Here is a 50230-nt window from a genome sequence, read left to right as displayed (position 1 = left end):
AGGTCGTGCGCGTGCTCGCGGCGAATGGTCGCCAGCTCGCGCAGCAGCCCCACGCGGCGGGCGATGTCGGGCTCCGCATTGGCCTCCAGCTGGTACAGCGGGATGGCGGCCTTGAGGTTGCCAGCCTCGCGGTAGATCTCGCGTGCCGCGTAGATGGCGGACACGCGCGTCGGGTCCAGCTCGAACGCGTGCCGGTAGCTGGCCACACCCTTGTCCGTGCGCTGGAAATGCTCGATCCACACGCCGGCCACCTTCTCGTGCAGCTCGGCGATCACGCGCGGTTCGCCCTCGAGACGGGTGAGCGCCTTGATACGCCGCTCGTACAGGTCGATCAATCGGCGCGCCTCGCCTGTGTGCTGGAAGATCTTCTCCAGGCGCGCGGTGGCGTCTACGTGGGTCGGCTGCCTCTCGAGCGCGCGCTCGTAGACGGAGACCGCGCGCGGGATGTCGTTGACGTACCGCGCGATCAGGTCTGCGGCTTGCACGAACGCCGTGGCCGCCGAGCCATGATCCTGCGTGCGACCGGCCCAGCCCACCAATAGGTTGGCCAGCGAAGCGTGGTCGCCGATACGGTGATAGTGCGCGCGGAGATCGGCGAACGCCGCAGGGTCGTCGGGGTTGGCCCGCAGTCGGGCGATGAGCTCCTCAGCGCTTCCGGTCATGGAGGCGCGACGGTATCACGACGGCACCCCGGGATGGCCAGCATTGTCCGACATCAGTGTAGCTTTCCCTTCACTTCTCGTCGGTAGCGCCGCCTCCCCCGCGAGGTCATAACCGGGGGCATGCAGCCACAGGTCGATCCCGTCGCTTGGTTTCGCCAACTGTACGCCGACGCGCGTCAGCACGAGGTGTTCGATGCAGATCGGGCCGCGCTGGCGACGGCCGACGCTGCGGGCGTGCCCTCTGTGCGCTTCGTGCTCGTGCGCGGGGCGGACGAAGCGGGGTTCACGTTCTACACGCACCGGGATAGCCGCAAGGGGCGTGAGCTCGCCCGTGGTGTGGCGGCCTTGGCCTACCACTGGGCCTCGACGGGCGTGCAGGTGCGCGTCGAGGGGCCGGTCAGCGAGGCCCCCGACGACGTGAGCGACGCGTACTTCGCCGGCCGTCCGCGGGGTAGCCAGCTGGGCGCGTGGAGCTCACCGCAGAGCCAGCCAATCGACAGCCGCGACGCGCTGGACGCGCTGGTCCGCGAGACCACGGAGCGCTTCGATGGGCAGGCCGTGCCGCGCCCACCACGCTGGGGGGGCTACCGCTTGGTCCCCACCACCATCGAGCTCTGGTTCAACGACCCCGACCGCCTTCACGACCGCTTCGAGTACACGCGCCTGGACGCGAGCGCGCCTTGGCGGATGCGCCGCCTCGCCCCCTGACTCGCCGGGAACAGCGCGGTGACGCGCCCGCGCGGCGAGCCGGTGGCTCAGCTCGAGACGTACTTGTCGACGCTCAGCGCCCAGCGGATCTCGTCGATGATGTCCGACAGCTCCGAGGCGTCTTTCTCGTACGTGACCTCGTGCCACACGTCGAGCACGCGCGAGGCGTCGACTGGGTCCAACACCTTGATGGTCTTGGCGTCGGCTTCCGCATACCCCCGCTCCCCCGCGCTCTGGCCGACCATGCTGCGCACGCGGTCGAAGAGCTGCTCTGCCACCTCGTTCGGGAAGTCCGAGCGCTGGGTGCGCGCCGTGAACGACACGCGCGCGCTGTCCTCGAGGCGCAGGCGCACCCCAGAGTCCATGATGTGGAAGCGGACGCGCTCGGCGATGTGGATTTCGCGGTCGTCCGTGCGATAGACCTCGACACCGGCTTGGTGGAGGGCGGACTGTAGGCTGCTGAGATCGGCGGGGCGGGACACGCTTTCCTCTCGGATGCCCGGAACGCAGGGCAACTCGGCCACAGGATAGCCCCTCGGTGCCAAAACCTGCAACGCCGAAGCGTCCGCAGCCCCACGCGCGCGTTGGGAAGCCGCCGCGCGCACTCTCAAGCCGGACCCTCCTGAGGGGTCTATCCGCACACGATTGGGGGCGCCGAGCCACGGGGTCGGCTTGCAGGCCGGCGGGGATGACCCCCAAATGCTGGGGATGCATACCGTACTCTACGTGGGGGCCCCGCTCGACGAGGGCGGCGCGCGTGAGCTGCTGATGATGCGCGAGGGCGCCCGCCGCGCGGGCGACGGGTCCTTCGTGTACCAACTCCCCGGGCGCACGCTGCGCCTCTTCGCGGTGAGCGACCCCGGGGTGGCGATGCGCGTCCTGGCCGAGCGCTCGGTGGACGCGCTGGTGATCGACACGCGGGTGGAGTCGCTCACGGGGGCGCCCGACAGCGCCACCCAAGACGGCCCCTTTGCGCTCACCCGCGCGGGGCAGCTCTTGTCGCGGCTCTTTCCCGACGACGAGCTGCACGCGGCCGTCCAACGTGACCGGGTCATCGGCATCGTCGGCCGTGGTGGCGCGGACGCCGCCTTCCGCTTCGGCACCTATCGAGTGCGCTCCGTGCTGGACCAGCCGGCCCTCGACACCCTCGAGGAGCAGATCGCCCAGCAGACCGAGAGGCTGCGGTCCGGGAAGGTGGCCATCTGTCTGGCTGGCGGCGGGGTCGAGGGGCTCTTCTACGAGATCGGCGTGCTGCGCGCGCTGGAGTCGTTCCTCGTGGACCGCGCCATCGTGGATTTCGACTTGTTCTGCGGGATCAGCGCGGGCGCGTTGATCGGCTGCATGCTCGCGAACGGGGTGGGCCCCGACGAGATTGGGCGTGGTCTTGCGGGAGGACGGGCGCGCGTGGACCCGATCCGCCGCGCCGAGATCTTCGACCCCAACCTGAAGGAACTGGGCCCGCGGGTGGCGCAGGCTGCGTCCGAGCTGCTGCGTGGTGGCGAGGGGCCGCGGGGCGCGCTGTCGTCGGTGTTCCGCGCCGTGCCAGGCGGCATCTTCGCGGGGGACAAGCTACGCGACTACCTGGAGCGCCACCTGACGCGTCCGGGCATGCGCAACCACTTCGACGACCTGCGCCGGCCTCTGTTCGTAGGTGCCACGGACCAAGACACGTCGCAGGCGGTGGTCTTCGGCGAGGACGGATTCCGTCACGTGCCGGTGCACAAGGCCGTGCGTGCGTCGGCGGCGTTGGTACCGTTCTACGCCCCCGAGCAGATCGACGGGCGCTACTACATCGACGGCGCGTTCACGCGCACCACCAACATGCGCGTGGCCGTGCGGCAGGGGGCCACCATGGTCATCCTGGTGGACCCGCTGGTCCCCGTGTTCTCGGACACGGCGGGGCACGTCCACTCGCGCGGAGGGGTGTACTCCACCATGCAGGGGCTCAAAGCGCTCATCAACGGGCGCTTCGACAAGGCCGTGCGCGCCATCCGCGAGATGCACCCCGAGGTGAGCTTCTACCTGTTCCGCCCGTATGGTGACGAGATGCGCATCCTGGGCGGCTCACCCATGAAGTACTTCTATAGGCGCGAGGTGGAGGACGTGGCCTACCGCAACACGGTGGACAAGATTCGCGCTTCTTACGACGAGCTGCAGCGAGACTTCGCGCGGCACGGCATCGCCTTCCGCGACCCCGAGGAGGCCCGGGCCCCGCGCGCCCTCGGCGCTGCGGGCGTTTCCCGCGCCCAGCTGGGCATCGGCCTCTGACCCCCCCCGCCCCGAGCCCGTCGGTGTCGTGAGCGCCGCAGCCGCGCGAGGACGGAGAGTGACTCGTCCGTCCTCGTGATCGTCCTCGTGTTCGTCCTCGTGGTCGTGCGCGTGCGCGTGCGCGTGCTCGTGAGGGTGCTCGTGGTCGTCCTCGTCCTCGTCACGAACGCGATCAGGATCACCACCGCGCGCGCCGACGACCCGACGTCGCCGCGCTCAGCCACCGGGGACCACAGCGGATCACCACCGCGCGCGCGAACGACCCCCCAACGGGCGAAACCCGGGGGCAGCCCCCTCTACCGCGTTCCTTCGCTCGCTCCGCCGGCGGCCTGAGGCAGCCGGGTGAGCATCGCCTCGAGCGTCGCGCGGGGCTGGATACCCGCTTCCGCCGCGCGCGGGACACCGTCCGCGTCCAACAGCACGAAGGTGGGCACACCCAGCTGTCCCAGCACGCTCGTGCCTTCGCTGATGGCGTTGTCGGGATCGAAGGTGGTCTCGAAGGCCGGTGACAGGGCGTGCACCCACGCGTCGAGCAGCACGCGTGCGTCCGGCTGGATGGCGACGGCGATGACGCGCACTTCGGGGTGTGCCCGCGTGAACGCGTCGAGGGGCGTGAGGTTGGCCTGGCTGGCGACGTCGAAGGTCGCGAAGAAGTAGAGCAGGATGGGGCGGCCACGCATGTCCCCGAGGAACAGCAGCTCGCCCGTGGGGGTGGCGAGAGTGAGCTCCACCGCGCCTTCCACCGGGGGGCGGTCCGGGCTCGGCTCCGGCTCGGTGGCGTGCGTTTCCTCGCCGTGCTCCCCGACTGGCTGTGGCGGGCGAGGGTGCCGAGGCGGCGGGCTCTGCGCGCAGCCGGACCCGAGCGCAGCAGCCACGAAGAGCGCAGCCAGCGCGCGCCTCACTTGGTGGACTGCCCCGTGAAGTGGTCGTCCTTGTCCGCGAAGAGCACGTTGAACGTGGTCAGGCTGCCGTAGCAGGCCGTCACGTACTGCTGCAGCTGGACCTTCTCGTCGTCGGCCAGGTTGTCCGAGTTGTTGATCTTCTGCTCCAGCACGCGGAGCTTCTCGCGCACCAGGACGATCTTCTTGAAGAACACGTCCATGGGGACGCTCTTGCTCTGCACGCCTTCGCGGCCCGGCTTGAGCTCCACCTCGCCGCCGCGCCAGCGGTCGCCCAGCGACACGTCGCGCACGCCCAGCTCCTCCAGCAGCACCTCGCGCAGCACCTGTTTGAATTCGGCTTGGTCCATGTCGATTCCTATCTCCCTAGGGATGCTGGGGCGCTGCTCGGGTTCGTAGTCCTGTGGGCCGCTGCTGCGCGGTCCTCGGCGCGTAGGCTCGCCGGCCACCTTCTTGCGCGCCAGCGAGCCCGCGAACGACTGCCCGAGCGGCTTGTGCCGGGCGCACGTGCGATCGTCGTACAGGGGCGAAGGCCAGCACCCCAGGCGGCAGTCACCACTCGCCTTGCCCGCATCGTCCCGCCGCAGCGGCACGAAAAAGCCGCAGGTCCCACAGCGTCCGGTCAGGTCGCGTTCGCTCATCGAATGCGAGCCTAGCAGCGAGCGCGCGCGGAGGCATTGGCGAATGCAGCGCTACGTCGCACGTCGCGCCCGGCGCCGCGCGAGCCACCGACGCACCACGCCGAAGGCCACCGCCAGCAGCAGCAGGGCGGGGCCCAGGCGCCACCACAGGAGCGCGCTCGTGATCCAGAAGCGCCACGGCGGAACGCCCCCGACGACGCCGCGAGGGGTCCCATCGGCGCACACGAACGGCTCACCTCGACGCACGGCGCAGGCCTCGAGCGTGGTTCCGTCGGGGCGCTGCGCGGTGAGCGTGAGGGTGCCGTCCGCCACGTCCACACACACGAAGTGATGCTCGGGCGCGTAGGCCAGCTGCCCGTCCCGCCGGTGGTTCAGCGCGTACAGCGGCGAGCCCCCGCCACCGCTCACCACGTAGTGCAGCCCGCTCACGGTGCCCCGCTCGTACGTGTGGTCGTGACCCCCGAAGACCATGTCGGCGTGCTCGCGCACGCTCTGCTCGAGCGCGTCACGCAGCGGCTGGTGGTCTTCGTGCAGCGAGCTGCTGAACATCGGGTGGTGCGCCAGCACCAGGATGAAGTCCTCGGCGTGCGCGGCGCGCAGCGTCCGCAGCTGCTCGCGCGCCCACTCGAGCTGCGCGGCGTCCTCGGGCCAGTCGGTGTTGGTGTCCAGCACCACCAGGTGCAGCGGCCCGAAGCGCCGCGTGTAGTAGGCCGTGCTGCCCATCGCGCGTCCCAGGAAGCGCGTGTAGTGCGGGCGCCCCGTGCCGTCGGGGATGAGCTCGTGATTGCCGAGCACGGGGACCAGGCCCACCTCCTGCGCGAGAGGCCCGATGCTCGCGAACGGCGCCACCCACTCGCCCAGCTCGCCACCACGGGCGGCGAAGTCACCGAGGTGCACCACCGCCTCCATGGGCGCGGCCTGGTGTGCCCGCCGCAGCCCCGCGATCACCCGCTGGTGCTCTTCCTCGCCGGAGCGGCTGTCCCCATAGAGGCAGAGCCGCGCGTCGTCACGCTCGTGGTCGCGCGGGGTGCGGAAGTGGCCGTTGCGCGTGGGCCCCTCGGCCAGGCGCACCTGGTAGGTGTACGACGCGTCCGGCTGCAGGCCGCGCAGTCGCACCATGTGATGCTTGGTGGTGGGGGAGGGCAGCGTGCGCGCCCCTTCGGGTCCCGTGAGGGTCACTTCGGCGGCGCTCGCGCGACGCAGCTCGAACAGCAGCGTGAGCTCGGTCGGCTGCGGATCCATCAGGTAGGGCGGTGTCTGAAAGGTCGGGTCCTGCGTCTGTGCGCGCGCGTGCGTTTCGCGGGCCATCAGGGCGGCCATCAGCAGCGCGCCGAGCGTGAAACTCACGCCGCGCTTTCCATGGGTTCGGAGCAGGGGGCAGGCCATCGTCGTCGAGCCTGCTATAACGTGCGCGTTCGAGGCTGTCTCCCATGGAAGAAAAGAAGTTGAACCAACCCATTCGCGTCGCGGTCATCGGTGGATCTGGCTACACGGGCGCCGAGCTCATGCGCCTGCTGCTCGGTCACCCTCGCGTTCAGGTCACGTTGGTCACGGGGCAGAGCAAGGCCGGCCAGCCCGTGGCCAGCGTGCTCCCCAGCCTGGCAGGCGTGTACCCCGGCGACATCGAGGCGTTCGACGCGGACGACACCGCCCGCCGCGCGGACGTGGCCTTCTGCGCGCTCCCTCACGGCGCCAGCGCGGGCATCGTGTCCGAGCTGCGCGACCGCGGGCTGGTGGTGCTGGATCTGTCGGCGGACTTCCGCCTCAGCGACCCCGCCGTCTACAAGGAGTGGTACGGCGAGCACCTGGCGCCAGCGCGCTTCGGCACGGCGGCCTATGGCTTGGTGGAGCTGCACCGAGAGAGTCTGCGCACCGCGGACCTCATCGCCGTGCCCGGGTGTTATCCGACCGCCGCGAACTTGGCGCTCGCGCCGCTGCTGAAGGCGGGGCTGGTGGAGCCGCAGGGCATCATCGTGGACGCCAAGAGCGGAGTCTCGGGCGCGGGTCGCTCGCCGCTTCCGAACACGCACCTGCCCGAGGCGGCCGAGGGCTTCCGCGCGTACAAGGCCGCGGCGCACCGGCACACGTCGGAGATGGAGCAAGAGCTCAGCAAGGTGGCCGGCGCGCCCCTGCGCGTCACCTTCGTGCCGCACCTCGTGCCCATGACCCGCGGCATCCTCGCCACGTGCTACGCGCTCACCAAGGGCGACGTCACGGCGCAGGCCTGCACGGATGCGGCGCGCGCCCTGTTCGAGGGCAGCCCCAGCGTCGTCGTGCGCGACGCGGGCACGCACCCGGACACGCTGTGGGTGCGGGGCAGCAACCGCGCGCACGTGGGCTACGTCGTGGACAAGCGCGTTGGGCGCGTCGTCGCCATGTGCGCCATCGACAACCTGGTGAAGGGCGCCTCGGGGCAGGCCGTGCAGGCGTTCAACGTGCGCTTCGGCTTCGACGAGGGTGAGGGTCTGCGCGCCCCCGCGATGTGGCCTTGAGCGACCCGGACGGCGAAGGGGCAACGGGTCGCACGCTCGAGGGCGACCCGGCCACGCGCGGGGCGCCAGTGGGCCCGGCCGCGGTGCCCGTGCGCGACAGCTACCGCGTGCTGCATTTCAGCGACGTGCACCTCGAGCAGGGCTTCGTGGGCGTGCGGCGCCGCGACTTCATGAACAAGCGCGGCATCGGGTACCTGAACCTGGCGCTGCATCGCCGGGCGCGCTTCGCCGAGGCGGCGCGCAAGGTCAGCGCGCTGCCCGAGCTCATCAAGCGCGAGAGCGTGCACATCGGGCTCTGCACGGGCGACTACACGGCGCTCGGCACGTGGCCCGAGCTGCGCTTCGCGCGGCAGATGATGGAGCTCGTCGCGGGCGCCACGGAGGACTTCGTCACCGTCCCCGGCAACCACGACGTGTACGTGCCCGACACCATCGCGGACGGGCGCTTCGAGGCGGTGTTCGGCGCGCTGATGCCCAACGACCTGCCCGAGCTGGCGAGCGACGACGGCTGGCCCAAGGTGCGCCTCTATGGCGAGCACCTGGCCATCGTCACGTTCAACAGCGCTCGCCCCAACCCGAGCGTGCGCTTCTCGAGCGGCCGCGTGCCCGACGGGCAGCTGGACGCGCTGAGCCGAGCCTTCACCCACTCGCGGCTCGCGGGGCGCTTTCTGCTGCTGGGCACCCACTACGCGCCACGCCTCGCCGATGGGCGGCCCGACACGGTGCGCCACGGGCTCATCAACGCCAACGACCTGCTGGAGCGGTGCAAGGTCATCACGCGCGGGGCGCTGTGCCACGGGCACGTCCACTACCTGTACCACGTGCGTGAGCCCGGGGTGCGGATGGACCTGTGCAGCGCGGGCAGCGCCACCTACCGCGGGCGCGAGGGCGTGTGGGTCTACGACATCGGGCGCGACGAGGCCTTCGCGACGCCGGGGGCGTGGACGGGGGAGCGCTACGAGCTGGACCCGAGTCGGCGGGTGCGGCTGAACGCGACCTGAGGGCCACGGACGCGAGGCGCTGAACCCCGGGCACCGAACGGGGACCGTAGCCCTCACCGCGCGCCAGCCAATGGGCCCCACGACCCCAGGCAGCCAGCTTCAGAAATGACTGTGACGAAAAGTATGTGCATGTAGGACAAGGTGGTACGGTGTCCAGGTACGCCAGCCCCGAGGTGCCTCATGCTGCAGACCGTCGAAGTCCTCCCGCCCCGCTCCGAAGTCCGTCGCCAGGTCGATATCGAGTGCCAGCTCGTGTCGGATTTCTGGGACGTGCCCATCGAGCACCATGTGCTGGACCTGAGCGCGCACGGGATGTGGCTGTCGTGCGACTACCCGCTGCACGTGGGCGAGGAGGTGGTGGTCGAGCTGACGCCGCCCGCGCGTGACCCGTCCGCCCGTGAGCCGCTGTTCCTCTTTGGCCGCGTGTGCCGTGTGCAGATGCAGCGGCGCAAGCACGAGGATCACAAGGCGGGCATGGCCATCCAGTTCTTCCACGACAGCGAGTTGACGGCCGACCGCCTGGCGGCCGCGCTGGTGGGCATCCCGCCCAAGCTCGGTGCGCCGCGCGCCGCCGCCCGTGAGTGCGTCTGGGTCGAAGAGCTGAATTGACTCACGGGCGCCGTCGGCCGACGCTGCGCGGGTGACGAACGGCAACCCCGAGCTGCGCGACGAGGTCGACCTGTGTCTGCCCGATGGGCGCCTGAACCCTGCTGCGCGCGGGCACTCGCGCCGGCAGCTGCACCGCGCCAACCTGCGCGGCTTCGGGCGCACCAAGCGCTGGGAGTACTGGGGCATCATCACGCCCACGCACGTCATCGGGCTCACCCTGGCGGACCTTGACGTGCTCAGCCTGCAGGAAGTCTTCTTGCTCGACCGGGCGACTGGGCGCGAGCGCTCCATCCCGTTCGCGGCGCCCATGGGGCTGGGCGTGCGCTTGCCCGACGGGCTGCCGCCGTTCGAGGCCACGGGGCGGGGGCCGTACAGCTCGTTCCGTTTCACCGGCGAGCACGCACGCCCTGGCCGTCCGGCGGGGACGCGCTTGCACGTGCGGGTGCCACGTGTGTCGTTGAACGCGTTCGTGGAGTCCGCCGGCGACGCGCTGGGCGTGGTGGTGCCCTTCGGCGAGGGCCTGTTCCAGTACACGCTCAAGGCGCCCGCGTGCCCCGTATCGGGCGTGATCTGGGTGGACGGGGTGTCGTACGCGATCCCGGCGGGGGAGTCGTGGGCCGTGCTGGACCGCGGGCGCGGGCGCTGGCCGCACGCCATCGTGTGGAACTGGGCCGTCGGCAGCGGCGTGGTGGAGGGCAGGCGCACTGGGCTACAGCTGGGTGCCAAGTGGACGGCGGGCACGGGCGCCACGGAGAACGCGCTGTTCGTGGACGGCGTCATGCATTACCTGCCCGACGAGGTGGACTTCACCTACGACACCACGCACTGGGACCGGCCGTGGCGCGCGCAGGGCGAGCGCCTGGACGTGACGCTCACGCCCTTCCACGTGCGGCACGCGGGCGTGGACCTGGGCCCGCTCGGGTCGGACGTGCACCAGGCCTTCGGGCACTGGCGCGGCTGGGTCAGCGACACGCTCGGCGTGCGGCACTCGGTGGACGGGCTGGTGGGCTGGGCCGAGCAGGCGGACAACCGCTGGTAGCGCGGGGTGCGTGTGCACGCGGTAGGCTCAGGGTCGATGACTGCTCCGAGCACTCCGGTCGCCCCCGCGCGGGACCCTCTCCACCCGCGCCCCGACGTGCACGACTTCGATGCGTGCCTTTCGCGCTCCGCCGCGAACGTGGCGGCGGCCAAGGCGCACGCGCTGCCGCTGTTCGCGGAAGGCGACGTGCACGGGACGGCGGTGTTGGCGGCTGCGGACGCCGCCGAGAGCGCGCGCGGGGACCACGAGCACCTGGCCGCCGTTCACGCTGCGCTGGACCGCGCGATGGCTGCGTTGGCCGAGGCACGGGCCGCGGTGGACCAAGCGGCGGTCCGTCGGCGCCTGCGGGCGGGCTTCGGCGACGTGGCTGCGCTCTCCGCCGAGGCGCTACGGGCCGCGCTGGAGGACGCGCAGCTGCCGAGCCTGGTGCTGCACGTGGACCGCACCGCGCAGGTGCACGTGGGGGAGGGCGGCGAGGGCACACGCTGCTGGACCGTCACACGGGACATGAGCGCCGACACGCTGGCCGCGGCCGTGCGCGAGATGAAGGAGCACCTGCCGGACTTCCTGCGCGACGTGTGAGGCCGGTGCGCAGTGTTGCCCGCCTCAGGCGTGGTCGTTGCGTGTGCTCGAGTCGCGCAGGTCGAGCGACAGCAGCACGGAGCGGTAGTTGACCTTCGGCCGCATGTCCATGTGTTCCACGAACACGTACCCGCGGCGCGTGTAGAGCGCGATCAGCGCCGTAGCCTGTTCCGACGTGTCGCAGGCGAGGTGCGCGGCGCCCTGAGCCCGGGCACGGTCCTCGACGAGGTTGAGCATGCGCGCCCCCAAGCCCGTGCCCTGCAGTCGAGGGTGCACACACAGCTGACCGAACTTGGCGACGTCGGGCTGCGCGTACCAGCCCCCTCCGTGACCCGTGCCGGGGGCGTAGAGCGTCACGGTGGCCACGTACGCGCCGTCCTGCACGGCCACCCAGGTCTCTCCGCGCGCCCAGCGGTGGCGCGTGTCGTCCACGGTCTGTCGGCTCCCCCAGTAGTTCAAGCCCTTCGCGGCGAGCGGCGCGTAGGCCAGGTGGATGAGCTCGGTCAGCGCCGCGAAGTCGTCGTCGTCAGTGAGGCGTCGCGCGGCGCGAGGGGCCTCGAGCATGTCGGTCATGGGCGGAGTGTGCCTGCGTCCCGGGACTCGTCCAGTGGCTCCGAAATGCGGTGGATCACGCACCACGATACGCGCTTCGAGCGTGAACCTGACCCGTTGTGGCTCAGAAGGCCAGTCCGACCAGTGGGTCGTCATCGTACCGATCACGGTTCGCGCGTCGGGTGCGCCTCCTCCTCGAGGAGGGCTCTGTCGCGACCGGCTCCACGTGCTCTTCGACCCCGGCGTCATCCATCGCCTCGGAGGGGGACACGGCCAGGTCGTCTGCCTGCGTCTGTTCGTCGTCGGCATCCCCATCGGCATCCTCCACGCGGACCATGTCGTCGGGGACCGCTGTCGGTGGTTCCGGCGTCGCCGACCCGGGCGGAGAGCGCCCCTCCATGGCGGGCCCGGCCGTAGGAGTTCCGGGCTCCCCACAGGCGGCGAGGGAGACGCTCAAGACGGTGCCGGCCGCGACCACCAAGCGGCGCGTCTTGGTGCGCGCGTAGATGGGAGCGCCCCGCTCGTCCCGTCGCACGCTCGCGCACAGCCCACCCACTTTCGCGGAGAGCTTCTTCAGCTGCTTCGCCTGGCTCCACGTGAGGAGCGAGATGTCCACCAGGTGCTCGTCGCACCTTTGGCAGCGGCGCCCGCCATCCTCTTCTGCCATGTCGCTCCACGACTCGCCGTAGGGGCAGGGCGTCTGGATCGGCAGGCTCCTCTTCATGCTCTGAGCGTAGAGGTCCGAGGTACGAGATGGAAGGGGCCCACGGCCAAGACGCCCGCTGAGGCATTGGCTTCGCTGGTTTGGCGTTGCCGATGCCCCTCCGGACCGGGGCGGACACTAGAACATGGTCATGAGGAGCTCCTCCTTGAAGGCGTCCGAATCGAAGCCCCGGAGTTTCTGTAGCCACCCGGGTTGCGACGTCCACTCGTACGCGCTGTGGTCGAACACGGCAGCGTCCTCCGAACCTGGTCGACGCACGACGAACGTGCCCATCTCACCCTCTTCCACCGTCAATGCCACACCCGACCACTTGATGCTCTTCCGCTGGGACATCCGCGGAACCTCTCACGTTCTGACGCGGGCACTCAAGCCGACGTAGTCGGCGCAGTGTGGGGGCTGATGAAGCCCTTGCGTCCAGCGGGGCGGATGGAACAGCCGCCCCAAAGCGAAGCCCCCTGAATCCATCATGATTCAGGGGGCTCCAGGGGTACGGGCTTCCGGGCTCGAACCGAAGACCCTCGCCTTGTAAGGGCGATGCTCTACCAACTGAGCTAAGCCCGCGGGTCTTGAAGGCCCCTGTATGAGGCCTCGAAGGGGATTGCGCCAGGGGCTTCGCCACGTGGGCGGCCCCCGACGGCTGCTGACGTCTATTGCTGCGCGCCGGGGGGCGACACGTTGGGCACCGGGGTGCCTGGCGCTGGGGCGTCGTCGTCCGGGCCCAGCAGCTTGCCGTTGCGGTACTCGAGGGGCCGCACGCGGTTGTGCCCGAAGATGGCGTCCGGGTCGTGCAGCAGGAGCGCCTCGCGCAGCACCTCGTCCATGTGCTCCACCAGCACCACGCGCATGGCGTTGAGCACGCGGCGGGGGATCTCGCCCAGGTCCTTGCGGTTCTCGGCGGGGATCAGGATGGTGTCGATGCCGGCGCGGTGGGCCGCCAGCATCTTCTCCTTGAGCCCGCCGATGGGCATGACGCGCCCGCGCAGCGTGATCTCGCCCGTCATGGCCACGTTGCGGCGCACGGGGATCTTGAGCAGCGCGCTGGCCAGGCTGGTGGCCATCGTGATGCCCGCGCTCGGCCCGTCCTTCTGGATGAACTCCGGGAAGTGCACGTGGAAGTCGAGGTTGGTGTGGAACTCCTCGTCCAGGCCCAGCAGCTTCTGCCGCGAGCGGATGTAGCTCATGGCGGCCTGCGCGGACTCCTGCATGCCCTTCTCGAGCAGGCCGGTGATGACCAGCTTGCCCTTGCCGGGCACCACGGCCGCCTCGCACTCGAGCACGTTGCCGCCGTAGCTGCTGACCGACAGGCCGTTGGTCAGGCCGATGAGGTCCTTGTCGGAGGTCTTGTCGCCCGTGAACTTGGGCACGCCCAGGTAGCGCGGCACCTGCCGGGCCACCACGCGGTACTGCGCCTCGGTGCGGCCCTCGTGCTCGTCGGTGGCGGCTGCGCCCTGCGCGCCCTTGTCGGCGTCCGCCTCACGCGCATCGTTGTCGCTGGTCTCGGCGTCGGCCGGGGCGTGCGCAGGCTGCGGCACGGCGGCCTGCATGCCCGTCGGCGCCTCCGAGTCCACCGCGCCCTGTGCGTCGTCGGACTTGGCCGCCTCCTGCGCCTGCCGGTCCTTCAGCACCTGCCGCGCGATCTTGCGGCAGATGCTGCCCAGCTCGCGCTCCAGGTTGCGCACGCCGCTCTCACGCGTGTAGTGGTGGATGACCGTGCGGATGGCGTTCTCGGTGATCTCCACGTCCACGTCGCCCAGGCCCGCGGCCTCGAGCTGACGCGGCACCAGGTAGCGCACCGCGATGTTGAGCTTCTCGAACTCCGTGTAGCCGCTCAGCTCCAGGATCTCCATGCGGTCCCGCAGGGGCAGCGGGATGCCGCTCAGCGAGTTGGCCGTGGTGATGAACATCACGTCGCTGAGGTCGTAGTCGAGGTCCAGGAAGTGGTCGTTGAACGTGCTGTTCTGCTCGGGGTCCAACACCTCGAGCAGCGCCGAGGCCGGGTCGCCCCGGAAGTCGCTCGACATCTTGTCGATTTCATCCAGCAGGAACACGGGGTTGTTGGTGCCCACCTTGCGCAGCGACTGAATGAGCCGGCCGGGCAGGGCGCCGATGTACGTGCGCCGGTGACCGCGGATCTCCGCCTCGTCGCGCACGCCGCCCAGCGACAGGCGCGTGAACTCACGCCCCGTGGAGCGCGCGATGGAGCGCGCGAGCGAGGTCTTGCCCACGCCGGGAGGGCCCACCAGGCACAGCACGGGCCCCTTGAGCTTCTGCACCAGCGCCTGCACGGCGAGGTACTCGAGGATGCGCTCCTTGGGCTTCTGCAGGCCGTAGTGGTCCTCGTCGAGGATGCGCTCGGCGTGCGCGATGTCGTAGTTCTCCTCGGACCGCTCGAACCAGGGCAGCGCCAGGATCCAGTCGATGTAGTTGCGCACCACCGTGGCTTCGGCGCTCATCGGCTGCATCATCTTGAGCTTCTTCAGCTCCTTCTTGACGCGGGTGAGGGCTTCCTTCGTGAGCTTCTTGGTCTTCAGGCGCTCTTCAATCTCTTGAATCTCGCTCTTGAACTCGTCCTTCTCGCCGAGCTCCTTCTGAATGGCCTGCATCTGCTCGTTGAGGTAGTACTCCTTCTGGCTCTTCTCCATCTGCTTCTTGACGCGCGTCCGGATCTTCTTCTCCACCTGGAGGATCTCGATCTCCGCGTTCATCAGCTCGTAGAGGCGCTCGAGGCGCTTGAGCGGGTCGCTGGTCTCCAGCATCTCCTGGCGGTCGGCCAGCTTGATGCTCTGCAGGTGCCCGACGATGGTGTCGGCCAGCTGCGACGCGTCGTCGATGGTCTGCACGGTGACCACCGTCTCGGGCGTGATGCGCTTGTTGAGCTTGACGTAGTGCTCGAACGTGCGCTGCACGGAGCGCACGAGGGCCTCGACCGCGACCGGGTCCACGGCGGGCTCTTCGATGAGCCCCACCTCGCACAGCAGGAACTCCTCGTTGGGCACGAAGCGCTCGATGCGCGCCCGCCGCTTGCCCTCCACCAGCACCTTCACCGTTCCGTCGGGCAGGCGCAGCAGCTGGATGATGACGCCCACCGTCCCGACCTCGTAGATGTCCTCCGGGGCCGGGTCGTTGGTCTTGGCCTTGCGCTGGGACGCGAGGAGGATCTCCTTCTCGTGCCCCATGGCCTCTTCGAGGGCGTTGATGGACTTCTCACGCCCGACGAAGAGCGTGACCACCATGTGCGGGAAGACGACGATGTCGCGCAGCGGGAGCAGCGGAACGACGCGCGGGCCGCCGGTCCCTTGACCCTGGGGCTGCCGCTCGTCGTCGTTGTTCTTGTGGAAAAACATGGAGGCCTACCCGTGTTGTGGGGCCCGCTCGGGGGCCCTCATGGGGACGACGGTCACGCGGGCTTGGCCTCTTTGCTGTACACAATGAGCGGCTTCTCGCCCTTGAGGACGACCTCTTCGTTGACGACCACCTCTTTGATGTTCGACTGCGAAGGGATCTCGTACATGATGTCGAGCATCGCGTGCTCGGTGATGGCGCGCAGACCGCGGGCGCCGGCCTTGCGCTCGAGAGCGCCTCGGGCCACGGCGCGCAGGGCACCCTCGGTGAACTTCACCTTCACGCCGTCCATCTCGAACAGGCGCTGGTACTGCTTCACCAGGGCGTTGCGCGGGCGCGTGAGGATGTCGATCAGCGCCTCCTCGTTGAGCTCGTGCAGCGTGGCGATGACCGGCAGACGACCGATGAACTCGGGGATGAGGCCCGCCTTCAAGAGGTCCTCGGGCTGCACCTGCTCGAGCAGCTCGCCGACCTTCTTGTCCTTCTGCGACGGGATGTCCGCGCCGAAGCCCAGGGTCTTCTCGCCGATGCGCCGCTCGATGACCTGGTCCAGGCCCACGAACGCACCGCCGCAGATGAACAGGATGTTGGCCGTGTCGATCTGCAGGAAGTCCTGCTGCGGGTGCTTGCGACCACCCTTGGGCGGCACGTTGGCCACGGTGCCCTCGATGATCTTCAGTAGTGCCTGCTGCACGCCCTCGCCCGACACGTCGCGCGTGATGGACGGGTTGTCGCCCTTGCGCGCCACCTTGTCGATCTCGTCGATGTACACGATGCCGCGCTGCGCCCGCTCCACGTCGTGGTCGGCGTTTTGCAGCAGCTGGACGATGATGTTCTCCACGTCCTCGCCCACGTAGCCGGCCTCGGTCAGCGTGGTGGCGTCGGCGATGGCGAAGGGCACGTTGAGGATGCGCGCCAGCGTCTGCGCCAACAGCGTCTTGCCGCTGCCCGTGGGGCCCAGCAGGAGGATGTTGCTCTTCTGCAGCTCGACGTCGTCGTTGGTGATCTTCGAGTCGATGCGCTTGTAGTGGTTGTGCACCGCGACCGAGAGGATCTTCTTCGCGCGGTCCTGCCCGATGACGTACTCGTCCAGCACTGCCTTGATCTCGGCAGGCTTCGGCAGGGGCGCGCCCGACTGCAGCGAGTCCTCGCGGTCGACTTCTTCCGCGATGATGTCGTTGCAGAGCCCGATGCACTCGTCGCAGATGTAGACCGTCGGCCCTGCGATGAGCTTCTTGACCTCCTTCTGCGACTTTCCGCAGAAGGAACATTGGAGATTGCCGTGTCCGTCGTCGTGCCTGGGCACCCAGTCCTCACTTTTCGTTAGCGCCGTTGGCTGTCCGAGGGTTTAGGGGAATGGTTCCCGTCGTGTCGAGTCTAGTGCTGCGCGGACCCCATGTCGAGAGCGCGTCGAGGGCGCCACCACGGGCCGCAGAGACCCCTCGCGCAGCCGCGCGAAGAGCCTCGTCCGAACCCGCTCGTGCGCGCCTCAGGGGGTCTTCCTCGGGGCGATGACGTGGTCGATCAGACCGTACGCCTTGGCCTCTTCCGCCGACAGGTAGCGGTCGCGCTCGGTGTCCTCGCGGATGACCTCGAAGCTCTTGCCCGTGTGGTGCGCGAGGATCTCGGTCATTTGGTGCTTCAGCTGCAGGATCTGCCGCGCGTGGATCTCGATGTCCGTGGCCTGGCCGCGGAAGCCGCCGAGGGGCTGGTGGATCATCACGCGGCTGTTGGGCAGCGCGCGCCGCAGACCGGGCTCACCCGCCGCCAGCAACCACGCGCCCATCGACGCCGCTTGACCCAGGCACACCGTGGCCACGGGGCAGCGCACGTACTGCATGGTGTCGTAGATGGCCATGCCGGCCGTGATGCTGCCGCCGGGGCTGTTCACGTAGAGCGTGATCTCCTTGTCGGGATCTTCGCTCTCCAGGAAGAGCATCTGGGCGATGATGAGGTTCGCGACCGTGTCGTTCACCTCGGTCCCCAGGAACACGATGCGGTCCTTGAGCAGCCGGCTCCAGATGTCCCACTGGCGCTCGCCACGATGTGTGTTCTCGTAGACCCAGACGGCTTGCTCAGGGATCCGCTCGCTCATGCAGGCTCACTCTCCGCGCTGGCTGCGCTCTTCTCGGGCTCCGGACGCTTGCCCTTCTTGACCTTGGCCTTGGACTCTAGAAGGGAAAGCAGCTTGTCGTTCAAGATTTCGTTCTCGAGCTGGTCGAGCTTCTCACCCTGGTAGTCCGCGCGCACCTTGGCCACGTGCTTGCCGGTCTTCTCGGCGATCTCGGCCAGCTTGGCGTCCACGTCGGCCTTCTCCACCGCGATGTTCTCGAGGCGGGCGATGGCGCTCAGCAAGAGGCCACCACGCACGCGCTTCGCGGCGCGCTCCTTCAGGTCGTCGAAGAAGTTCTCGGGCAGGCCGCCGGGGCCCATGCCGCCGGAGTACTGCAGGAACTGGGCGAACTCGTACACCATGGATTGCTCTTGTTGCTTCACCATGGACGGCGGGACCTCGATGGCGTTACGAGCGACGAGGGCCTCGATGAGCTGATCGCGCGTCTCGTTGCGGGCGCGCTTGGTGCGCGTCTCCTCGAGCTGCTTGCGCAGGCCGGCGCGCAGGTCGGCGACCGTGTCGAAGTCGTGCTCCTTGGCCCACTCGTCGTTGAGCTCGGGCAGGTGCGGCTCCTCCACGCGCAGCACCTTGACCGAGAACACGGCGGTCTTGCCGCGCAGCTTCTCGTTGGTGTGCTCCTCGGGGTAGGCGATCTCGAGCGTGACGTCGTCGCCCGGCTGCTTGCCCAGGAGGCCCTCCTGGAACTCCTTGAGCAGGCCCTCGGCGCCCAGGACGATCTCGTTGTCCTCGTTGGAGAACGCGGGCTCCTCCTCGCCGTCCACCGTGACCGAGTAGGACACGCCCAGGCGGTCGTCGTTCTTGGCCGGGCGCATGGGCTCGGGGGCGCTGTACTCGATGGCCCACTTGCGGCGCCGCTCGACCTCTTCGTCCACCTCGGCGTCGGTCACGGCGACCTCCTCCTTGTAGACCTCGAGCTTGTCGAACTCGACCTTGTCGATGGTGGGGCGCACCTCGAGCTTGGCCGCGAACGAGAAGGGCTGACCGGCCGTGATCTCGGCCAGGTCGCCGTAGTCCGGCTCACCGCACAGCTGCAGCGAGTGCTCCTCGACCGCCTTGATCAGCGAGCGGCTGACCAGGTTGGCGGCCACGTCCGCGTTGACGCGCGGCCCGAAGAGCTTGCGCACGATGGCGGGCGGCACCTTGCCGGGGCGGAAGCCCTTGACGCGGGCCTCGCGCCCCACGAGCAGGAAGGTCTTGTCCAGGTCCTCCTTCACGGTCTCCCAGGGGACCTCCACCTTGACTTCGACGAGCACTGGGCTGATCTCGCTGACCTGCGACTTCATCTTTCGAACGGGCTCCTGCGGGAAGAAACGGACGCGACGCGCGGTGCACGACGGAGTGTCGTGTCAAACGGCGGGTCGGGGTGCTTACCCTCCTGCTCGGGGTGGGTCAAGCGGGTGCGGTGTCGTTCCCCGCTTCTTCCACGGGCAGCGCGACCAGCTCGATGCCCACCAGCTTGGCGGTCTCGAAGATGCGCTGGTCGCGGTAGAACTCGCCGAACACCACGCGCACGAGGCCCGCGTTGCAGACGGCCTTGAAGCAGTTCCAGCAGGGACTCGCCGTCACGTAGATGGTCGCGCCGTCGATCGCCACGCCGTTCTTGGCGGCCTGGATGATGGCGTTGTTCTCCGCGTGCAGGGTCCGCACGCAGTGGCCGTCCTCCATCATGTGGCCCACCTCGTCGCAGTGCGGCAGGCCGCGCATCGAGCCGTTGTAGCCGGTGGACAAGATGGTCTTGTCCCGCACGATGACGGCCCCCACGTGCTTGCGGTCGCAGGTGGCGCGGGTGGCCACCTCACGCGCGATGGCCATGAAGTACTGGTCCCAGGAGCGACGTTTCATCGCCCCGATCTATCACACCTCAGCGCCGGGGTGGCGTCGCCGGGAGGGCCCGCGCGAAGGCGGAGAAGGCCGCGACGATCTCGCCGCTGCCCGCCGTGGGGACGTGGCGCAGGATCAGCACGGCGCGCCCCTCGCGGAGTACGACGCTACCTTCGGTCTCGGCCCCGGCGCGCCGAGCGGCCACCTCGGCTTCGCGCGCGTCCTGCTCCGTGTCCCAGCTGGTCCACCAGACCACCGCGGAGGGGGCGTCCGCTCGTCCGTAGATGGCCAAGCGGTCTCCCGACCAGCCGGCGGCTGCGGTGAGGTCCTGATCGCTCGACGTGCCCTGCGCCAGGTAGATGGAGAGCTCGAGCTCGCCCAGCGTGTCCTCCTGCGTGCGGACGAAGCCAAGGGCCTCGAGGGACGTCGCCCGCGGCAACGTGATGGTGTCCGGCAGCTCGCCTGCCGCGTACTTGTCGGGGTGCAGCACGTGCTCGGTGGTGACGGGCAGCGTCCGGTGTGCCGCGTCCACGCTCGGCCAGCCCGCAATGCGGTGCTGGTCGCCGCAGAAGATGGCGCCCGCGGTGTAGGGGGCCATCAGCGTCACGCGCAGGATGGCGGGCGCGCGGCCGAGCGCGTCGGCACCCGCATTGGGAGCCGCGTCGAAGAAGCGCCGGAGGATGTCCGGCTGGCCCGTGATGTTTGCCAGATCAGTCCCTTGGGCCGCCAGGACGTAGGCCATCATCGCCAGCGTGGCGTCGCCTTCCACGAGCGCGCGGTAGGCGTTGTCTGGGTCCGTGTCTCGCTCCTGGTCGTTGAGCGCGCCAAGCGCCAGGTGTTGGTCCTGTAGCGCGTGCACCAACTCGTGCACCAGCACCACGCGCGCCTCGTCCACCGAGCTCGCGGCGAGCGAGCGCATGACGTCGTCACGTACCACCAGGCGCCCCCCATCGGGGTCGTAGTAGCCCACGATCTGCTCGCCCAGCACCTCGAGCAGCAGCGCCTCGAGATCGACGTCGTCGGGCAGCAGGCCGAGCGACGTATAGAGGTCGCGCGACTCGGCCAGCTCGTCGGGCTCGATGTCGGCCTCGACGAAGGCTCGGATGCGCGCCTCGTCCTGGATCTCGGTGGGGACCTCGTGCAGGAACGCGAGGTTCCGCACGCGGCTCGCGTCGCGCATCAGCCCTTGGATGATGCGGCGTTCTTGGTCGGTCGGTGCGCGGGACACGCCCGCCAGCGACGGGTCCTCTTGGCCCTCCTGCCCGCTCGTGCCGTGGGCGGGCTCGCCCGTGGGAGCGCGGCCACCACAGCCGACGAGGCCGAGCGCGAGCGTGAGCAGCGCCACCCAGGTGAGCGCGAAGGGGGCGAGGCGAAGGGGGCGGGGATGGGAGAGGTGGACCATGGAGGTGGCGCTCGGGACCGACATGCTCAGTCCAGCTCGACGGAAACGGTGGTGGCCATGACCAGCGGCTTCTTGTTCAGCTCGCGGCCGAAGAAGCGCTTCAGCGAGCGCCGGGCCTGGTCTTCGAGGGCCTCGGCCCCCACGGGGTCGTAGCGCTCGATCTCGTCGTCCACGAAGCGCGCCGCGCGGGCCATCAGCGCGTCGCCCTCGCGGTCGCCGTGCGCAAACAGGCCACGGGACACGACCTTGGGCGGCCCCACCAGCTCCCCCTCGTCGTCGATCGGCAGGCTGGCGATCACGAGGCCCAGCGACGCCATCAGCTCGCGGTCCATGAGGACGGCCGGCTCCACGCTGCGCCCCCGCTCTCGGAACACGCGGCCGGCGCGCACGTGCCCCGCCTCGCGCAGTCCGTCGTCGTCGCACTCGACGATGCTGCCGTTCTCGACGACCACCGTCTCGGCCACGCCTTCGGCGGCAGCCAGCTCGGCGTGCAGGCGCAGGTGGTAGCGCGTGCCGTGCACGGGCAAGAACGCCCGTGGCCGCACCAGGCGGATGAGCTCGCGCTGCTCCTCGCGGCACGCGTGCCCCGAGACGTGCACACCCGAGCGACTGCGCCGGTGGTGCACGATGATGCCGCGCCGCTCGAGGCTGTTGATGAGGTCGAACACCTGCTGCTCGTGCCCCGGGATCACGCGCGAGCTCAGCACCACCTCGTCACCCGGCTCGAGGGCCATGTGCCGGTGGTCTCCGCGCGCGATGCGCCCGAGCGCCGCGCGGTCCTCTCCCTGTGTGCCAGTCGCTACCACGATCAGCTCGTCGCGCGGGATGGAGCGCGCCATCTCGGGCGCCACGAAGAGCGCGTCGGCGGGCGGGATGAGGCCCAGCTCGCGGGACACGGCCGCGTGGTTGTCCAGGCTGCGGCCCAGCAGGCAGATCCGCCGACGGTGCTTCTTGGCTGCGGCGATGACGGCGTTCAGCCGGTGCACGTTGGAGGCGAAGACGGCCACGCACACGCGCTGCTTGGCGTTGCCCACCACCTCGTCCAGCGTCTCGACCACGTCGCGCTCTTCGCCCGCGCGCCCCTCTTGGTCCACGTTGGTGGAGTCACTCAGCAGCAGCCGCACGCCGGCGTCGCCCGCGGCCCGGAGCCGAGCGGCGTCGAACACCTCACCTGGGACGGGGCTCTGCTCGATCTTGAAGTCTCCGCTGTGGACCACCACCCCCGCGGGGGTTCGCAGGATGAGCCCGGTGGCGTCCGGGATGGAGTGGGTCACGCGCCAGGGCTCGACCTCGAACGGGCCCACCCCGAACGACTGGCCCGCGCGCGTGGGGCGCAGGTCCGCCGTCTGGCCGTGCTCCTCGAGGCGCCGGGCAATGTGACGAAGCGCGTAGGGGGGTCCGTAGACGGGGATGCCCGGGATCAGCGGCAGCAGGTAGGGCAGGGCACCGATGTGGTCCTCGTGCGCGTGCGTGATGAGGACGGCGTCCAGTCGGTCGCGGTTGGCCTCGATGTACCCGAAGTCGGCGTGGATGACGTCCACCCCAGGCTCCTTCGAGGGGAACGTGACCCCGCAGTCGAGGACCACCGCGCGCCCCTCGCACTCGATGACCATGCAGTTCATGCCGATCTCGCCGAGGCCGCCGAGGGGTATCAAGCGCAGGGTAGGGGAAGCCATAGAGGCTGCGACTTGGCCCAGGTCGGGGGCCCGGTCAACCGTGCGCCGTGGGACCGGCCCGGGATTGACCGGCTCGGAGTCAGCATGCTACGTGCGGGCACCCTATGCGACGCCATTCCCTGCTGTCCATCGTCTCGATCCTCGCGCTGGTCGCCGCACCGGCGAGCGTGGGCTTGGCGCAACCCACCCCGCGGCTCGCAGACCCCGCCGACGACGTGGACGTCGATGAGGACGAGGACTGGGACGAAGAGGACGAGGACTGGGACGAAGAGGACGAGGACTGGGGCGAAGAGGAGGAGGAGCCCGCCGGCGGCGGCGCTACCCGCCCGCCAGTCGCAGACCCGGAAGACGTCTCCGAGGAAGAGCCCCTGGACGAGCCCGAGCCTGGGGACGACCAGAGCCTGCTCGACAGCGCGGCCCCGTCCAGCGACCCCACGCGCGCCGCGTGGACATCGCCGCAGAGCGTGCTGACGCTGCACGGCTACCTGCGCGTGCGCGGCGAGCTGCAGGACAACTTTTTCCTGGACCACCGCAACACCTGGCCGTTCTCGCTGTGGGTCCCCGGGTCCAGCGAGGCGAGCGTGGAAGGCAACTGCAACGGCGAGGCCATGGAAGGAGGCACTGGCACGTGCGGTCGCTCCGACCGTCTGCGCTACGCCAACATGCGTGTGCGCCTGCAGCCGACCCTGGCGCTCTCGGACGACGTTCGCGTGCACATGACCATCGACGTGCTGGACAACGCCGTGCTTGGCAGCTCTCCAGACCGCGTGATCAATGGCGGCATCCCCGCTGGCGGCGTCGACGGTCCGCCCATCGACTTTGGTTCGACGGGGGTCAGTTCCACGAGTTCGGGTGACGCGTTCCGCGACAGCATCTACGTGCGTCGCGCGTGGGCCGAAGTGACGAATCGCGCTCTCGGACAGCTGCGCTTCGGCCGCATGGCGCACGAGTGGGGCCTCGGGATGCTCTACAACGCTGGCGACAACTTGGACGGCGACTACTCGTCCGAGATCGACCGCATCCAGGCCATCACGCGCTACAGCAACCTCTTCTTCGGCGCGTCCTACGACTTCGCGGGCGAGGGGGTGGTCATGAGCCCGCTCACCAACCTCCGCGCGGTGCCGTTCGACTTTACAGGCGCGGATGACATCCGCCAGTTCTCGTTCTTGGCGGCCTACCGTATGGGCGAGGAAGAGCAGGAGGAGCGCCTGGCCAACGGGGACTGGGTGCTCAACGCGGGTCTGTACTTCCTGTACCGCAAGCAGCGCCTTGGGTCTGAGCTTGCACTCGACCGCGACGATGAAGTGAGTTCGCTGGACGGTTTGCTCGTGCGTCGCAACGCTCGGCAGGTCACGCCGGACGTCTGGGTTCAGTTCTTGTGGGGTGATCTGCGGCTCGAGCTGGAGGCGGCCATGCACATCGGCAGCATCCGCAACACCCAGCGCACCGAGTTCAGGGATGAAGACCGTCGCATTCTTTCCGGTGGCTTCGCTCTCCAGGCCGAGTACCGCTTGCTGGACGAGGCCCTCGGCATCTACCTGGACACGGGTCTCGCCACGGGTGATTCGCAGGCGCGGGGCATCTCCAACCGCGAGAACACCTACCAGCAGGAGGACGGCAACCGGCGGCTGACGCACTTCGGCTTCCACCCGAACTACCGCATCGACCTCATCCTGTTCCGCAACGTGCTTGGGAACATCGGCGGCGTCTACTACCTCCGCCCCGGCCTCTCGTACGACTTGGTGCGCACGGCCTTCGGTCAGCGCGTGGGCGCTCGCGTGGACGTCATCTACAGCCGCGCCAACCGCACCTCGCAGATTCGCGAGTATGGCGACCGCAACAACAACAACCTGGGGCTCGAGCTGGACGCGTCGGTGTACTACCGCAGCGAGGACGGCCCGGGCCTGACCGACGGCTTCTACGCCGCGTTCCAGTACGGCATCCTCTTCCCGCTCGCCGGGCTCAAGGAGTCCGGGCTCGGAGTGGGCAACGCCCAGACACTGCGCCTCATCCTCGGCGTCGAGTACTGAGCGCGCGCGCGCCTCGGCCTGTGGTACAAGGTCGCTGGTCCGACTCAGCCGGGCTGTGAGGAAGCGACATGAGCGAAGCGGAAAGCGCAGAGACCCCGACGATGGGGCGTGATGTGTTCCTGGCCCTGGCCGCCATCGGTTGGGCCGACGGAAACCTCGACGCGGACGAGGCAGACGCCATCGTCAGCGCCGCCGTCGAGGTTGGGCTGGAGCTGGAGGAGATCGGCGAGATCGAGGCGGCGTGCAAGGAGCCCGTCGCGCTCGATGTCATCGACCGCTCGAGGATGAGCAAGGCGGACCGGCTGTTCGTGTATGCCGTCGCGTCGTGGATGACGCGGCTGGACGGCGACGTCTCGGAGGAAGAGAAGGCTGCGCTCGCGGAGCTGGGGGACCGGCTGGCCGTCCCCGAGCGTCCGAGGTGGCACGCCGACCAGATCGTCGAGGAGGTTGCCGCGCTGGGCGCGGACGAGCGCCCGGCCCGCTTCGATTTGACGGCGCTGCGGAGCATTCTCACGGAACGTCTCGAGGCCTCGCGGCAGGCGCGCGAGGCGGCGGCCGCCGAGGCGGCAGCGGCACCCGACACGGGCGATGCAGGTGGTGACGCGCCGGAGGGCGCCGAAGCGGGTGAAGGCGCCGGTGACGAGCCCGCGGAGGACGACGCCTGACCCCGGCTCACCGCACGCGCGTGTGCGCCCGCCGAGCCGCCGGCGTGTGCACGGCGGGACGCAACCACGCGCGCCCGGCGACGATGACCGCCCCGTGAAGAAGACCAACCCCAAGACCGCCTTCGTGTGCCGCGCGTGCGGCCACGTGGCTTCGCGCTGGATGGGCCGCTGTGGCGGCTGTGGTGAGTGGAACACGCTCGAGGAAGAGCGCGTGGCGCCCAGCGGCGCAGCTCGTACCGCGGCCCCGCCACCGGGCAAGGCGCGGCCCCAGAAGCTGCGCGACGTCCAGGCGGACGATGCGCGGCGCATTCCCACGGGCATCTCCGAGCTGGACCGCGCTCTTGGCGGCGGGCCCGTCGCGGGCGGTGTCGTGCTGCTCGGGGGTGAGCCCGGCATCGGCAAGTCCACGCTGGTCATGCAGGCCTTCGGTGCGCTCGCTGCGCAAGGCTTGCGGGCCCTCTACGTCACCGGCGAGGAGTCCGCCGCGCAGGTCGCGCTGCGCGCGCGGCGCCTGGGCGTGGTGGGGGTGGACGAGGTCGACATCCTCGCCAGCACCGAGCTCGAGGACGCGGAGGCCGCGTTGCGCCGTGATCGCCCTGCGGTCGCGGTGATCGACTCCATCCAGGTCCTGCGCTCCAGCGACTTGTCGTCCTCGGCGGGCAGCGTCACGCAGCTGCGCGAGGTCACGGCGCGGCTGGTGGAGCTGGCCAAGCAGGAGGGCATCAGCCTCGTGCTCATCGGTCACGTCACGAAGGACGGGGCCATCGCGGGGCCAAAGCTGCTGGAGCATCTGGTGGACACGGTGCTCTCGTTCGAGGGCGACCGCAGTCACGCCTTCCGCATCGTGCGCGCGACCAAGAACCGTTTCGGCCCTGCCAACGAGGTCGGCGTGTTCGAGATGGTGCAAGAAGGCTTGCGCGAGGTCCCAGACCCAAGCGCGCTCTTCCTGGCAGAGCGCTCGGCCAACGCTTCCGGATCCGTCATCGTCCCCACCGCCGAGGGGAGCCGTCCGCTGTTGGTGGAGGTGCAAGCGCTGGTGGCCCCCGCGGCCTATGGTGCCCCGCGGCGCGTGGCCTCGGGCGTCGACGCCAACCGTCTGGCGATCTTGCTGGCTGTGCTCGAGCGGCGCGCGGGTCTCCACGTGCTCGACCGCGACGTTTTCGCCAGCATCGCGGGCGGCGTCCGGGTCGACGAGCGCGCGCTGGACCTGGCCCTCGCGGTCGCCACGGTCAGCAGCTTCCGCGACGTCCCCGTGGCGGCGGACGTCGCCGTGTTCGGGGAGATTGGCCTGGCCGGGGAGATCCGCGCCGTGCAGCTGGCCCCGCAGCGCGTGGCCGAGGCCCGCAAGTTGGGCTTCCGCCGCGTGGTCATGCCCGCGCTCAACGCCGACCGGCTGACGGACGCGGAACGCAGCGGCGCGGAGGTGGTTGGGGTGAGCACGTTGGAGGCGGCGCTGGAAGCTGCGCTCGGTTGAGCGGGTGTGACGCCATCGCCATCGGCGGATGGGGGCACCCGGCTTCCCAGAGGCTGTCTCGAGGAGGGCTGGTTCTCGGTGGTGATGGGGGGCACCTGGCTCTAGCCTGGTGCCTCCCTTCAGGGCTTGGGCAGCAGCGCTTCGGCGTCCGCGGCGCGTCGCGCGCGCCTGCAGCGCTCCGCGTAGATGATGCCGCGCAGCTCGGCCTCGGCCACGTTGATGTCCTTGTTGACGACGATGTAGTCGAAGAAGGGGTAGTGCTCGATCTCGGTCTGCGCTTTCTCGAAGCGCCGCTTGATGGTCTCCGCGTCCTCGGAGCCGCGCCCCTCGAGCCGCGCGCGCAGCTCCTCCATGGACGGCGGGAGGATGAACACGCCTACCGCGTCGGGGAACTTGGCGCGGATCTGACGGGCGCCCTGGTAGTCGATGTCGAACAGCAGAACGCCGGCGCCGTCGCCCTTGGCCCGCTCGATCTCCGCCACGGACGTGCCGTAGTAGTTGCCGTGCACGTAGGCCCACTCCGCGAACATTCCTTGCGCCGCCATGGCGCGGAAGCTGGCCTCGTCCGTGAAGTGATAGTCCTGCCCGTTGACCTCGTTCGCGCGCGGCCTACGCGTGGTGTGCGAGACCGAGAAGCGGAACGTGATGGTCTTGTCGTTCAGCAGGCGCCGCGTGAGCGTGGTTTTGCCCGCCCCGGAAGGCGAGCTGAGGATGAGCAGGAGCACGTCGTCGGCCACGGCCGTGGTTATCGCACAAGGCTGTGACACGCAACCGTCGGCACGGGTCGCCCAAGTGGCGTCAGAGGGCGTTCTGGACCTGCTCCCGGACGCGCTCGAGCGTGGTCTTGAGCTCCACCACCAGGTGCGTGATGGTGATGTCCGGGGTCTTGGTCCCTAGCGTGTTGGCCTCACGGAAGATCTCTTGCGTGAGGAAGTCCAGCTTGCGTCCTACCGCGCCGCCGCCCGTCAGGGTCGCCTGGAAGTGCTCCAGGTGCGCTCGGAGGCGCGCGAGCTCCTCGGCCACGTCGCTGCGGTCCGTGAAGATGGCGATCTCCGTGGTGAGCCGCGCCGGGTCGAGCGCGAGACGATCGTCCGCGAGCACCCGCTCGAGCCGCTCCCGCAGGCGCTGCTCATAGCGCGACAGCAGCGCTGGCCGCTCTGCCTCCACCGCGGTCATCAACGCGTCCACCTCTGCCAGCAACGCTTCGAGGTCCGCCTGTAGGGCGGCCCCCTCCGTCTTGCGCGCCTCCGTGAGCGCCGCGCAGGCCGCTTCGGTCGCCGCTACGAGGGCCTCGCGCGCAGCGTCGAGGTCGAGCGCCTCGTGCTCGACGAACAAGCCGGGCATGCTCGAGAGCAGCGCGACGGGCAAGGCCTCGCCGGGGCAGACTTGGTCGCGCAGCGTGACCAGCGCGCGCAGCGCGCTCTCGGCTCGGGAGAGGTCGAGGTCGGGGCCGGCTTGTTCTTGCGCGAACGCGACGTAGGCCTCTACCCGACCGCGCTCGCAGCGCTTCTTCAGCACCTCCTCCGCGACCCCGGTCAGAGAGTGGAGCGCAGCTGGCAAGCGGACGCGCGTGTCCAGGAAGCGGTGGTTCACGGCGCGCAGCTCCACTCGCAGCTCGCGCCGGCCCAGCTGTGCGTGGCCCGCGCCGAAGCCGGTCATGCTGCGCAGCGACACGGCGGGGTCAGAGGCCCTTCTTGGCCTTCATCTGCTCCATCACGCGCTGGTACTCGATCTCGAACGACGCCGTGCCTTCCGCCAGGTTCTTGATCTTGGAACGCACCTCACGGTCGAGGTCTGTTTCGACGTTGGTGTGAGCGTTCAGGATGGGGACCAGGGCCTTTCGGATGACCGCGTCGTCCGCGAAGACCTCGTCCACCTGGTTGCTGTGGAACAGCATGTTCAGCAGCTGGTCCACCAGGTAGGGCAGGGCCTCTTCAGGCACGGGGAACGACATCTCTTTGGCCACCCGCTGCTTGATCTTGCCCAGCATCGAGTAGCTGAGGCCCTGGAGCTCCATGCGGCGTTTGGCCTCGTCCAGCACCTGTCGATCCCTGCGCGCGAATTCCTTCAGCACCGCGACCATGTCGAGCACCACCTCCTCGACGGATTCGGTCTCGATGTAGCCCTCTTTGACGAGGGTGCGCACGATCTCGTCCGCGATGAGAGGGATCTTTCCGCTGTAAAGTCGCATGCTCGAGTGACTCCGTGCGCATGGTCGGAAGGCGCAGCCGCTGGGGCGGAAGACGCTAGCGCTCCGATCGGGGAGGGTCAACCTGGCATACGCTAGGGGGGCGCGATGGGGAGGAATCGTGGGCGCATCGAACACCTTTTGCGGAGGGGTCGTTGACTAGAATATTATTCTGCGGCTATAAGTTACTTCAGAAATGTCAGCGCAACCACAGACCTTCGCCCACTCCTCGGAGCCTCTCAACCCTCGGCGGGACCTGCTGCGCCGCTGCGCCGTGTTCGCAGGTCTGCCCGACGTCGCGCTGAGCGAGGTGGCGCTCGCCAGTCAGCCCACGCGCCTCGAGCGCAAGCGGGCTCGTACCGGCATGCTGCGTGGCCTCTTCGTCGTAGGGGCTGGGCGGGCGCGCCTCGCCCGCACGGTTGGGACACGCGTCGTGACGCTGCACTACGTCGGGCCCGGGGACGTGTACGGCGAGGGCTTCCTCAGCGACGAGGCGGATGACCTCGAGCTGCTGGTGCTCAGCGACATGGACACGCTACGTGTTCCCCTGACTGTGGTGCAGCGCCTGGTCGACCAAGAACCCAGCGTGGCCCGGGCGCTGCTGGACGTACAGAACCGCCGGCGTCGCCAGCTCGAAGCGCGGCTGACGGACTTCCTGACCCGCACGGTCGAGGCGCGGGTGGCCGCGTTCATCCAGCAGGTGGCGGGGCGGCACGGCATCCCCGAGTCACGCGGCGTCCTCGTGGGTGAGAAGTTCACCCATGTGGAGATCGCCGAGTTCGTCGGCGCCACGCGCGAGACGGTCACACTGGTGCTCGGCGTGCTGAAGCGCGACGGGATCATCGACACGGACCATCGCAGGCTCGTGGTCTTGGACGCGGAGGGCCTGGCGCTGCGCGCATCTGCGACCGCTGGGCCCTAGTCTCAGCCTGCGCCGCTACCACACCAAGTGGTAGGGCCCGCCAACGGCGAAGGCCGCGTCCCGCCCAGTTTTCCGGGGAACGCGGCCGTCTTCGTTTCGTTGCGCGTGTCAGAGGCGGTCGCGCATGCGGGCGATGAGCGCGTCCCATCCGTCGCGCGTGATGATGCGGTTGAACTGCGTCCGGTAGTTGCGGACCAGGCTCACGCCGTCCGTTGCGATGTCGAACACGCGCCACACGTTGCCGACCTTCTTCATCTGGTAGTCGATGCTGACGGCGGGGGCGCGGCCGTTGGTTCCCGATCGGGCGAGCGTGCGAACCGTGACCACCTGGCCGCGCACATCGGCGCCGTCGTAGGTGACGGTATAGTTCATGGTGCGCTCGAGGTTCCGCTCGTACTGCTCCTGGACGAGACGTCGCAGCAGGCTGACGAACTCCGCGCGCTGCTCGGGGGTGCGGGATTCCCAGTGGTCTCGCAGCGCGAGGCGGGACAGCTCCTCCAAGTCCAACAACTCGCTGACCATGGCGCTGAGGCGCTCGTTGCGAGCCGCGCTCGGCCGCTGCGCGAACAGCTGGCGCAGTGCGTCGTGGCGGCTGGTGAGGAAGGCCTGCGCTTCGGCGGGGTCGGCTTGCGCGAATGCGACTCCGGGGCCCTGGCTCGCGAAGAGCAGGGTGGCGGCAGCAAGCAGGAGGAAGCGACGTCGATGCATGAGGTTCTCCGAGGGTGAGGGACCGCCTCGCGGGTCGTGGTCTTCGACGCCTCGCGCCGAGGATTATTCGGTGCAGGACCGCTCCCACGCCTCCGGGTCGACGAGCGCCGCGCCGGTCACGCGCTCGAGGGTAGCCGCCGCCGTGTTGAACTCGCGCAGCGCCTCGAGATGGTTGAAGCGGTTGGTAAAGTAAGCCTTCATCGCGTCGACGAGCTCGCGTGGCTCGCTCGTGCCCACTTGATACGCCTGCCCCGCGGCCACGAACCAGCTGCGCGTCTGGCGCTCGCCCTGGGCCCAGGCCACCTCGCGCCGGTCCGCGTCGCGCAGCTGCTCGTAGGTGGCGATGACCTCCAGCCGCACGCCGTCCCGGGCCTGCTGGTCCTGCGCTTGGAGTTGTGCGAGCTGGGCCTCCGACCGCCTGGTCCGGTGGTAGCCACCCACGAAGTCGAGGTTCCAACGCATGACGAGGGCAGCGCCGAGCGACTGCGTGTTGGCGCGATCGCTGATGAAGGGGTTGGTGATGTTGGTCACCCCGGGCCCCCAGCTGTATCCAGCGCGCAGGCCGAGCGCGAGATCGGGAAAGAACCGCGCCCGGTGGATGTTCAGCTCCGCGCGGCGCGCGTCCAGTGCCGCCTCCAGCATCCCCAGCTCTGGCCGGTGCCCGTGGGCCCGCGCGACGTAGTCGCTCAACTCCAGGAGGTCGACATCGACGCGAGCGCTGGGACAGTCCGGGATGTGGATGTCCCGGAGGCCCGTGAGGGTCTCGAGCGCTGCGCGCGACGACACCTCGAGGCGCGTGACCTCGGAGGCGCGCGCCTGCACCTCTGCCAACGCGGCGGCGAGGCGATAGATGTCCATCGGGTTTGCGTCGGGCTCGTCGTTGTCCACCTGCTCCTGGAGGGTCGAGACAGCGGTCTCCAGGCGGCCGAGGCCCTCGGAGAGCATCTGCTGGACGTCGAGCGCGAGCTGCAGCGCGAAGTAGGCGCGACGCACGTCGTACTGCGTTTGCTGCACGGTGCGTTCGCGATCGTGTCCGGCGGCGCGCACGCCCGCGCGCCCGGCCCGTCGCGCGTTGATGAGCTTGCCGAACGTGTAGACCGGGATGGCGCCTTCGACCTCGATGCTCAGGATGGGGCGCCAGGGGTTTCCTAGCGGGAGCTGACCGTCCGGGCTGTACGTAGGCGTGCCCTGTGCGCTGGGCGCGACGGCCAGACCGCCGGTGACCTCGAACTGGAAGAACGGCGAGAGGCGCACCTCGTCGAGCCGCGCTTCGGCGGCAGCGATGGCGTGGTCTGCAGCGCGAACACCCGGGTTGTATTCGGTCGCCGCGCGCGTCAGCTCCGCCAACGTCCGGACGCGGGCGGCGTCGCCCGTGGTCGTGGCCGCGGCGGCGCCTGGGGCGCGTGTGTCCTGAGCGCCTGCGGAGATGGCCCCGAGCGCCACCAGACCGAGCGACGCAGCAGAGGTCAAGAACGCAACACGCACCCGACGCCCGAGGGGCGTGGGTGCGTTCTCTCCCGTGGACCTGCGGCGGCGCGTCACGGGCACGTATGTACACCGCGGGGGCGCGACTGGCACGCCCGGCGTGTCACTCGTCGTCGTCCCCGCCGCCGCCGGACCCGCCACCGCTGTTGTACTCGGTGATGAGTCGCTGCGTGAGGTCCAGGTTGGGCTGCACCCAGATGACGCCGCCCTCGTTCGCCTCCACGATGATCGTGTAGTTGTCCGCGCGGCCGATGCGCTGGAGGATCTCGCGCATGCGGTCGAGGATGCGCTTGGTGAGCTGCGCCTCCTTCGTGGCGAGCTCCTGCTGGTACTCCATGTACTGCGACTGCAGCTCGATGAGCGCCTTCTGGTACTCCTCCATGCGCGCCTGCAGGGCCTCGCGGCTGAGCACAGCCTTCTGCTTCTCGATGTCCTCCGCCATCTGCTTCAGCTTGTTCTGAGCAGCGTCCAGCGCCTTCTGGCGGCGGCGGAAGAGGGTCTTGAGGCGGCGCTTGGCCTGACGACCGTCGTCGGTCTCGTTCAGGGCCTGCTGGAGATCCACCACGGCCACGCGCACCTGAGCCTCGACGTCGGGCGTGACGGCGGACACGAAGAGGGCGGCGGCGAGTGTGATGGCGTGACGCTGAAGGTTCATTCCCAGTCCTTTCGGGCTGACGCTAGCTAGCTTTGCGAGGTCGCACGGTCAAGCGGGTACTGGACGAACATCCGCGGGTCGGATTCATTCGTCCCGAATTCGGGGCAGATCAGAAGCTGTTGCCGATGTTGAACTGGAAGTCGATCTTCGACTCCCAGGGGCGGCGGTTGATGGGGACGCCCCACTCGAAGCGCAGCGGCCCGAGGGGTGAGAACCAGCGGAAGCCGAAGCCCCACGAGGTCCGGATGGACGGGTGGAAGCCGCACGGGCTCGAGCTGCGGTCGTTGCTGACCGGCGCTGCGCACAGGCGACTCTCGAGATTCCAGGCGTTTCCACCGTCTGTGAAGAGCACGCCGCGAATGCCAACGGACTCGACGATGGGGAACTCCAGCTCGAGCTGGTAGAACGCCTGCATGTTGCCGCCGATGGCCCGGCCATCTGCGCCGCGCGAGCTCGTCGGAGAGCCGTTCGGGTCGCTGAGGACGCCGACGCGGGGCCCGAGGCTGTACAGCCGGTACCCGCGTACGTTGAAGATGCCGCCCAGATAGAAGCGCTCGAAGAGTGGCACGCCGCGCGGGAGGCGTGACGTGATGAGGCCCCACTCGAGGTTCAGCTTGAGCACGAAGGGCCCGAAGATGTTCTTGTAGAAGCGGGTGAACGCCGTGTGGCGGACGAAGACGTTGTCCGAGCCCAGGAAGCTGTCGGCCACCTCGGTCGACCAGTTCCAGTAGACGCCGTTCGAAGCGAACTGACGGTTGTCGCGGCTGTCCCAGGTGAGCGAGAGCCGCACCGAGCTGGTGAAGCCCGCGCGGAACTGACCGAACAGCCCGAGATCCTGGAACTGCTGGAAGCCCGTGGCGTTCACGTTGCCGAGCAGGCCGCCCGTGTTCTGGCTGATGGAGACGTGCTCGAGCCCGTAGTTGACGAAGAAGCGCAGCCGCGGGTCCAGCACGGGGTGGCCCAGGGTGGCGCCGCCGCCCGCCGAGGACTGATTGAAGCTCAAGCGCTGCTGGACCGTGTAGAAGGCGTTGACGCCCAACGTCCAGCGGGAGTCCAGAAACCAAGGCTCGACGAAGTTGAGCTGGAACTGCTGGCGGATGCCGCTCAGCTGCACGTTGAGCGACAGGCTCTGGCCGCGTCCGAAGAGGTTCTGCTGCTGGATCTGCGCGGTGACGATGAAGCGCTCGATGGACGAGAAGCCAGCGCCCACCTGGAACGTACCCGTCGCGCGTTCGGCAACTTCGACGTTCAGCACCATCAGGTCGGGGGCCGAGCCCTGCTCCTCGCTGAAGTCCACGCGCTCGAAGTAGCCGAGGGCGTTGACGAACGTGCGGCTGCGCTCGATCAGCGTCTGGCTGTACAGGTCGCCCTCCAAGATCTGGAACTCGCGGCGGATGACACGGTCTCGGGTCTTGGTGTTGCCAGCGATGCGGATCCGCTCGATGCGCACGGGCGGGCCGCGGGTGATGGTCAGCGTGAGATCGACGATGCGCTCGTCTTCGTCGAGGTCCGTCTCCGGCTCGACCTCCACGCGCGCGAAGCCCTCGTCGCGGTACTCGCGCTGGATCTCCATGAGGCCCGTCGCGATGGCCGTGCGGTTGAACCAGTCCCCGCGGTCGAGGTCGATCTCCTCGCGCAGGGTGCTAGCTGGACGCAGGGTCTCCGCGGCCTCGCCGTTCTCGTCCAGCTCGCGCACCGTAATCTCGCCGATGCGGAAGCGTGGGCCTTCGTCGACCGGGATGGTGATGTCGATGTACTCGCGATCGGGCGTGAGCTCCACCCGTGCGGAGCCGACGCTCATCGCGAGGTAGCCCTGGTCGTAGTACCAGGCCTGCAGGCGCACCATGTCCTCGTCGAATTTTTCGCGATCGAACGTGTTGCTGCTGGTGATGAACGAGAAGAAGCCCGTCTCACCCGTGGCCATGATGCCGTGCAGGTCGGACGTGGAGATGCTGTCGTTTCCGACGATCGTGATGCGTCGGACCTTGACCTCGGGGCCCTCCGTGATGTGGAACACCACGTCGACTTCGTTGCTGTCGCCGTCGACGTGCAGCACTTCGTAGGTGACCTGAGCGAGGAAGTAGCCCTCCGAGGCGTAGTGGTCGCGGATCTTCCCGACCTGTTCCCGGACCGTGCTGGCCGAGAGGATCTCACGCTCCCGGAGGGTGATCTTTTCGGTCAGGTCGTCGTCGCTGACGTCATCGTTGCCATCGAACACGATCTGCCGAATCTCGGGCCGCTCCCGTAGGCGGACGACCAACACCACACCGCTGCCCACAGGCTCGGCTTCGATGACGATGTCGTCGAAGAACCCCAGCTCCCACAGGGCGCGGGCGTCGCGCGTGACCTCGGCGTCCGTGCATGGCATGTCCGCGCCAAGGCGCATGCCGGCGAGCACGTCCTCGGCGGCCACCCGCTGCGTGCCCTCGACCATGATGCGGATGATGCGGCGACCCTGACAGGGACCGGCGATGACCTCGACCGCCTCGTCCTCGTCTTCCTCCTGCACGTACGGGTTGGTCCCCAGCGGCTCGCGCGGCGGGGGTTCGTCGAGGTCTCCCTGGTCCGCCTCGTCGCGTTCGTCGGCGTCCAGATCCTCGTCTAGGTCCTCGTCCAGCTCCTCTTCGGCGTCTGCTGCGGAGTCGCCGCGCGCAGGGCGACCGCCGGCCGGCTGCGCTTCGGCGCGAGGCAGCGGCGCGAGGGAAGCCGCGGCGAGGCACGCGAGCAGACAAGCAGGGGCAAGGAGGGTACGCACGTTCAGAAAGTCCGGGCGGGCTATACCTGTGCGCTCAGAGGGGGTCAAGGGTGGCTCCCGCGTCCTCGGCGTCGGCGGGCGGGGCCGCGGGGGCAGTGCGGTAGGGGCTGCTGCGTCGGTGGTCGCCCGCGATCAGGCCATCGCTCATGACGATGCGGCGCGGCATCCGCTCGGCCAAGTCGTCCGAGTGCGTGACGATCACGAACGTGGTCCCCAGCTCACGGTTCAACGTGAAGAAGAGGTTGAACATCGCGTCGCTCGTGCTCGTGTCCAGGTTGCCGGTGGGCTCGTCGGCCAGGATCACCTGGGGTTTCATGACCAGCGCCCGAGCGAGCGCGACGCGCTGCTGCTCGCCGCCCGAGAGCTCTCCGGGGCGATGGTCGATGCGGTGGCCCAGTCCCACGCTCTCCAAGAGCTCGTGGGCCCGTCTGCGCAGCGGTGCCCGGGGCCGGCCCTGGACCAGCCCCGGCATCATCACGTTCTCGAGCGCGTCGAATTCCGGCAGGAGGTGGTGGAACTGGAACACGAAGCCGATCGTGGCGTTCCGGAATGCAGCCAACTCTCGACTGGTGAAGCGCGTGACATTGCGACCGTGGTAACGCACGGAGCCGGTGGTGGGGAGGTCCAGCGTGCCGAGGATGTGCAGCAGCGTGCTCTTGCCAGCGCCCGAGCGACCCTGGATGCAGATCATCTCTCCGTTGCGGATGTCGAGGTCGATCCCGCTCAACACCTGCACCGTGGTGCCCTCTTGGTCGAAGCGCTTGGTGACGCCCCGCACTTCGATGATGACCTCTCCCGACTCCGCGGGCGCGCTGGTGGCCGCGTGGGCGCCGAGGTCTGGCGGGTGTGATGCGGCCGACGGACGCCCGTCGACGGCAACCTCGGGCGGTGCTGAGTCCTCGGAGATGGGGCGCTCGGTGGGCGCTGGCGAGGCCTCGCTCACGCGCGGCTGGTCCGCATCGGCAAGGGGCGGGTCGCTGCGTGTCGCGCCTGCGGGCGGGGCCTGTTCGGCGTCGTCGGTGTCGGGGACGTCAGTCATGGCGCAGGGCCTCCAAGGGGCTCGTTCGGCTCGCGACGATCGCGGGGAAGATGGTGGCGACAGTGCAGATCGCGATCGCGGCCAGCCCCACCAGCGCGAACTCCGTCGGGTCGGTGTGCACCGGCAGGCGGTCGATGTAGTACACCTCGGGGTTCATGCGTATGCCGAAGTGCTCGGCGCCGAACGAGAGGTCGAAGCCCAGGCCGAGCCCCATGGAGGCCCCGAACAGGCCGATGAACAGGCCCTCGAGCAGGAACACACGCACGATGTCGCCGCGCGTGGTGCCCATGGCCATCAGGATGCCCACCTCGCGCGCCTTCTCCTGGACCATCAGCGTGAGCGTCCCGAACACGCAGAACCCCGCGATGAGGATGGCGATGCCGAGCACCAGGAACATGGCGAGCTTCTCCAGCGCGAGGGCGCCGAAGAGGTTCCGGTTGCGCTGCTGCCAGTCCTCCACGCGTAGGTCGCGGCGGTCGATGGCGGTGCGGATGGCCGCGGCCACGGCGGGGGCGTCGTCGACGCGCCGCTCCTCGAGCTTGATCTCGATGCCCGTGATGGTGTCCTCGGTGGCCAGAAAGGACTGGGCCGCTTCCAGGCTCACGTACACCAGCTTCATGTCGTACTCGTACATGCCGCTGTAGAAGATGCCCGCCACCCGAAACCGCCGCGCCTTCGGGAGGGGGCCGGTCGGACCGAGCTCACCAAACGGCGACACCACGTCCACATCGTCCCCCACGAACAGGCGGAGGGAACGGGCCAGCTCACGCCCTACGACGATGCCGGGCAACACTTGCTGAGGGGCCGCGATCGGCGCGCCCAGCCCGACCAGGTCTGCGTCCTCGTCTTCGTCCTTGTCTCGGGCAGGGCCCCGCGAGCGTCGGCGGGTGGGGCGGGACAGCGAGGCGGCCTCGTCGGCGGATAGGCCCAGCATGTCCAGGTCGCTGGCGGCCAACGGATCGGTCTCCGCCTCCTCCTCCGCTGGACCGTCTTCCTGGCCTAGCGCGCCCTCGTCCTGTAGCTCGCGAAGCGCTTCCACCACGCGGGCGGCCGCGCGTTCCTCGGGGGTGGGCGAGGGCTCGGTGAGCGCCGCCGCGGCGTCCCCGTCATCGTCTACGAGGGATCCGTCGGACGGCGAGGTCGCAGCGGCTTCGGCGGAGCCGCTCGAGCGATTGCCCTCGCGACGGTCAGTCTCGTTCGCCGCGCGGTCGAGGTCCTCTTGCAGCAACTGCTCGAGGTCCGCCATGACCCCGCCCTCGTCCACTACCTCGTCCAGATCGGACCCTCCACCCAGATTCATGGGCAGCACCGTGCCCCGCTCCTCGGCCGGCAGGTCCAGCAGCTCCTCGGGGTGGTTCAGGTAGCGCAAGCTGCCGCGTCCACGCTCCGCCGACATGTTCTGGCACAAGCTGGTGACCTGGCAGATGCTCTCGGTGTCGATGCCGCGGATGACCACACCCTCGCGGCTGCTGGTGCTGCCGATCATCACCTCGCCCTGGACGTAGGGCGTCGCAGCCACCACCCCGGCGACGTGTGCGTCGCGCGCCGGGCGCGCGTCGATGGCCGCGAGGGTCTCGCGCCAACCTGTGAAGGTGCCCTGGGCCACATCCACCACCACGTGCGCGTGGTTCCCGAGGATCTTGTCCTTCAGATCCTTGCGGAAGCCCCCCATGACGCTGAGCACGACGCACAGCATGCAGGTCGACAAGGTCACCGCCATGATGCTGAGCGTCGCGATGAACGCGAGGAAGCCGCTCTTCTTGGCCCGCAGGTGGCGCGCGGCGACGAGCGCCCGGAAGTCGAGGGTCTCGATCAGGCCGAGCAGGGGTTGTGTGACGCGCGCCACGCAGCGCGCCAGGGCCCACGTTCCTGCGGCCAAGCGGATCACCCCGAGGGCCAGGTGCTCGTCGCCCGACGGCAGCGGCCGGTGGAAGAAGGACCAGATGATCACGACGACCAAGAGGATGCCTGCGCCGCTGCGCAGGCCGAGCGCGAGCACGCTGTCGCGGCCGCGGAGGGCGATGCCGGCGACCACGAGCAACAGCGCGGCGCCCGCGATGGCGTAGGCGCTCGTCAGGGGGCCCGTGCCGGCCAGCTCGGTCACTGTCAGCAGCCCGAGCAGGACCAGCAGGTCGCCTACGACCCACAGCCGCGCGCGGTGCCGCTCGTCCAGCAGGAACCACGTGGACAGGGTGACGCACAGCAGCAGCCCCGACAGCCCCATGCGCCCGTACCAGGCGTACTGGAGCGCCTCGGAGACGTCCGGAGGGAGCGCGAGCAGCACCTCGCTGGCGGTCCCTCGCAGGGTGAAGGGGCGCGCGAAGTTCTGGTGCGTGGCCCAGGCGAAGACCCCGACGAGGCCGGCACCCACGAGCGCATCGAGCGCCCCCAGGCTCCCGACGAGGCGCAGCCTGAAGCGGCCCTTGTCGCCTCGCTGCAGCCTCCGCGCGCGCACGAGCGTGGCGATGACGGTGCCCAGCTGGATGACGAAGGCGAGCGCGAGCGCACCTGCGAGCGGCCACCACCAGAGCGGGTGGTCCTTGACGGGGCGGTACCAGAGGGCGCTGCCTAGGTAGGCCGCGACGGTGCTGGCGCCGAGGGCCCACGCTCCCACCAGCGAAAACCCCGCACCCGGGCCGAAGCCTCCCTTTTGGCTCACCCACCCTCCGGACGAAGCAGCGGGAACAGCAGCACGTCACGGATGGAGGCCTGGCCGGTGAGCATCATGACGAGGCGGTCCACCCCGAGGCCGAAGCCAGCGGCGGGGGGCATGCCGTGGGACAGGGCGCGGATGTAGTCCGCGTCGAAGTCCATCGCCTCTTCGTCGCCCTTGCCGCGGTTGACCAGCTGCGCCTCGAAGCGCCCGGCTTGGTCCTCGGGGTCGTTCAGCTCGCTGAACGCGTTGGCCACCTCGCGCCCGTCCACGAACAGCTCGAAGCGGTCGGTGAAGGCGGGGTTCTGGTCGTTGCGGCGCGCGAGCGGCGACACCTCGGCGGGGTACTCCGTGATGAACACGGGCACGCTCTGTTCGCCGCTCTCGTTGCGGTACAGCTTGGGCAGCTCCGCCTCCACGAGCAGCTCGTACAGCAGGAAGATGCGCTCGCCGTGTGACGAGGCGGCGCGCAGCTGCTTGGCGGTGACGGCGTCGGCGTCCGCGGACATGGTCTCGAAGAGCGCTGCGAGAGCGTCTGCGTCGTTCAGCGTGGCCTCGTCCAGCTGTCCCGCCCAGCGCGTGGTCGGTACGTCGCCCTGACCCGCGCGCTCCAAGCGGTGCAGGATGGCGGCACGCATGGGCACGCGCGGCCACGGCGACACCAGGTCGAAGGTGCGCTCGCTGGTAAGCTGTGGGAAGGCGGTCTGCACCACGGCGTCCACATGCCGGAAGAGGTCCACGGTGAGGTCCATCATGTCGTCCACGTCGGCGTAGGCCATGTAGAACTCGAGGATGGTGAACTCGGGGTTGTGCCGGGTGCTGACGCCCTCGTTGCGGAAGGTGCGGCCCAGCTCGTACACGCGGTCGAAGCCGCCCACGAGCAGGCGCTTCAGGTACAGCTCCGGCGCCACGCGCAGGTAGAGGTGCAGGTCCAGCGCGTTGTGGTGCGTACGGAACGGCTTGGCCGTCGCGCCTCCGCGCAGGGAGTGCAGCAACGGGGTCTCCACCTCGAGGAAGCCCCGGTCGTCCAGGAAGCTGCGCAGCGCCTTCACGATGACCGTGCGCGCGCGGAACACGGCGGCGACGTCCGGGTTCGCCCACAGGTCCACGTAGCGCTCGCGGTAGCGCTTCTCGACGTCCTTCAGGCCGTTCCACTTGGCCGGAGGCGGCAGCATGGCCTTGGCGACGTGCTGGTAGTGGCGCGCGCTCAGCGCGAGGTCACCCGTCTTGGTGCGCACCACGGGGCCGCGCACCACCACGTGGTCCGCCAAGTCCATGGCGGCGCGCTGGCCGGCCGCGGCCTCGTCCAGCACGTCCTTGCGCACCAACGCCTGCGCATCACCGTAGGGCGTGCGGATGACCAGGAACGGCCCGCGCTTGGCCATCACGCGGCCGAAGAGGTGCAGCTCGGGCGCGTCCGGCGCCAGATCTTCCTCGAGGGGCAGGGCCTCACGCGCGCCGCTCTCGAGGTCGTTCGCCAGGTCCACCACGTGCCGTCGCTCGGCCTCCATCTCCGGCGTCACCCGAAACGTGTTCGGGTAGGGCGCGGACCCGAAGGTGCTCAGCGTGTCGGCCTTCGTCTTGCGGGCCTGAATCAGATCGTCCTCGGTCGCCACCGTGCTTCCTCTCGGCTCAGTTCGCCTTCTTGGCGTTTTCCTTGGCGCGCCGCTTGTCCGCGTTGGACAGCAGGTACGACTCGATGAAGGCGTCGATGTCGCCGTCCAGCACGCCAGCCGCGTTCGCGTCCTTGTGGTCGGTGCGCTCGTCCTTGACCATGGTGTAGGGCTGCAGCGTGTAGCTGCGCACCTGCGAGCCGAACGCGATCTCCGCCCGGTCGCCCATGAAGGCCTCCTCGAAGGCGGCCTCCTGGTCTCGGCGCAGCTTCTCGAACAGCATGCCGCGCAGCATCTTGAGCGCGTGGTCCTTGTTCTGATGCTGCGAGCGCTCGCTCTCACAGCGCACCACGAAGCCCGTGGGGATGTGCTTGATGCGCACCGCCGACTCGGTCCGGTTGACGTGCTGTCCGCCGGCCCCGCCCGAACGCATGGTGTCGATCTCGAGGTCCTCGTCGCGTAGCTCCACGCCGTCGAGCGTGATGCTGTTGTCGAGGTCCGGGACGACCCGCACGCTCGCGAACGCCGTGTGGCGGCGCGCGTTGCTGTCGAAGGGGCTGATGCGGATCAGGCGGTGCACGCCGTTCTCCGCGCGCAGGTAGCCGTAGGCGTACGGCCCCACGACGTGCACGTGCGCCTCCTTGATGCCCGCCTCGTCACCCGGCTGTTTGCTGGTGATGGTGGTCTTCATGCCGTGCCGGTCGCACCAGCGCAGGTACATGCGCAGCAGCATCTCGGCCCAGTCCTGAGCGTCCACACCGCCAGCCCCGGGGTTGATCATCAGGATCGCGTTCTCGTTGTCTTCGTTGGACAACATGCGCTGGACCTCGAGGGCGCGCGTGCGGTCCTCCAGCCCGGGCAGCGCGCTGGCCACCTCGGCGGCCATGTCCGCGTCGCCCTCGGCGGCCGCGAGCTCCAGGAGATCCTGGAGGTCCGCGATCTCGGCGCTGAGCTTGGTGAAGCTGGTGACGGTCTGCTCGGCCGTGGCGCGCTCGCGCATGATGCGCTGCGCCGCCTCCTGGTCGTTCCAGAAGCCGTCGCGCAGGCTCTCGTGGGTCAGTCGATCGACCGTGTGCTGCAGGCCTTCGACGTCAAAGATACCTCCCCAGCGACTCGAGTCGCTGAGCGAGGTCGACCAACAGGTCGCGGGATTCGCCAATGGAGAAAGACATGGGTGCTCTCGGAGAAAGGACCCGGCTCGATAGCCCGGGGGGGGTGGACTGTCAACGACCGCGGCGGACGCGCCGACGGGGCGTGGTGCTCCGGAGACACACACCGACAACGGAAGATTCCCCCGTGAAAGCTGGGGTGACAGTGATATGGTTATCGTCATGGACACGCGCACCCCCTGGTTGCTCTCTCGTCTGGCGTCCGTCCCCCTGGTCCTGTCGGCCTCGCTCGCGGTGGTCGGCTGTGGCGGGGGCGGTGACGGTCCGCCCAGCGACCTCGGCGCAGCCGACACCGGCTCGGCCGACCAAGGGTCGGCAGAAGACCAGGGGACGGGGCCGTGCGTCACCGCCCGCACGGTGACCGCCGCCGATACGCCTCCGCCGGGTCCTGATGGCGTGGTCGGGGTCGGAGGCCTGCGGCTGCAGAACGACATGGTCGTGGCGGGCTTCTCGGCGCTCGAGCAGCACGGCACGGCGGGCGCGAATGGCGGCAACCTGCTCGACTTCCACGTGATCGGCGGCGACGACCACTTGGTCGAGCATTGGCTGGTGGCGGGGCCCGACAGCGGTCTGCGCGCCTTCAACGAGTCGATGACGGTCATCACGGAGGAGGCCGAGCGGGTGGTGTTGGAGCTGCGGGGTCACATCGAGCGTGCCCCGCATGGCGCGATCTCGCCGAGCCCCGGTGACGGCTTGAGCATCGTCACCACGTTCGAACTGCGCTGTGGCGAGCCCAAGCTGCACATCGACACGACGATCACGAACGACACCAGCCCGCCGATCACCGTGGCCGGTCTGACGGGGCCCTTGCGCCCGGTCGACGTCATCCTGTGGGGCAGCCCGTCGGGCATGCGCCCCTTCTGCCCCAACCCCGGGCAGGGGAGCACCTGCACCACCATCAACTTCGCGAACGTCGCGGGCACGCTGGTGCGCTCGCAGTACATTGGGACGAGCGGATCACGTGCCGGTGGGCCAGGGTCGCTGGCGTACTACTCGGCCGACATGGCGACGGTGTCTGCGGCGCATGACAGCACCAACAGCGCGTTTGGCGAGATCGGGACTGGCATCGAGCCGTTCGCACCCGGTGCGACGTCCCGACACCGCCGCGTCCTCGTGGCGGGTGGGGGCGCCGACGCGGCGAGCGCCGTCGACGTCGTGCTCGAAGACCTGGACGCCCTCGGACGGCTGGACGCTGCCACCGTCACGGGTCGGGTGACCGTGCCCGGCGGCATCCCGAGTGACCCCTACCGGCGTCCGTCCGTCCTCCTGGCGACCCCACCGTCCACCGGCGACGCGACAGACCCAGCCACCTGGCGGCCAGTGAACCTGGTGCGCGTGGGAGCCGATGGTTCGTTCTCGGCCCGCGTGCCGAGCGGCGCCGTCTCGTACGAAGTGCGCATGGACGGGCACGACGTGGTGCGCGCGACGGGCGGCGCGGCCGCGGCAGGTGCGACCCTGGATCTGGGCACGCTCACGCTGGGTGCCCGCCCGGCGGTCGACGTGACCGTGCGCATCGACGGCGTCGCTGGGACGGCGCGGGTCGTCGTGTTGGGGACCGGGGTGACCGCCGATCCGGTCCTCGGACCCGAGACGGGCTCGGCTCCTCAGGGCAACGTGGCGCTCACGGACGGCATGGGCGAGGTCTCGCTCGCGCTGTCGCCTGGCACGTACGACGTCTACGCCATGCGCGGTCTGAGCACGTCGCTGGCGCGGGCGTCCATCACGGTGGCAGCCTCGGACCAGGCGGTGATGCTCGACCTGTTCTCGCTCGACGTGGTGCCGACGGGCTTCCTCACGGCGGACTTCCACGTCCACAGCGCTGCCAGCTTCGACTCGTCGACGCCGCCGGAGGACCAGGTGCGCGCGTTCCTCGCAGCTGGCGTGGACGCGCTGGTGGCTACCGAACACGACGTGGTCTTCGACTACACGCCCGCGATCGCGACCGTCGAGGCGGGGCTGCCACTCGCGGCGCGCGGGCGCATCAAGGCGTTCCCAGGGCTCGAGGCGACGGCCTTCGTGCCGTACGAGGACTTCCCCCACACCATCGGGCACTACAACGTGTTCCCCGTCGATCCGGTCGCGACCGCGTTCGAGAGCGGGGCTCCCGACGACGAGCGGGTGGGGCCCGGCACGGTGTACGACCGGCTGCGTGCGATGCCCGGCCCGGCGCAGCGCATCATCCAGCTGAACCACGCGCGCGGAAGCCGCATCCCGACCATCTGGCTCGGCTACTTCGACTCGTGCGGCTTCGACGCGAGCTTGTCGTTCGCCATGAACGCCGCGTGCGGTGTGGCCAGCGGGATGGGCACCACGGCCTATGACGCCGACGCCTTCGAGGTGATCAACTTCAAGGACATGCAGGAGTACCTCACGCAGAACCGTGACTGGCACGCGTTGCTGCGCGAGGCACCCGGGGGGAGCCTCCCCACCGGGACGGCCAACAGCGACTCGCACCGTATCTACAACGAGGAGGCGGGCTTCCCAGTGAACGTGCTCTCGACCTCGACGAGCCTCGCGGACCTCGATGGCGACGACCTGGTGGGGCTGATTCGCGGCGGTGGCGTGGCGGGGGCGCTGGGCGTGTTCGTGTGGATGGAGGTCTGCGACGAGCTGGGCAACAACTGCAGCGATCCCAGCAAGGAGCCGCTCACGATCACCAGCGACACCGTCCAAGTGCGCGTGCGCGTGACCGCGCCGCCCTGGGTGCCGGTCGACGAGCTGCGCGTTCGCTTGGGCGGTGAGATCGTCGCGACGAGAGACCTGACCGGGAGCAACCCGGCCGACATCTTCAGCACGTCGGCGGGTGACGTGGTGCGCTACGACATGATGGTCCCCGTCACGACCGTGACGGCCGACAGCTTCATCACGGTCGAGGCGGGCTTCGTGCTGCCGACCCTCGTGGACGCGAACGCGGACGGAGTGATCGACCCAGTCACGTTCCCGGCGGCGCCCGAGCCCTTCACGTCGCTGGTGCGGGGCGCGCAGCCGCTCGGCTTCGTGAACCCGGTGTTCCTCGATCGCGACGGAAACAGCCAGTACGACCCGCCGGGGATGCCGCTGCCGTTGTAATCGCCGCTCAGTTCGGCATAGTGCCTGGGCCCCGCACGCCGCGGGGTCACGGCTGCGCGCTTGTCTCTCGGAGGTCTTGTCTCATGGTGTCTCGTCGGAATGCTTGGTGGATCGTGGGTGCGCTGCTCTCGTGCGGCGCCGTGAGCGGGGGCTGCAGTGGGGGCGGCGGCGAAACGCCAGACCAAGGGCCCATGGATCAGGGTTCGCAGGTGGACATGAGCGCGGGCGACACGGGCACCGCCGACAGTGGCGGCGGCTCCACGCTGCTCGCCTGCCAGCGCGACGACCTGTTCATGTCGGGCATCGACCTGGCCAACCGTACGGTGCGCCTGACCAACCCGACCATGTCGGACATCACCATCGGGGGTACCAACTACCAGCTGTGCCAGGGGCCCGGAGCCTACAGCGCCCTGCCCGAGGGTGTCGTCCCCGCTGGGGGGTCGCTGACCGTCGCCATCCCCAACGGGATCACCACGGACCCCGTGAACGGGACGCTCGCGCTCTACAATCCGGGCTCGTTCACCACGCGTGATGCCATGCTCGACTACGTCTGCTGGGGTGACGGGGCGGGGACGCCGCGCCTCAACGTCGCGCAGCAGACGGGTACGGATGGCACCGTCCTCTGGGACGACCAGGGGTGCGTGCAGCTCGCGGGGTCGACGGACCTCTATCTGCGCACGGGCACACCCGGCAACACCGCGGTCGACTACCGCAATTCGCCGAGCAACGTGGTCTGCATGCCCGACGGCATGGACGCCGGGGTCGACGGGGGCCCGGTGGACGGCGGGGTCGACGCTGGCCCCGTGATCATCCTCGAGTGCGAGCGCGACTCGCTCATCATCGAGAGCGTCAACATGCAGACCGACGAGATCACCCTGTACAACCCGACCGGCACGATGATCTCGACGAACGGGAACTACCAGTTCTGTCAGGGGGAGAGCGGCACCAACAACTACTCGGCGGTGCCCGCCGTCATGGTCCCGCCCTACGGTCGGGTGACGTTCAACGCGCCGTCCACGATCGTCATCGACAACGACCGCGCGCTGGCGCTGTATCGAAACTCGAGCTTCGGCTCGCGCGACGCCATGGTCGACTACATGTGCTGGGGCACGGGCGGTGACCTGGCGCGCATCACCGAGGCGCGCATGGTCGGCACCGACGGAACCGCGCTGTGGGACGCTGGCGGCTGCACCCCCGCGAACGAGGACGAGACCGTGTACCGCGTGCCCGGGACCGAGGGCAATTCCGCCGCGGACTACTCGACCACGGCGCCAGTCCCTGGGCTCAGCTGCGGCGTCGTGCTCTGAGGGACACGCCGCGTCCGGCGTCGGGGCCCGTGGGTGGGCCCTGACGCGCGGCTACTTGGAGGGCAGCAGGCTCCCGCGTGGGGGCTTCCCCATGAGCTTCTCGTAGATGACGTTGCCGAGGCTGTCGACCATCAGCGTCTCCACGATGGCTTCGATGCGCTCGCGCTCGGACTCGCTGCTGTAGACGAAGCCGATGCCCATCCCGGGCTCCCCGTCGTCCACGACCTCGTTGGGGGCCACCGTCCACTGCACCTTGCCGCGCAGGACCAGGGGGTTCTCCAGCGTGGGGACGCACAGCTTGAAGTTGAACTCCGTCCCGATACCGAGCGGGCGCTCGGTGCGGATGAAGGTGCCGCCGCGGCTGATGTTCTTGGTGTAGTCGGCGAAGAACGAATTCAACCGCTTGTACTCGACCTTGAGCTCGATCGGGGCGCGCTCCCCGCCGCGGCGGTCTTTGTCGTCAGTGGACACGCCCGGATTAAAGCGCTCGCGGGGGCTCCGGTCAAAAACGAGCGGTGCGCGCCCAAGCTTTGTCCACCTCGTGGTTGTCCTAGGTCCCGTGTTTGCGTACGTTTCGACCACCTCGACGCCGGAAGAGCGCTCTGCCTCGGGCGAGTTCCTCATCCCGCCCGAGCGTAGGACCATGGACACCGCAGACGCGCGCACCGAGATGGAGCTGCTGAGCCTGGCGCAGGCCGGAGACCGGCGCGCCTTCGCGGGCCTGGTGCGCATGCATCACGGGCGCTTGGTGGCCTGTGCACACCAGATGCTCGGGTCCGCCGCCGAGGTCGACGACGCCGTGCAAGAGAGCTTCATCCGTGCTTGGCGCGCGCTGGGCCGCTTCGACGGGCGCGCCCGCCTGTCCACGTGGCTCTACCGCATCTGCGTGAACGTCTGCCTCAACCGCATGCGCAGCAACCGTCGGCACGTCGCTTCCGACGTGGACGATCCGAAGCTGCCCGAGCCCACGGCCGACGCGGAGAGCGCGGGCGTGGACCCGCAGCGCACGCTGGAGCAGGCCCAGCTCTATGGGCGCGTGGGCGAGGCCCTCGAGGCGCTCAGTCCCTCACTGCGTTCGGCGGTGGTGCTGGTGCTGCTGCAGGGCATGTCGCACAAGGAGGCGGGCGACGCGCTCGGGTGCGCCGAGGGCACCGTCGCGTGGCGCATCCACGAGGCGCGTCGGAGGCTCCGCGATCTGCTCGGGGATCTCGCGGAACCCGGGGCCTTGGCCGCGGGAGGTGGCGCGTGAACGCGACACGTCGCGAACGCCTCGACGCCATCCTGGATGCTGGCCTGGTCCACGCGCCCGAGGAGGAGCAGGCGTGGTTGGCGATCGAGCGCGAGGCCGACGCGAGCTTCGATGCCGAGGTGCGCGAGCTGCTTGCGCTGACCGACGAGGTTCTGGCCTGGGGCATCCGAGCGGCCGAGTCCGGCTCCGCATCCTCTCCGCTGGACGGAGCCCTGGCGGCCATCTTCGAGGGTATCGACGCGGGGCTGTACGACGACGAGCTGCGCTTGGACGACGCAGCAGGTCTGGCCGACGGTCTCGCGGGTGACCCTGGCGACGCCGAGGGAATGGCGCCAGCCGCCACGGGGGTGCTGCGTTCGGGTGAGCGCCTGCGCGCGCCTCGGCCCGTGGCACCCGTCGCGGAGGCGCCTGCCGCGCGGGCCACGTCCAGCGCGACCCGAGCGGAGTCGTCGGCGGGGGCGGGGCGCGTCGTGCGCTTGCTGCGTGACAACCGCTTGGCGCAGGTGTTGGCCGCCGCCGCGGCGGTGTTGGTGGTCGTTTCCGCGGGGTTCTCGGCGGTGAGCGTCGTGAACCGGCAGCCCGACGCCAGCGCCATCCAGGGGGCTCCGATGGCTGCGGCGCCCGCACCGACCGTGGCACCCATGCCCACCGCGGCGCCGGCCGCAGCGGCCTTCGAGGCCCCTTCGGCCGAGGCCGAGCCAGAGGCCGCGCCGCTCGAGCCACCCGCGCCCACCGAAGCGCTCGCGGGCGAGACGCTCGATGCGGTGCCCGCGCCCGCACCGCCCAGCGCACCGGTCGCTCAGCTCAGCGACGACGGCGTCGCAGGTGGTCTGTCCCTGCGTGCGGAGGCGCAGACGGCGGGCACCCTCCGCGAGGTGGACGACTCCGACACCGGGCGGACGACGGCGCGTTCTGCGGATCGCTCACGCATGGCCACGGCGTCCTCCACTTCGGTGAGCCCCGCCAGCATGAGCGCCAGCGGATCTGCGGCGCGGCCGCAGGGTTCCGTGCGCTACGTGGACGACTTCTTCGCGAGCAGTCCGGACGGTCCCCAGCGCGAGATCGTGGCCGAGTCGGCCGGCGAGGGAGCGAGCGCGAGCCGTGGCGCGCCAGCGCCGGGCGCTGCGGCCCCTTCGCCGGCGCCGCCCGCCGCCCGCTACCGCACATGGTCTGCGCTGCGTCCGGTGCTCACCGCCTGCTTGGGGCCCGGCCGCGACGCCACGGTCGAGATCGCGCGGACGAGCGGCTTGGTCCGCGTCCTCGCTGCCCCTTCCGCGACGGCCACCGAGCTACGGTGTCTGCGCGGTGCGGCTGCCGAGAGCGCCATCTCGCCAGCGCCTACCGTGACGCGGCAGCTGCGCGTGTCGCGGGCGGCCGCTGCGGTATCCGACACGAGCGCACAGTGATACCCTCCGCCGCACGATGACGCGACGGGTACTGTTCGGCAGCTACGAGCTGATCGAGCGCATAGGCGAAGGCGGCATGGCCGAGGTCTGGCGCGCCCGGTCGCGTGGCGCAGCCGGCTTCCAGAAGACGGTCGTCATCAAGCGCGTGCTGCCCTCGCTGATGGCCCGCCCCGACTTCGCGGACCTGCTGGTGCGCGAGGCCAAGATCGCGTCGCGCCTGAACCACCCCAACATCGTTCAGATTTTCGATCTGGGGGAGGAGCAGGAGGCCTACTTCATCGCGATGGAGTACGTGCATGGCTGCGACCTCGCGTCGGCCATCGCCTACCGCCCGAACCCGGTGGACTGCGTGGCAGACGGGCTCTCCCTGCCGTTGCGTCTCTTCATCGCCTGCGAGGCGGCCCGCGCGCTCGATTACGCGCACCGGCGACGCTCGGACGACGGACGACCCCTTGGCATCGTGCACCGCGACGTCTCGCCGCAGAACATCCTGCTGGGGTACGAGGGGCAGGTGAAGGTCGGTGACTTTGGCATCGCCATGGCCGACGAACACGGCCTGGGGCGCGACGAAGACCCGAGCGTGCTGCGGGGGAAGTACGCCTACATGTCGCCGGAGCAGGCGCGCGGCGAGCCGCTCGACAACCGCTCGGACCTCTTCTCTCTGGGTATCGTGGTGTGGGAGATGGTGACGGGAGAGCGCCTGTTTCGTGCCTCCTCGCGCACCGAGACGCTGGAGCGCGTGCGCCAGGCGCTGGTTCCGAAGCGCAACTTGGCGGCCTACGGCGCGTCGCCCCAGCTCCGCGGCATCTTGGAGCGCTGCCTGGCCGTGGACCGCGACGCGCGGTACCCGACGGTGGGTGACCTGGTGGAGGAGCTCTCGCGTGAGCTCGTGGCCATGGGCTCCCACGTGGATGAGGGGGACCTGGCTGCTGCGCTGAAGAAGATGTTCCCGCCCGACGACCGCGGCGGGGTGAACAAGCTGCGCGTCGACTTCCACCGGCGCGTAGAGGAAGACGCGACGGGCATCGGCGTTCCACTGATGTCGACGACCCCGCACGCAGGCGGCGAGGAGAGGACGCGCGCGCTGCCGGTGTCGAGACGCATGCGCTTCGACGACCGGCCAGTCGTGGCGCTGCACCTGGTCGGGGCCCTCGAGCCGGGGCGCTTCGCCGCCATCGTACAGGACCTGCGAGGGATGTGCTTGCCCCCGCAGGACGACGGCGCCGAGGCGGTGTTCGGGGCGACCGGCCACCCCCAGGAGGCCCCCGAGCTGGCCGCGCGCGCCGCGTTG

Annotated in this window: 43 protein-coding genes and 1 tRNA gene (1 of these 44 only partly in view); 16 read left to right on the top strand and 28 right to left on the bottom strand. The window is 69.5% G+C overall.

Annotated elements, in window-relative coordinates; translation table 11 throughout:
- A partial coding sequence (locus H6726_16865; protein MCB9659318.1) for a hypothetical protein occupies window positions 1-662 on the bottom strand: 662 nt, incomplete at its 3' end.
- Window positions 663-782: 120 nt separating this feature from the next.
- Here H6726_16865 and pdxH point away from each other — a divergent pair.
- Window positions 783-1370: a pyridoxamine 5'-phosphate oxidase gene (gene pdxH / locus H6726_16860; protein MCB9659317.1), complete on the top strand. Its 588-nt coding sequence runs from the start codon at window positions 783-785 to the stop codon at window positions 1368-1370.
- A gap of 47 nt (window positions 1371-1417) precedes the next feature.
- Here pdxH and H6726_16855 read toward each other — a convergent pair whose 3' ends face one another.
- A complete protein-coding gene (locus tag H6726_16855) occupies window positions 1418-1852 on the bottom strand; it encodes a hypothetical protein (protein ID MCB9659316.1) in 435 nt (144 codons plus the stop codon).
- A gap of 226 nt (window positions 1853-2078) precedes the next feature.
- Here H6726_16855 and H6726_16850 point away from each other — a divergent pair, with 226 nt between their 5' ends.
- On the top strand, window positions 2079-3638 hold the full coding sequence (locus H6726_16850) for a patatin-like phospholipase family protein (GenBank protein MCB9659315.1): 1560 nt from the start codon (window positions 2079-2081) through the stop codon (window positions 3636-3638).
- A gap of 296 nt (window positions 3639-3934) precedes the next feature.
- Here H6726_16850 and H6726_16845 read toward each other — a convergent pair whose 3' ends face one another.
- The 3 genes from H6726_16845 to H6726_16835 all read right to left on the bottom strand — a co-directional run bounded on the left by H6726_16845 (window position 3935) and on the right by H6726_16835 (window position 6525).
- A complete protein-coding gene (locus H6726_16845; protein MCB9659314.1) occupies window positions 3935-4369 on the bottom strand; it encodes a TlpA family protein disulfide reductase in 435 nt (144 codons plus the stop codon).
- Window positions 4370-4536: 167 nt separating this feature from the next.
- Window positions 4537-5178 carry a hypothetical protein gene (locus tag H6726_16840; protein MCB9659313.1) on the bottom strand — a complete coding sequence of 214 codons (642 nt, stop codon included), beginning with the start codon at window positions 5176-5178 and terminating at the stop codon, window positions 4537-4539.
- A gap of 51 nt (window positions 5179-5229) precedes the next feature.
- Entirely contained in the window at window positions 5230-6525 is a 1296-nt protein-coding gene (locus H6726_16835) for a metallophosphoesterase (protein ID MCB9659312.1), read from the bottom strand.
- An 83-nt stretch (window positions 6526-6608) separates the two neighbouring features.
- Here H6726_16835 and H6726_16830 point away from each other — a divergent pair, with 83 nt between their 5' ends.
- The 5 genes from H6726_16830 (at window position 6609) to H6726_16810 (ending at window position 10901) form a co-directional block, all read left to right on the top strand.
- Window positions 6609-7670, top strand: a complete 1062-nt coding sequence (locus tag H6726_16830) for an N-acetyl-gamma-glutamyl-phosphate reductase (GenBank protein ID MCB9659311.1) — start codon at window positions 6609-6611, stop codon at window positions 7668-7670.
- Window positions 7667-8671 (top strand): metallophosphoesterase, encoded by a 1005-nt coding sequence (locus H6726_16825; GenBank protein ID MCB9659310.1) that lies wholly within the window; start codon window positions 7667-7669, stop codon window positions 8669-8671. Before H6726_16830 ends, H6726_16825 begins: the two co-directional genes overlap by 4 nt.
- A gap of 180 nt (window positions 8672-8851) precedes the next feature.
- On the top strand, window positions 8852-9280 hold the full coding sequence (locus H6726_16820) for a PilZ domain-containing protein (protein MCB9659309.1): 429 nt from the start codon (window positions 8852-8854) through the stop codon (window positions 9278-9280).
- Window positions 9281-9311: 31 nt separating this feature from the next.
- A complete protein-coding gene (locus H6726_16815; protein ID MCB9659308.1) occupies window positions 9312-10319 on the top strand; it encodes a DUF2804 domain-containing protein in 1008 nt (335 codons plus the stop codon).
- Window positions 10320-10355: 36 nt separating this feature from the next.
- A complete protein-coding gene (locus H6726_16810) occupies window positions 10356-10901 on the top strand; it encodes a hypothetical protein (protein MCB9659307.1) in 546 nt (181 codons plus the stop codon).
- 24 nt (window positions 10902-10925) lie between these two features.
- Here the strand turns inward: H6726_16810 and H6726_16805 are convergent, their stop codons facing one another.
- The 11 genes from H6726_16805 to H6726_16755 form a co-directional block, all read right to left on the bottom strand.
- A complete protein-coding gene (locus H6726_16805; GenBank protein MCB9659306.1) occupies window positions 10926-11474 on the bottom strand; it encodes a GNAT family N-acetyltransferase in 549 nt (182 codons plus the stop codon).
- Between the two features lie 103 nt (window positions 11475-11577).
- Window positions 11578-12177, bottom strand: coding sequence for a hypothetical protein (locus H6726_16800; GenBank protein MCB9659305.1), 600 nt, complete (start codon window positions 12175-12177; stop codon window positions 11578-11580).
- Window positions 12178-12294: 117 nt separating this feature from the next.
- Entirely contained in the window at window positions 12295-12510 is a 216-nt protein-coding gene (locus H6726_16795) for a hypothetical protein (GenBank protein MCB9659304.1), read from the bottom strand.
- A gap of 155 nt (window positions 12511-12665) precedes the next feature.
- Window positions 12666-12738: transfer RNA gene (locus H6726_16790), tRNA-Val, on the bottom strand.
- A gap of 86 nt (window positions 12739-12824) precedes the next feature.
- On the bottom strand, window positions 12825-15521 hold the full coding sequence (gene lon, locus H6726_16785) for an endopeptidase La (protein ID MCB9659303.1): 2697 nt from the start codon (window positions 15519-15521) through the stop codon (window positions 12825-12827).
- A gap of 53 nt (window positions 15522-15574) precedes the next feature.
- The gene (gene clpX / locus H6726_16780; GenBank protein ID MCB9659302.1) at window positions 15575-16825 is read right to left on the bottom strand and encodes an ATP-dependent Clp protease ATP-binding subunit ClpX; all 1251 of its coding nucleotides are present in this window, start codon (window positions 16823-16825) and stop codon (window positions 15575-15577) included.
- 183 nt (window positions 16826-17008) lie between these two features.
- On the bottom strand, window positions 17009-17614 hold the full coding sequence (gene clpP, locus H6726_16775; protein MCB9659301.1) for an ATP-dependent Clp endopeptidase proteolytic subunit ClpP: 606 nt from the start codon (window positions 17612-17614) through the stop codon (window positions 17009-17011).
- Window positions 17611-18936 carry a trigger factor gene (tig, locus tag H6726_16770; protein MCB9659300.1) on the bottom strand — a complete coding sequence of 442 codons (1326 nt, stop codon included), beginning with the start codon at window positions 18934-18936 and terminating at the stop codon, window positions 17611-17613. The genes clpP and tig overlap by 4 nt, the downstream gene beginning before the upstream one ends.
- A 106-nt stretch (window positions 18937-19042) precedes the next feature.
- On the bottom strand, window positions 19043-19495 hold the full coding sequence (locus H6726_16765; protein MCB9659299.1) for a cytidine/deoxycytidylate deaminase family protein: 453 nt from the start codon (window positions 19493-19495) through the stop codon (window positions 19043-19045).
- A gap of 19 nt (window positions 19496-19514) precedes the next feature.
- On the bottom strand, window positions 19515-20900 hold the full coding sequence (locus H6726_16760) for a hypothetical protein (GenBank protein MCB9659298.1): 1386 nt from the start codon (window positions 20898-20900) through the stop codon (window positions 19515-19517).
- Between the two features lie 2 nt (window positions 20901-20902).
- The gene (locus H6726_16755; GenBank protein MCB9659297.1) at window positions 20903-22552 is read right to left on the bottom strand and encodes a ribonuclease J; all 1650 of its coding nucleotides are present in this window, start codon (window positions 22550-22552) and stop codon (window positions 20903-20905) included.
- 104 nt (window positions 22553-22656) lie between these two features.
- Between H6726_16755 and H6726_16750 the strand changes: the two genes are divergently transcribed.
- The 3 genes from H6726_16750 (at window position 22657) to radA (ending at window position 26721) form a co-directional block, all read left to right on the top strand.
- Window positions 22657-24582: a TIGR04551 family protein gene (locus H6726_16750; protein MCB9659296.1), complete on the top strand. Its 1926-nt coding sequence runs from the start codon at window positions 22657-22659 to the stop codon at window positions 24580-24582.
- Between the two features lie 68 nt (window positions 24583-24650).
- Window positions 24651-25247 carry a hypothetical protein gene (locus tag H6726_16745; protein ID MCB9659295.1) on the top strand — a complete coding sequence of 199 codons (597 nt, stop codon included), beginning with the start codon at window positions 24651-24653 and terminating at the stop codon, window positions 25245-25247.
- Entirely contained in the window at window positions 25171-26721 is a 1551-nt protein-coding gene (radA, locus tag H6726_16740; protein MCB9659294.1) for a DNA repair protein RadA, read from the top strand. Before H6726_16745 ends, radA begins: the two co-directional genes overlap by 77 nt.
- A 119-nt stretch (window positions 26722-26840) precedes the next feature.
- Here the strand turns inward: radA and gmk are convergent, their stop codons facing one another.
- The 3 genes from gmk to H6726_16725 are packed head-to-tail and all read right to left on the bottom strand — an operon-like array spanning window position 26841 to window position 28912.
- Window positions 26841-27470, bottom strand: coding sequence for a guanylate kinase (gene gmk, locus H6726_16735; protein MCB9659293.1), 630 nt, complete (start codon window positions 27468-27470; stop codon window positions 26841-26843).
- 49 nt (window positions 27471-27519) lie between these two features.
- Window positions 27520-28395: a YicC family protein gene (locus tag H6726_16730; protein ID MCB9659292.1), complete on the bottom strand. Its 876-nt coding sequence runs from the start codon at window positions 28393-28395 to the stop codon at window positions 27520-27522.
- Window positions 28396-28402: 7 nt separating this feature from the next.
- Window positions 28403-28912, bottom strand: a complete 510-nt coding sequence (locus tag H6726_16725; GenBank protein MCB9659291.1) for a DUF507 family protein — start codon at window positions 28910-28912, stop codon at window positions 28403-28405.
- A 193-nt stretch (window positions 28913-29105) separates the two neighbouring features.
- Between H6726_16725 and H6726_16720 the strand changes: the two genes are divergently transcribed.
- A complete protein-coding gene (locus tag H6726_16720) occupies window positions 29106-29831 on the top strand; it encodes a Crp/Fnr family transcriptional regulator (GenBank protein MCB9659290.1) in 726 nt (241 codons plus the stop codon).
- A 108-nt stretch (window positions 29832-29939) separates the two neighbouring features.
- Here the strand turns inward: H6726_16720 and H6726_16715 are convergent, their stop codons facing one another.
- The 8 genes from H6726_16715 to prfB all read right to left on the bottom strand — a co-directional run bounded on the left by H6726_16715 (window position 29940) and on the right by prfB (window position 41911).
- The gene (locus H6726_16715; GenBank protein ID MCB9659289.1) at window positions 29940-30539 is read right to left on the bottom strand and encodes an ABC transporter substrate-binding protein; all 600 of its coding nucleotides are present in this window, start codon (window positions 30537-30539) and stop codon (window positions 29940-29942) included.
- Between the two features lie 63 nt (window positions 30540-30602).
- Window positions 30603-32081: a TolC family protein gene (locus H6726_16710; GenBank protein MCB9659288.1), complete on the bottom strand. Its 1479-nt coding sequence runs from the start codon at window positions 32079-32081 to the stop codon at window positions 30603-30605.
- Window positions 32082-32127: 46 nt separating this feature from the next.
- Window positions 32128-32679, bottom strand: a complete 552-nt coding sequence (locus tag H6726_16705; GenBank protein ID MCB9659287.1) for an OmpH family outer membrane protein — start codon at window positions 32677-32679, stop codon at window positions 32128-32130.
- Between the two features lie 109 nt (window positions 32680-32788).
- Window positions 32789-35434 carry an outer membrane protein assembly factor BamA gene (gene bamA, locus H6726_16700; protein MCB9659286.1) on the bottom strand — a complete coding sequence of 882 codons (2646 nt, stop codon included), beginning with the start codon at window positions 35432-35434 and terminating at the stop codon, window positions 32789-32791.
- A gap of 34 nt (window positions 35435-35468) precedes the next feature.
- Window positions 35469-36473, bottom strand: a complete 1005-nt coding sequence (locus tag H6726_16695) for an ATP-binding cassette domain-containing protein (GenBank protein MCB9659285.1) — start codon at window positions 36471-36473, stop codon at window positions 35469-35471.
- On the bottom strand, window positions 36466-39132 hold the full coding sequence (locus tag H6726_16690) for an ABC transporter permease (GenBank protein MCB9659284.1): 2667 nt from the start codon (window positions 39130-39132) through the stop codon (window positions 36466-36468). The genes H6726_16695 and H6726_16690 overlap by 8 nt, the downstream gene beginning before the upstream one ends.
- Window positions 39129-40859, bottom strand: coding sequence for a lysine--tRNA ligase (lysS, locus tag H6726_16685; protein MCB9659283.1), 1731 nt, complete (start codon window positions 40857-40859; stop codon window positions 39129-39131). The genes H6726_16690 and lysS overlap by 4 nt, the downstream gene beginning before the upstream one ends.
- A protein-coding gene (gene prfB / locus H6726_16680) for a peptide chain release factor 2 (GenBank protein ID MCB9659282.1) occupies window positions 40759-41911 on the bottom strand; the annotation gives its coding sequence in 2 pieces (ribosomal slippage) (window positions 40759-41832 and window positions 41834-41911; 1152 coding nt in all). Before prfB ends, lysS begins: the two co-directional genes overlap by 101 nt.
- A 159-nt stretch (window positions 41912-42070) precedes the next feature.
- Between prfB and H6726_16675 the strand changes: the two genes are divergently transcribed.
- Window positions 42071-44977 (top strand): PHP domain-containing protein, encoded by a 2907-nt coding sequence (locus H6726_16675; GenBank protein ID MCB9659281.1) that lies wholly within the window; start codon window positions 42071-42073, stop codon window positions 44975-44977.
- A 191-nt stretch (window positions 44978-45168) separates the two neighbouring features.
- Window positions 45169-46284 carry a hypothetical protein gene (locus H6726_16670; GenBank protein ID MCB9659280.1) on the top strand — a complete coding sequence of 372 codons (1116 nt, stop codon included), beginning with the start codon at window positions 45169-45171 and terminating at the stop codon, window positions 46282-46284.
- A gap of 51 nt (window positions 46285-46335) precedes the next feature.
- On the opposite strand, the gene H6726_16665 is transcribed toward H6726_16670, so the two are convergent.
- On the bottom strand, window positions 46336-46908 hold the full coding sequence (locus H6726_16665; GenBank protein MCB9659279.1) for a TIGR02266 family protein: 573 nt from the start codon (window positions 46906-46908) through the stop codon (window positions 46336-46338).
- Between the two features lie 19 nt (window positions 46909-46927).
- Here H6726_16665 and H6726_16660 point away from each other — a divergent pair, with 19 nt between their 5' ends.
- The 3 genes in view from H6726_16660 to H6726_16650 are tightly spaced (at most 16 nt apart) and all read left to right on the top strand, a layout consistent with a single transcriptional unit that may run on beyond the window.
- Entirely contained in the window at window positions 46928-47533 is a 606-nt protein-coding gene (locus tag H6726_16660) for a sigma-70 family RNA polymerase sigma factor (protein MCB9659278.1), read from the top strand.
- Window positions 47530-48939, top strand: coding sequence for a hypothetical protein (locus tag H6726_16655; protein ID MCB9659277.1), 1410 nt, complete (start codon window positions 47530-47532; stop codon window positions 48937-48939). Before H6726_16660 ends, H6726_16655 begins: the two co-directional genes overlap by 4 nt.
- Window positions 48940-48955: 16 nt before the next feature.
- Window positions 48956-50230 carry the beginning of a protein kinase gene (locus H6726_16650; protein MCB9659276.1) on the top strand. The gene runs 2715 nt beyond the window's last position, so 1275 of the gene's 3990 nt are visible here — the first part of the coding sequence; the start codon lies at window positions 48956-48958; its stop codon lies beyond the right edge, outside the window.

The sequence above is a fragment of the Sandaracinaceae bacterium genome (assembly GCA_020633055.1).
In the GTDB taxonomy this organism is placed as follows: domain Bacteria; phylum Myxococcota_A; class Polyangia; order Polyangiales; family Houyiibacteriaceae; genus JADJJE01.
The sequence above is the reverse complement of the archived record's forward strand: the minus strand, read 5'-3'. Positions and strand labels throughout refer to the sequence as shown.

Excerpts from the sequence above, each read along its gene's own strand:
- H6726_16695 (MCB9659285.1), bottom strand. The coding sequence starts at position 36,473 with ATGACTGACGTCCCCGACACCGACGACGCCGAACAGGCCCCGCCCGCA.
- H6726_16840 (MCB9659313.1), bottom strand. The coding sequence starts at position 5,178 with ATGAGCGAACGCGACCTGACCGGACGCTGTGGGACCTGCGGCTTTTTC.
- H6726_16715 (MCB9659289.1), bottom strand. The coding sequence starts at position 30,539 with ATGCATCGACGTCGCTTCCTCCTGCTTGCTGCCGCCACCCTGCTCTTC.
- H6726_16745 (MCB9659295.1), top strand. The coding sequence starts at position 24,651 with ATGAGCGAAGCGGAAAGCGCAGAGACCCCGACGATGGGGCGTGATGTG.
- H6726_16765 (MCB9659299.1), bottom strand. The coding sequence starts at position 19,495 with ATGAAACGTCGCTCCTGGGACCAGTACTTCATGGCCATCGCGCGTGAG.
- H6726_16830 (MCB9659311.1), top strand. The coding sequence starts at position 6,609 with ATGGAAGAAAAGAAGTTGAACCAACCCATTCGCGTCGCGGTCATCGGT.
- H6726_16820 (MCB9659309.1), top strand. The coding sequence starts at position 8,852 with ATGCTGCAGACCGTCGAAGTCCTCCCGCCCCGCTCCGAAGTCCGTCGC.
- H6726_16850 (MCB9659315.1), top strand. The coding sequence starts at position 2,079 with ATGCATACCGTACTCTACGTGGGGGCCCCGCTCGACGAGGGCGGCGCG.
- H6726_16675 (MCB9659281.1), top strand. The coding sequence starts at position 42,071 with ATGGACACGCGCACCCCCTGGTTGCTCTCTCGTCTGGCGTCCGTCCCC.
- H6726_16800 (MCB9659305.1), bottom strand. The coding sequence starts at position 12,177 with ATGAAGAGGAGCCTGCCGATCCAGACGCCCTGCCCCTACGGCGAGTCG.
- H6726_16660 (MCB9659278.1), top strand. The coding sequence starts at position 46,928 with ATGGACACCGCAGACGCGCGCACCGAGATGGAGCTGCTGAGCCTGGCG.
- H6726_16760 (MCB9659298.1), bottom strand. The coding sequence starts at position 20,900 with ATGTCGGTCCCGAGCGCCACCTCCATGGTCCACCTCTCCCATCCCCGC.
- clpP (MCB9659301.1), bottom strand. The coding sequence starts at position 17,614 with ATGAGCGAGCGGATCCCTGAGCAAGCCGTCTGGGTCTACGAGAACACA.
- H6726_16810 (MCB9659307.1), top strand. The coding sequence starts at position 10,356 with ATGACTGCTCCGAGCACTCCGGTCGCCCCCGCGCGGGACCCTCTCCAC.
- lon (MCB9659303.1), bottom strand. The coding sequence starts at position 15,521 with ATGTTTTTCCACAAGAACAACGACGACGAGCGGCAGCCCCAGGGTCAA.
- H6726_16725 (MCB9659291.1), bottom strand. The coding sequence starts at position 28,912 with ATGCGACTTTACAGCGGAAAGATCCCTCTCATCGCGGACGAGATCGTG.
- H6726_16750 (MCB9659296.1), top strand. The coding sequence starts at position 22,657 with ATGCGACGCCATTCCCTGCTGTCCATCGTCTCGATCCTCGCGCTGGTC.
- H6726_16670 (MCB9659280.1), top strand. The coding sequence starts at position 45,169 with ATGGATCAGGGTTCGCAGGTGGACATGAGCGCGGGCGACACGGGCACC.
- H6726_16720 (MCB9659290.1), top strand. The coding sequence starts at position 29,106 with ATGTCAGCGCAACCACAGACCTTCGCCCACTCCTCGGAGCCTCTCAAC.
- H6726_16755 (MCB9659297.1), bottom strand. The coding sequence starts at position 22,552 with ATGGCTTCCCCTACCCTGCGCTTGATACCCCTCGGCGGCCTCGGCGAG.
- H6726_16665 (MCB9659279.1), bottom strand. The coding sequence starts at position 46,908 with ATGAGGAACTCGCCCGAGGCAGAGCGCTCTTCCGGCGTCGAGGTGGTC.
- H6726_16805 (MCB9659306.1), bottom strand. The coding sequence starts at position 11,474 with ATGACCGACATGCTCGAGGCCCCTCGCGCCGCGCGACGCCTCACTGAC.
- H6726_16795 (MCB9659304.1), bottom strand. The coding sequence starts at position 12,510 with ATGTCCCAGCGGAAGAGCATCAAGTGGTCGGGTGTGGCATTGACGGTG.
- H6726_16705 (MCB9659287.1), bottom strand. The coding sequence starts at position 32,679 with ATGAACCTTCAGCGTCACGCCATCACACTCGCCGCCGCCCTCTTCGTG.
- pdxH (MCB9659317.1), top strand. The coding sequence starts at position 783 with ATGCAGCCACAGGTCGATCCCGTCGCTTGGTTTCGCCAACTGTACGCC.
- tig (MCB9659300.1), bottom strand. The coding sequence starts at position 18,936 with ATGAAGTCGCAGGTCAGCGAGATCAGCCCAGTGCTCGTCGAAGTCAAG.
- radA (MCB9659294.1), top strand. The coding sequence starts at position 25,171 with ATGCAGGTGGTGACGCGCCGGAGGGCGCCGAAGCGGGTGAAGGCGCCG.